The organism is Comamonadaceae bacterium OTU4NAUVB1 (assembly GCA_024372625.1).
GTDB lineage: Bacteria > Pseudomonadota > Gammaproteobacteria > Burkholderiales > Burkholderiaceae_C > Variovorax.
In genome coordinates this window covers 167,782-223,942 of the sequence record CP099607.1, presented here as the reverse complement: position 1 = coordinate 223,942, position 56,161 = coordinate 167,782, and the positions used below count along the sequence as shown (strand labels likewise).

Below are 56,161 nucleotides of genomic sequence, written 5' to 3'. Positions count from 1 at the left end.
CGTCGCCGTCCTGGTGGTGCTGGTGCAGATCATCCAGATCGTCGGCAACACGGCCGCGCGCCGCCTCGACAAGCGCTGAGCCGCCCGCCGTTCCTTCCTTCGCGTCGCCTGCGACGCCTTTTCACGGACCTCCTCGACCATGACCCACGCCGCCCTGCGCCGCTCCTTCCTCTCCCTGTCGATCGCCGCGCTCGCCTTCGGTGCCCTGCCATCCGGCGCCGCCGCCCAGTCGGCGAAGAAGGACCTCGTCATCGGCGCCACCGCCGGTTCCAACTTCGACCAGCTCAAGCAGGGCATCGTCCCGATCCTGGAGAAGCAGGGCTACAAGGTGAAGCTGGTCGAATTCAACGACTACGTGCAGCCCAATCAGGCGCTGGCGCAGGGCTCGCTGGACGCCAACTTCTTCCAGCACCGCGTCTACCTGACCAAGTTCGCGGCCGACCAGAAGCTCGACATCGTCGAGCTGGTGCAGGGCCCGATCGCGCCGCTGGGCGTCTACTCGACCAAGCGCAAGACCCTGGCCGAGGCGAAGGAGGGCGACCGCTTCACGGTGCCCAACGACCCGAGCAACCTCGCGCGCGCCCTGGTCCTGCTGCAGGATCGCCAGCTGGTGACGCTGAAGGCCGGCATCGATCCGATCCGCGCCTCGGAGAAGGACATCGACCAGAACCCGCGCAAGCTGAAGTTCATCCCGCTGGAGGCCGCGCAGCTGCCGCGCTCGCTGGGCGACACCGAGTACGCCATCATCAACGGCAACTTCGCGATCTCGTCGGGCCTGAAGCTGACCGAGGCCGTGGCGCTGGAGAAGACGCCCGACCACTACCTCAATGTCGTGGCCGTGAAACGCGCCGACAAGGACGCGCCCTGGGCCAGGGCCATCGCCGACGCCTACCGTTCGCCGGCGTTCAAGGCCGTCGTCGACACCCGCTTCCAGGGCTACGCCAAGCCGTCGTTCCTGCAGTAGTCCGCCGGCGGCCCGGCCGGACGCGATGGCCGGGGCCCTTCGGGCGGCACGCGCGCATCGCCGGAGGCGACAGGCGATCGACGCCGGGGCCGCTAGGATGCACTCCCCCCTCCCATCCCGCCGCGCCCCGCACCGGTCCGCACCGCGACCGATGCCGTGCCTCACCGTTTCATGAGATCTCTCCGCTCCGAGCGCGGCGCCGCCCCGCCGGCCGCCGCCATCGCCGACCTCGCCATCGCTTCGGACACCGACACCGACACCGACACCGACACCGCGATCGCCGCCGCGCGGCCTCCCTCGAGGGCCGACGGCCCGGCCGCGCGCCGCCTGCTGCTGGGCCTGTCGGTCGTCCTGATCGCCTTCAACCTGCGTCCGGTGTTCTCCAGCCTGTCGGTGGTGCTGCCCGACATCGTGGCGGCCACCGGCCTGTCGGCGGCGGGCGCCAGCGCGTTGACCACGCTGCCGGTCGTCTGCCTGGGCCTGTTCGCCATGCCGGCGCCGGCGCTGGGACGGCGGCTGGGCCTGGAGCGCGCGCTGCTGATCTGCATGGCGATGATCACGGCGGGCACGGCCCTGCGCGGCACCGGCAGCGTGGCGCTGCTGTTCCTCGCCTCGGCGCTCGCGGGCATGGGCATCGCGGTGAGCAACGTGCTGCTGTCGGGCCTGGTGAAGCGCGACTTCGCCCGGCGCAGCGCCCTGATGATGGGGCTCTACACCATGGCCGTGTGCGGCGGCGCGGCCAGCGGCGCGGGCCTGACGGTGCCGCTGCAGCATGCCGTCGGCGCGGGGTGGGCCGGGGCGCTGGCGCTGTGGGCCGTGCCGGCGCTGGTGGCCACCGTGCTGTGGGCGCCGCAAGCGCTGGCCGTGGGCCGGCCCTCGGCGGCGGCGTCGCACGACCGCCTGCCCGGCCTGTGGCGCGATCCGCTGGCCTGGCAGGTGACGCTGTTCATGGGGCTGCAGTCCGCGCTGGCCTATTCGGTCATGGGCTGGATGGCGCCGATCCTGCGCGAGCGCGGGCTGGCGGCGGCCACGGCCGGCTACGTGGTGTCGGTCTCGGTGCTCACGCAGCTGGCGGTCTGCCTGGTCCTGCCGGCACTGGCCGCGCGCTGGCGCGACCAGGTGGCGCTGGCGGTGGGCCTGTCGGTGCTGACGCTGGCGGCCATGCTGGCGTGCATGTTCGCGCCGCTCGGCGGGATCTGGTTCTGGGCGGTGGCGCTGGGCGTCGCGCAGGGCGGCACCTTCGCGCTGGCGCTGACGCTGATCGTCATGCGCTCGCCGGACGCGCGTGTCGCGGCCCAGCTCTCGGGCATGGCGCAAGGCGTCGGCTACCTGCTGGCGGCGGCCTGCGGGCCGCTGCTGGTCGGGCTGCTGCGCGCCTGGACCGGCGACTTCCGCGCCGCCGCGGTGCTGTTCGTCGCGATCGGCGTCGCGCTGGTGGCCGCCGCCTTCGGCGCCGGCCGCGCGCGGCTCGTGGGCACGGCGACGCGTGACGTGCCGGCGGAGTGAATCGGCGCCCATCGCATCGGGCGGCCGAGGCAGCGATTTCGTTTCTCCCATGAGAATCGATTTGCTATAACCGAACGTCGTTCCACCGACCGGTTCACTTCACCGGTTCCAAACCCACGGCCCTACCGACCCATGACCCACCGCCTTCTCCGCGCTTCCGCCACTTTCCTTGCTCCTCGAGGCCGGTCGATCCGGCCCGCGTCGGTCCTCGCGGCCTGCGCCGCCCTGACGGCCGCGTCCGCGCTGGCGCAGACCACCGACCCCGCCGCCACCGCCACCGCCCAGCGGATCCTGGCGAGCCCGGCGTTCCAGACCGCCGTCGCCACGCTCGACAAGGAGCACGGCCGCATCGTCGAGGACGGCATCCGCCTCACCGAGATCCCGTCGCCGCCCTTCGGCGAGAAGGTGCGCGCGCAGGAGTTCGAGAAGATGCTCAAGGCCGTGGGTCTCGCCGACGTGCAGATCGACGCCGAAGGCAACGTGACGGGCCTGCGCAAGGGCACGCGCGGCGACGGCAAGGTGGTGGTGGTCTCCGCCCACATGGACACCGTCTTCCCGGCCGGCACCGACGTCAAAGTCAAGCGCCAGGGCACGCGGCTGTCCGCGCCGGGCATCGGCGACGACACCATGAGCATGTCGGTGCTGCTGGGCTTCGTCCGCGCGATGAAGGCGGCGGGCATCGGCACGCGCGACGACATCCTGTTCGTCGGCACCGTCGGCGAGGAAGGCCCCGGCGATCTGCGGGGCGTGCGCCACCTGTTCACCAAGGGTCCGTACAAGGACCGCATCAAGGCGTTCTTCTCGGTCGAGTCGGGCGACATCAACCGCATCACGCACGGCGGCGTCGGCTCAAAGCGCTATCGCGTGACCTTCAGCGGCCCCGGGGGTCACAGCTTCAACGCCTTCGGCGTCGTCAACCCGATGTTCGCGCAGGCCGAGGCCGCCACGGCGTTCTCCCGCATCCAGGTGCCCGCCACGCCCAAGACCACCTACAGCATCGGCCTGATCGGCGGCGGCACGTCGGTCAACTCGATTCCCGTGGAGAGCTGGATGGAAGTCGACATGCGCTCGGAGTCGGTGACCGAGCTCAAGCGCGTCGAGGACCGGTTGCTCAAGATCGTCCAGGAAGCGGCCGATGGCGAGAACTTCGCCCGCTCGACCAAGGAGGGCAAGGTCACCGTCGAGGCCAAGCTGATCGGCGACCGCCCGGCCGGCAGCACCGACGTCAAGTCCGAACTGGTGCAGGCGGCGCGCGCGGCCATCGAGGCCGGTGGCTACAAGGTGGTCTACGGCTGGAGCTCGACCGACTCCAACATGCCGATGAGCCTGGGCATCCCGGCCATCACCATCGGACGCGGAGCGCCCGACAAGAGCGGGCGCAGCCATTCCCTGGACGAGTGGATGGACGTGGAGAAGGAACCCATGGTCAAGGCGATGGCGACCAGCCTGAGCATCGTGCTGGCCGCGACCGGCATGGAGTGAGCGACGGCGCGCCGGCGCCGGCCGCGCCGACGGCTCGCCCGCGAATGCGCGGACGCGCGGACGCTGGCGCACCCTTCGACGAAAGGACCCCCATGACACCGGATGCGCGATTTCCCATGGACGACCGGCCCCCGGCGGCCGCCGGGTCCATCGACCTCGATCGGTTCGTCCGCGCCCAGGACGGCATCCACACGCAGGCCTTGGCGGAACTGGTCGCCGGCCGCAAGCGCACCCACTGGATGTGGTTCGTCTTTCCCCAGCTGGCGGGCCTCGGACGCAGCGACACCGCGCGTTTCTACGGGCTGGCGGGCGTGAGGGAGGCGAGGGCCTACGCGGCGCATCCCGTGCTGGGAGCCCGGCTCAGGACCTGCAGCGAAGCCGTCCTCACGCATCGGCAACGCACCGCGAACCAGATCTTCGGCTCACCCGACGACCTTAAGCTGTGTTCGTGCATGACGTTGTTCGAAGTCGCCACGCAGCGGGAGACCGTGTTCGGCGACGTGCTCGCGCACTTCTATGGCGGCACACGCGATGCGGCGACGCTGGCATGGGTCGCCGCGGAGGTCCGAGGCGGTTAGCCGCCTCGGGTGCGAGTGCGCCGGTCGCTCCGAGGCGAAGCGACTTTCCTGAGGGTCGATGAGGCGGCATCGGCGCCGATCTCGTCGAGTCGATGACGGAACGTCGACCGTTCGACGGCCGATTCGAACTGGCGACGGCAACGTCCGCGGACGGGGCGGCGGTCCGTGCCGCGAGTGAGTTTCTGTCGACCCATGGACGAAAGGGGCGATGCGGTGGGCGATGGATGGTGGGCATGAGCAACGGACGTGACCACACTCCGGCCCTACTGATTAACATAAGTATTATTGTATTGCATTTGTATTTGTATCGTCTTTATTGACGTCGAGGCGCTTTCCCAAGGGTCCGCTCACCGATTGCCGATCGCAAATAGGCTAACGCCCAAAGAGATGGGCTTTCAACACGTTTGAAATATAAAGATGAATAAGAAAAGCAAAGTCGAAGCGGCCCTGTGAACCCAACCCGTTAGCCTAAATAGCAATTCCACGCGACGGTGCGTGCGCATCCACGACATCATTGGTCCCATGCCGGATCCAATTCTCCTGACACCCGATGGCCGCTATCTGATCGTCAGAGGAAGGCTGTGGCGCACCTCGAATCCGGAACTCCCGGCCGAGGCCCGAGCGGCCCACGTCGCCCGGCTGATGGCGGCACGCCGCGCGGTCGGCGTCGCGAAACGACGAAAGGACGACACGGCCCTGCGCGCCGCGCGCAATGAAGTCGACGCGGCCAAGCATCTGCTCGGGGAACGCGGACCGGTCTGGTGGACCGACGGTGCACCGGACCTCACACGGCACATGGCCCGCACCACCCTCTACGCGGACTGGTACGCCACGCTGGACACGCCTGAAGATTAAAAGGAATTGGCCGTCGGGCCCCGGTGCACGTCGGGGTCCGGAATTCCGTGATCCATTCACGATGTCGTCGATCGCAAGGTCTGGCATTTGTCTCGATTCCACGCGGAAATGGCTTTGATCCGGTTGATCCGTGCACTGATGCCTAGGCCGTTCAATGCATAAGAAGAAAAATCCAGGTTTTCAGGATCACGGCAGACCATGAGCACTCATCTTTCGTTGGCGTTGGCGGTCAAGGAACTCGAAGCAGGCGAATTCCACTGGATTCTTCTTGAAGAGGAAAGCTCGTCGAACGACTTGCTGAGTTACGTGCCGCAGCATTTCAGCGAGCCGCACCGCGACGCCGCGGCCGCCTGGTCGGCGGGCTATCTGGCGGTGCGCGCGCGCATGCGCAAGGCGCCCAAATAGATCGCATGCCGATGCGGGGGCACTGGAGCGCCCCCCCTGCTCCAAAAGCTCAAGGCGTCCTACAGTCGTCCGCCCGCCTTCCGTCGGAAATTCCATGACGCTGCCCGGCCGCCTGCCGGGCGATGCCGGCGGGTCCGGACGGGCCGAGCCTCACGGTCCCCGCCGGACGCCTTTTCCAAAGCCCAACGGAACCTTCATGGACCTCGACACCAGACCCCTTTCATCGGCAGCGCTCGCAAGACAATGGCTGGCTCCCAAGGTCGTGGTGATCACCGGTGCCTCCAGCGGCATCGGCAGAGCCACCGCCCTCGCCTTCGCCGAGCGCGGGCACCACGTCGTGCTGGCCGCCCGCGACGAAGGCACCCTGCAACCGATCGCTGACGAGTGCGAAGCGGCGGGTGGTCGGGCCCTGGTCGTGCCGACGGACGTCACCGACGCCGCGGCGGTCCGCGCGCTCGCCAATCACGCCATCGCCCATTTCGGTCATGTGGACGTGTGGTTCAACAACGTCGGCGTCGGCGCGGTGGGCCTGTTCGACGAAACCCCGATCGAGGCGCACCGCCGCGTCGTCGAGTCCAACCTCCTGGGACACATGCACGGCGCGCACGCGATCCTTCCGCACTTCCGCGCGGAGGGCCGGGGCACGCTCATCAACATGATCTCGCTGGGGGGCTGGGTGCCCTCCCCCTATGCCACCGCCTATTCGGCCACCAAGTTCGGCCTGCGGGGCTTCAGCGAAGCCCTCCGGGCAGAGCTGTCGGTCACGCCGGACATCCACGTGTGCGAGATCTATCCGACCTTCGTCGACACGCCCGGCATCAACCACGGGGCCAACTACACCGGCCGGCGGCTGAAGCCGCCGCCGCCGCTGCTCGACCCCCGACGCATCGCTTCGGTGGTGCTGTCGCTGACCACCCGACCGCGTCCCAAGGTCTACGTCGGCGCGCCGTCGTGGCCCGGCATCGTCGCGCAGGCACTGGCCCCGGGCTGGGTCGGCACGGCGATGATGTGGATCACCGGACGCGCGCTCGAGCAGGCGACGCCGGCCGACCAGAGCGAGGGCAACCTGTTCGAACCGTCGCAGGGGAACGACGTGGACGGCGGCTTCCGCGCGTCGATGCGCGAGAGCACGGCGCAGGCGTCCAAGGTGGCCCTGGCCGTCGGTGCGGTGGCGCTCGTCGTCTGGGCGCTGCAGCCGCCGAAACGCCAACGTCCTCGCCGCGACTGACGCCGCATCGAGCCGTCGCCGGTGCTCGAGACACCGCGCCACGTCGAGTCCCCGGTGCGGACGGCGTTGGCGTTCGCCGGTGGTCAGTTCGCGAACACGACGTTCTCCCGGACCAGCATGGAGCCATCGGGCTGCGTCTGGACGAAGCCGCGGTCCTCGAGGGATTTCATGACGCGGCTGACCATCTCGCGCGAGGCGCCGACCATCTTGCCGAGGTCCTGGCGCGAGATCCGGTCGCGGATGACCAGCGTGCCCTGGCCATCGTCCACCGCGAACTCGATCAACAACCGCGCGATGCGGCCGTGGACGTCCATCAGGGCGAGCGACTCGATCTTGCGGTCGGCCGCGCGCAGCCGTTGCACCAGCACCCGCATGATGTTGTGCGTCATCGACGAGGCGTCCGGCAGGCAGTGCCAGAACGCCGCGCGGTCGAGCACCAGCACGTCCGTGTCGACTTCGGTGCGCACCGTCGCCGAATGCGGCTCCTCGTCGATCAGGCTCATCTCCCCGACGTAGTCGCCCTGCTGGAGGATCGAGAAGATGACCTCCCGTCCCCGGCCGTCGGCGCTCAGGACCTGGGCGCGCCCGGTCAGGATGATGTAGAGCGCCTCGGAGGACTTGCCCTGCTCCACGATCAGTTCACGCTTTTTGTAGCGCTGCTTGACGATGGCCTGCGCGACGGTCCGGGCCTGCTCGGAAGTCAGCGAGGCGAACAGCGGCACGCGCAGGAGCAGGTCCAGGTTGGAGAGGATGGTCATTGCCGCGGTCGCCACCCGGGGTTCGGATTCCCGGGCGACGTGATCGTGAAGGTGGGTGTTTGTAGCAGGGCCGACGGGCCTTGTGAATGGCGCGCGCGCCATCGCCGGGTGAGCCGCTTCGCCATGGGCGCCGTGGCGAACGGCATCGCCTGGAAGCGTTAATCTGACCGCATGTTCACGCTTTCACTTTTCGACGAGACCCCGGTCGAGGAAACCTACCGGATCGCCTTCGAGCACTGGCTTTCCGACAAGCGCGCCACGGGCGCCCTGCAGCAACCCGCTTCGGTCCAGGTCTATCGCGACATGTGGGACGCCTTCATGGCCTGGTGCCTCGCGCAGGTGCCGCCGCTGCCGATGACCGCGTTGTCGCTGCGCGATCTGCAGGCCTTCCAGGCGGCGCGGTTCGGCCGCCGCAACACCGACCTGTCGCTGTCGCCGCGCCACGCGCTGCGGCTCGTCCGGCTGGTCGATCGCGTCCTGCGCCACCATGCGCGGCACACCGGAACACCGGTCAACAGCGCCGCGTCCGACTGGATCGCCTCGCGTCCGGAAGTCCGCTTCGCCGATGCGGCCCAGGGCGATCCGCTGCCGGAATTCCTCTCGGTCGCGGAGGCCCGCCTGCTGATCGCCTTCGTCTCCAGCGCGCGTCCGCGCCCGGGCCTCGCGCCCTCGCGCCGCGACAGCCACGTCGCCTTCACATGGCAGGAACTGCGCGACCGCACCGCCGTGGCCCTGCAGCTCGGCGGCGGCCTGACCCCGGGGGACGTGCGCGCGCTCACGCTCGCCTCGCCGGTCGTGTCGGTGACCGCCGGCCAGCGCCCGCTGCCGCGCCGGATCGCCGTGCCCGGCAACGGCAGCTCGACGCCGCGCGAGACGCCGCTGGCGCCCTGGGCGGCGGAGTTGCTCCAGTACTGGCTGCAGGTCCGCGTGGAGGCACGGATCCAGGGCGACGTGCTGTTTCCGGCCACCCGTTCGGGTCGGCCCTGGCAGAAGGAAGCGCAGTACCGGTGCGCGATGGGCGTGCTGGAGGACGCCGGGCTCGACCGCACCGAGGGCGGATCGTTCCAGTTGCGCCACACCTTCGCGTTGCGTCAGCTGCGCCGCGGCGTCGACCCGGCGACGGTCGCGCGCTGGCTGGGCGTGGAAGCCGAGTCGATGGAACGCTACCGCCGCGTGCTGACGTCCCCGGTCGACGTGATCTAGGCCGGGCCCGGAACGTCGAACGGCCCCGGTGGACCGGCGCGGAACGGGTCCGCCACCGGCCCGCCGGGGCCGTTGCAAGGCATCGCGGGCGTCAGTGACCCGAAGCGCCCGAGGCGCCGATGCCGGTTTCCGAGCGCACCTGCTGCGGCAGGAAGCCGGCGCGGTCACGCGCGGCGCGCGCGCTCTTGTCCAGGACCGAGAACAGCCAGATGCCCACGAAGCCGATGGTCATCGAGAACAGCGCGGGCGACGCGTACGGGAACAGCGCCGAGCCCTTCGGGTAACCCAGCGTGGCCTCCCAGACCGCCGGCGAGACGATCGTCAGCACCACCGAGGAGATCAGGCCCAGGAAGCCGCCGATCACCGCGCCGCGCGTGGTGCAGTCCTTCCACAGCACCGACATCAGCAGCACCGGGAAGTTGGCCGAGGCCGCGATGGCGAAGGCCAGACTGACCATGAAGGCGATGTTCTGCTTCTCGAAGACGATGCCCAGCACCACCGCGATGACGCCCAGGGCCACCGTCGTGATGCGCGAGACCTTCAGTTCCGCCTTGCTGTCGGCCTGGCCCTTCTTGATGACCGTCGCGTAGATGTCGTGCGACACCGCCGAGGCGCCCGAGAGCGTCAGTCCCGCGACCACCGCCAGGATGGTGGCGAAGGCGACGGCCGAGATGAAGCCCAGGAACACGTTGCCGCCCACGGCCTTGGCCAGATGCACCGCCGCCATGTTGCCGCCGCCGAGCAGGCCGCCCTTGGCATCGAGGAACTCCGGGTTCGTCAGCACGAAGGTGATGGCGCCGAAGCCGATGATGAAGGTCAGGATGTAGAAGTAGCCGATCCACGTCGTCGCCCACAGCACCGACTTTCGTGCCTCCTTGGCGTTGGGCACCGTGAAGAAGCGCATCAGGATGTGCGGCAGCCCGGCGGTGCCGAACATCAGCGCCATGCCGAAGCTGATCGCCGAGATCGGGTCCTTGATGAAGCCGCCCGGGCCCATGATGGAGAAGCCCTCGGCCGCCGCCGCCTCGGGCGTCTTTCCCGCCGCGGTCGCCAGGCCGGTCTTGACCTCCACCGCCTTGGCGAACATCGCCTCGGGACTGAAGCCGAAGTGCAGCAGCACCATGAACGCCATGAAGCTCGCCCCGGCCAGCAGCAGGCAGGCCTTGATGATCTGCACCCAGGTCGTGGCCGTCATGCCGCCGAACAGCACGTACACCATCATCAGCGCGCCGACGATGACCACCGCGATCCAGTACTCCAGACCGAACAGCAGCTTGATCAGCTGCCCCGCGCCCACCATCTGCGCGATCAGGTAGAAGGCCACCACCACCAGCGTGCCGGAAGCGGCGAAGACGCGCACGGGCTTCTGCTCGAAGCGGAACGCCGCCACGTCCGCGAAGGTGAACTTGCCCAGGTTGCGCAGGCGCTCGGCCAGCAGGAACGTGACCACCGGCCAGCCCACCAGGAAGCCGATCGAATAGATCAGCCCGTCGAAGCCGCCGACCATCACGGCCGCGGAGATGCCCAGGAACGAGGCGGCCGACATGAAGTCGCCGGCGATCGCCAGGCCGTTCTGGAAGCCGGTGATGCCGCCGCCGGCGGTGTAGAAGTCGGCCGCGCTCTTGGTCTTGGCCGCGGCCCACTTGGTGATGAACAGCGTCGCCACCACGAAGGCGGCGAACATGCCGATCGCCGTCCAGTTGGTGGCCTGCTTCTGGGCCTGGCCGAGGTCGGCGCCCGCCGCGTGGACGACCGTCGCCAGGGTCGAGGCCAGCGCCAGACAGGCGGCGCCGCCGAAGTATCGTTTCGATGCGTGGCTCAAATTCACTTGTTCACTCCCCGGGCGATCTGTTCGGTCAGCGCGTCGTATTCGTTGTTGGCCCGGCGCACGTAGATGCCGGTGATGACGATCGTGAAGATGATCACGGCCAGTCCGATGGGCATGCCGAGCGTCGTGACGCCGGCGCCCAGCCGCTGGAAGAGGAATGCCTTGTCGAAGGCCACCAGCAGGATGAAGCCGTAGTACACGACCATCATCGACAGGGTGAGCCACCAGCCGAAGCGGGTGCGCTTGTGCTTGAGTTCGATGTAGCGCGGATCGTTGGCGATGCGCGTGACGAGATCGTCTTCCATGGGGTCAGTTCCTTTCGGCCAGTTGTTCGAGGATGGCCGGGTTCTCCAGCGTGGAGGTGTCCTGCGTGATGGGCTCGTCCTTGGCGACCGACCGCAGCAGGCGCCGCATGATCTTGCCGCTGCGCGTCTTGGGCAGGTTGTCGCCGAAGCGGATGTCCTTGGGCTTGGCGATCGGTCCGATCTCCTTGCCCACCCAGGCGCGCAGCTGCGCGGCGATCTGCTTGGCCTCCTCGCCGGTCGGGCGCGCGCGCTTGAGCACCACGAAGGCGCAGATCGCCTCGCCCGTCGTGTCGTCGGGCCGTCCCACCACGGCGGCCTCGGCCACCAGGTCCGTCATCGCCACCAGCGCCGACTCGATCTCCATCGTGCCCATGCGGTGGCCCGAGACGTTGAGCACGTCGTCGATGCGCCCGGTGATGGTGAAGTAGCCGGTCTTCTCGTCGCGGATCGCGCCGTCGCCCGCGAGGTAGTAGCCCTTGAGCTCGGCGGGGAAGTAGCTGGTCCTGAAGCGTTCGGGTTCGCCCCAGATGGTGCGGATCATGCTCGGCCACGGCTTCTTCACCACCAGGATGCCGCCCTGCCCGTTGGGCACGTCGTTGCCGGCCTCGTCCACGATGGCCGCAGTGATGCCGGGGAACGGCAGCGTGCACGAGCCCGCCACCATCGGCGTGGCGCCCGGCAGCGGCGTGATCATGTGACCGCCGGTCTCGGTCTGCCAGAAGGTGTCGACGATCGGACACGTGCCGCCGCCCACGTGCTGGCGGTACCACTCCCAGGCGGCGGGGTTGATCGGCTCGCCCACCGAGCCGAGGATGCGCAGGCTGGTGAGGTCGTAGCGTGCCGGATGCACCGCCGCGTTGCCCTCGGCGGCCTTGATCAGCGAGCGGATCGCCGTCGGCGCCGTGTAGAACACCGTGACGCGGTGGTCCTGGATCGTCTTCCAGAAGCGGCCGGCGTCCGGATACGTCGGCACGCCCTCGAAGACCACCTGGGTCGCGCCCAGCGCGAGCGGGCCGTAGGCGATGTAGGTGTGGCCGGTGACCCAGCCGATGTCCGCAGTGCACCAGAAGACGTCATCGTCGTGCAGGTCGAAGGTCCACTTGGTGGTGAGCGCGGCGTGCAGCAGGTAGCCGCCGCTCGAATGCTGGACGCCCTTGGGCTTGCCGGTCGAGCCGGAGGTGTAGAGCAGGAACAGCGGATGCTCCGCGCCCACCCATTCGGGCTCGCAGGTCCCGGGCTGGGCCGCGGTCTCCTCGTGCATCCAGCGGTCGCGCCCGGGATGCCAGGCGATGTCGCCGCCGGTGCGGCGGTAGACGACCACGTCGCGCACGGAATCGCACCCGCCCAGCGCGATCGCCTCGTCGACGATGGCCTTGAGCGGCAGCTGCTTGCCGCCGCGCAGCTGCTCGTCGGCGGTGATGACCATGACGGCGCCGGCGCCCTCGATGCGGTCGCGCAGGCTCTGGGCGGAAAAGCCGCCGAAGACCACCGAGTGGGTCGCGCCGATGCGCGCGCAGGCCTGCATGGCGGTGATGCCCTCGACGCTCATCGACATGTAGATGACGACGCGGTCGCCCTTCTTCACGCCGCGCGCGCGCAGGGCGTTGGCCAGGCGGCACGTGCGCGCGAGGAGTTCGGCGTAGCCGACCCGGGTCACCTGGCCGTCGTCGGCCTCGAAGACGATCGCGGTCTTCTCGCCCAGCCCGCGCTCGACCTGGCGGTCCAGGCAGTTGTACGACACGTTCAGCGTGCCGTCCTCGAACCACTTGAAGAACGGCGCGGCGCTGTCGTCCAGCGTGCGGGTGAACGGGGTGCGCCAGGTGACGAATTCACGTGCGAGACGGCCCCAGTAGGCGCCGTGGTCGGCCTCGGCTTCGGCCACCAGGGCCTCGTAGGCGGCGAAGCCCGAGACGTGGGCGTGCTTCGCGACGGAGTCGACGACCGGGTGGATGGGCAAGGGGGTTTCTGACAAAAGCGTCTCCTGTTGTCTGTGGCTTTGAACGCGCCGCAGTCTAGGGTCGCCCTCCCTGTACTGACAAGGCGTGTAACTACCCATGCCGATGCTTTCCGGCGCATCGGCCCCATCGGGGAAATCTATCGCGCCGCGAAACGGAAAACTCCCGGACGCAGCACGTGGCTGGCCGGGAGTCGGCGCCGGGCGACGGCGTCGGGCCGTCGCGCGCAGGCGCAGCGCGGGAGGACGCGGCCTCAGGCCGTCCGGACCTCGGGCAGCTTGCCGTCGGCGATGGCCTTCTGGCGCAGGCGCTCGTACTCGGCCGGGGGCACGGGCACGGCGTCCTTGTTGCCCAGGTCGAGCATGTGGACGCGGTAGGTCTCGCGCGCCGTGAAGGCGGCGATGGCCGCCACGATCGTGATCGCCAGCGTGATCGAGCCGATCATGAACGGGATGTTCATGGCGCCGGGGGGCGCCACCGCCACGAACAGCGCCGGCAGCAGCGCGGTCACGGCGGTGCCCAGGTTCTGCGAGATCGCCATGCCCGAGACGCGGGTGCGGGTCGGGAACATCTCCGGGTAGAAGCTGGGGAACACGGCGTTGTAGCCCTGGTAGACCACGCCCCACATCAGCAGCGAGAAGACGATCGCCATCGGCACGTTGTGGATGCTGATCGCGTAGAGGTAGGCGAAGGACAGCAGGCCCGAGCCGACGGCGCCGACCATGATCGGGATGCGACGGCCGATCCTGTCGGACAGGGCGCCCACGTAGGGGATCACCAGCACGGCCACGATGTTGCCCATCACCGGGATCCACAGGTAGACGTCCTTCTCGAAACCGATGCCGTAGCCCGGCTGCACCGCGTAGGCGGCGCCGAAGATGGTGGTCACCACCGGGATCACGTTCATCAGCGAGCACGCCATCACGCGCAGCATGTCGCCCCAGCTCTCGGTCACGGCCTGCACGAGGGGCGCCTTGGGCACCTTGCCGGTGGTGCCGACGTCGGTGAAGGCCGGCGTCTCGCTGACCTCGCGGCGGATGATGTAGCCCGCGACGATCACGATGAAGCTCAGCAGGAACGGGATGCGCCAGCCCCAGCTGTTGAACTGCTCGGCCGGCATGTAGTGCGCGAGCGGCAGGAACACCGCCGCCGCCATGATCTGGCCGGCCTGCACGCCCTGCAGCGTGAAGCTGGAGAAGAAGCCGCGACGGCCGAACGGCGCGTGCTCCAGGATCATCGAGCTGGCGCCGGAGATCTCACCGGCCACCGCGAAGCCCTGCACCAGGCGCAGCAGCACCAGCAGGAACGGGGCGAGCAGGCCGACCTGGTCGTAGGTCGGCAGCAGGCCGACGGCCACGGTGGAGAAGCCCATCAGGAACATGCAGATCACCAGCACGTGCTTGCGCCCATGGGTGTCGCCCCAGTGGCCGAGCACCGCCGCGCCGATGGGACGCGCGATGTAGCCCACGCCGTAGGTCGCGAGCGAGGCGATGATGGCGGTCTTCGGGTCGCCCTTGGGAAAGAAGATCTGCGGAAAGATCAGCGCCGCCGCCGTGGCGTAGATGAAGAAGTCGTAGTACTCGAGCGCCGAGCCGATCCAGCCGCTGGCGGTGGCCTTCTTGGTCTGGTGTCGGCCCGAGGGCTCGTGGACTGTCGCGGGATTTGTCATGGTTGTCGTCTCCGATGGGTGATGGGGGCTGTGGCGGTGGCGGGAGGAAAAGGAAATGGCAATGGCGGCGGCGGGCGGGGCTCGGCGCGCGGCCCTCAGGGCTGCTGCTGGGCCTGCGAGGCCATCCGGGCCGGCGCGTTGGTGCTGCCGTAGCCGTCGTAGGCCCCGACGCGCTGCACGATCTCGAAGAAGGCGCCCTCGCCCTCCAGGCTTTCGGCGTAGATGTGCAGGTAGTCGCCCGCGGGCGAGCGGTCGAACACCACGCCGGCGGCGCGCATGCGCTCGACCAGGCCAGGGTCCAGGTCCAGCCGGGTGGGCAGGTCGTCGTGGTAGTTGTCGGAGATCGGCACGAAGCGCACGCCGCGCGCGCGCAGGCGCGCCACGGTCTCGAAGATGTCGGCGCAGGAGAACGCGACGTGGTGCACCGCCCCGCCGCCGGTCACGCCGATCATGCGGGCGGTCCGGGTGCGCTGGCTCAGCGACACGTTGAGCACCAGGCGCACGCTGCGCCCGGCGTTGGCCACGCCGCGGCTGCGGATCAGCCCGAAGGGGTCGGCCAGCTCCTGGCTGTCGGCCGGCTCCAGGCCCAGCACGGCGCGCGAGAACAGCACCCAGGTGTCGAGCTGGTCGACCGCCAGGCCGAGGGCGACGTGATCGATCGCGCGCAGCCCGGCGCCGGCGTCGTCGGCCTCCGCGTCGTCGTCGTCGAGGATGAAATCGGCCGCGTACAGGCCGTGGACGCCCAGGGCCGACGGCACGAAATGCAGCAGGTTGCCCCCGGGCGCGACGATCGCCGGCACCGGCGTCTCGTCCGGGCCGATCGGGCTGTCATGGCGCTGCGAGCGCATCGCCACGGCGCGCGCGACCGCGCCCTGCGCGTCGGGCGTGCGCAGCCCCAGCGCGCAGACCGAGGCGCCGTGGGCCTCGAAACGCGCCCGCGCGAACGAGTCCGGCTCGGCGTTGACCAGCAGGTGGATGTCGCCCTGGCGGTAGAGCGACACCGCCTTGGAGCGGTGGCGGCCGACGCGGCGGAAGCCGAACTGCTCGAAGCTCGCGCCCAGCGCCGCCCCCGAGGCCGCGTCGGCCGCGAATTCGACGAAGGTGATGCCGTCGAGCCGGGGCAGCGGCGGCGGCGCGACCAGCGCCACGGCCGGCATCGGAACCGGCAGCGCCGCCGGCCGCTCGCGCGCCTCGCTCTCCAGGTAGAGCAGCGAGCGCATAGCGTCCACCGCGATGCGGCGGTTGGGCGTCTCGCGGAACACGTCGTTGAAGATCTCCAGCGAGAGCGGCCCGGTGTAGCCGGCGCGCAGCGTCTGCACGAAGAAGTCGACCACCCCGAAGTCGCCCTGCCCCGGGAACGAGCGGTGGTGGCGCGCCCACTGCAGCACGCTCATCTCCAGCAGCGGCGCGTCGGCCATCTGCAGGAAGAAGATCCGGTCGCCGGGGATGTCGGCGATGCCCGCCGGGTCGTCCTTCAGCGAGATCGTGTGGAAGCTGTCGAGGATCAGGCCCAGGGCCGGATGGTCGGCGCGACGCACGATGTCCCAGGCCTGGCCGTACAGGGAGGTCCTGCGGCCCCAGGCCAGGGCCTCGAAGCCCACGCGCAGGCCGCGCCGCGCGGCGCGCTCGGCCAGCGCATGCAGCTGCGACGCGGCCAGCGCGGGATCGTCGATGGTCAGCGGCGACGTGTTGGAGCAGCACAGCACCAGGGGCGCCCCCATCGCCTGCATCAGGTCGAACTTGCGCTCGGCGCGCTCCAGGCTGCGGCGGAACTGCGCCTCGGGCATGCCTTCGAAGTCGCGGAACGGCTGGTAGAGGTCGATCGACAGGCCGAGGTCCGACGCGATGCGTCCCAGCTCGGCGGCCGTGCCCTTGAAGTTGATGAAGTCCGCCTCGAACAGTTCGATGCCGTCGAAGCCCGCGGCGGCGATGGCCTCGAGCTTCTGGCGCAGGGTGCCGCTGAGCGACACGGTGGCGATGGAGCGATGCATGGCAGCGACTGTAGGAAGCCTGGGGGTTCGTCACAATGCCGTCGAACCCTGTGGCGAGCGATGATCGATCGTCCGCGTGCGCTGCGCGATCGAAACGGGGGTTACCCCTGAGGACTCCGATGACTCATCTGCCCGCCCTGCCGCCCGTTCCCGCTCCGCCCACCGGCGACATCGATCGCAAGCTGCTGATCGAGGGGCTCGGCAAGGGGCTGCGCGTCATCGAGGCCTTTACGGACGACCGCCCGCGCATGACCGCGACCGAGGCCGGCGCGGTCACCGGCCTCACGCGCACCGCGGCGCGGCGCTACCTGCTGAGCCTGGTGCATTTCGGCTACGCCGCCACGGACGGCAAGTACTACTGGCTGCTGCCGCGCGTGCTGCGCCTGGGCCAGTCGTTCCTGGACAGCGCGCGCGTGCCGCGCCTGGTCCAGCCCTACCTGCAGCGCGCGTCGATGCAGTGCGGCGAGGCGATCAACGTCGGCGCGCTCGACGGCCACGAGGTCATCTACATCGCGCGCAGCAACGCGCCGCGCATGGTGTCGATCGGCTTTCATCCGGGCGCGCGCGTGCCGGCGCACGTGGTGTCCCAGGGCTTCGTGCTGCTCGCGGCCTTCGACGACGAGGCGCTCGCCGCCTGGATCGAACGGCACGACTTCGTCGAGTACACGGGCTCGGACGCGGTCGACGCCGCGCGCTTCCACGACAGCGTGCGCACGGCGCGCGCGCTGGGCTACTGGAAGGCCGACCAGCACCTGAACTACGGCCTGTGCGGGCTGGCCGTGCCGCTCCAGGACCGCAAGGGCCGGTGCCACTACGCGCTGAGCGTCACGGTGCAGCGCCAGGTCTATCCCGGCGAGCAGCTGGTCGACCGGCTGCTGCCGGTGCTGCGCGACGTGGCCGACGCCCTGCGCCCGCTGCTGTGAGGACCGCGCGGCCCGGGCTCAGAGGCTGCGCCAGAAATCGATCAGCAGCGCCACGAACTCCGCCGGCCGCTCGACCGCGCTGACGTGCGCGGCGTCCAGGGTCGCCAGCCGCGCGCCGGGGATCGCCGCGACGATGGCCTCGGACATCGCCGGCGGCGTCGCCAGGTCCTGCGCGCCGGCGATCACCAGCGTCGGCACCGCGATGCGGCGGTTGCCCTCGCGCAGGTCGATCGCGGCGACGGCGGCGCAGCTGTCGATGTAGGCCCGGGGGTCGTTGCGCACCAGCACGTCGCGCAGCGCGCGCGCGGCGGTCGCGCCCTCGGGCGTGGCCGCGAAGGCGGGCGTCAGCCAGCGCTCGACGGCGCCGTCGGCGATGGCCTCGACGCCCCGGGCGGCCACGGCCTCGGCGCGCGCGCGCCAGGGCGCCGGGTCCGGGTAATGGGCCGACGAGTTGGCGATCGTCACGCTGCGCAGCAGGTCGGGGCGCTCCGCCGCCAGCGCCTGCGCCGTCATGCCGCCCATCGACAGGCCGACGAAATGCACCGGCTCGCCGCCGGTCTCGCGCTCGATGAGCGCGGCGGCGTCGCGCCCCAGCGCCTGCATGCCGAACGGTTCCGCCACGCGTTCGGAGCCGCCGTGGTTGCGGTGGTCGTAGCGCAGCACGGTGTGGGCGCGCGCGAGCAGCGCGGCGACGCCGTCCCACATGCGCAGGTCGCTGCCCAGGGCGTGGCTGAGGACGACGAAAGGGCCTTCGCCCTCGCGGACGACATGGAGACGGGGAGCGGTCATGGTGGGGGAGGTTCCTTGAAGAGCGGAGGAAGGCGCGGCAGCCAGACGAAGGCGATGGCGACCAGCACGAGGCCCGCCAGCAGCAGGGGCACCACCATCGGCCAGGCGCCGTGGGTGTGGCCGGCATCGACGAACCGGGCCGCGATCTGGCCGGTGGCGAACGCCACCATCATCATGCCGAAGCCCGACCACGACACCGCGCGGCCGGCCAGGTGCGGGAGCTCGCCGACGGCGCCGGCCTGGCCGCACGGCTGGTGGATGCCGTGGCCGAACGCGTAGAGCACGTGCCCGGCCAGGAGCGGGACCACGCTGCCCGGCGCCAGCCAGCACCCCAGCACCTGCACGGTGGCGCCCGCAAGACTCAGCAGCGAGGCCGCCTGGACCGAGCGCAGCGCGCCGTGGCGGCGCAGCAGCCGGCGGCACGCGGTGGTGCCCAGGATGTAGACCAGCGAGCCCCCGGCGGGAATCCAGCCATACGACGCGGGCGACAGGCCCAGATGGCCGATGTAGACGATGGGCGAGAGCAGCAGGAAGACGAACAGGCCGCCGTAGGTCGTCGCGGAGAGGCTGGCCCAGGCGCGGAACGAGGCGCTGGCGAACACCGCGCGCGCGCTGCCGACGGGTGCCGCCACGCCGGCCGCGCGCGGCGCCCGGGTCTCGTCGAAGCGCCGCCAGCACAGCGCCAGCAGCGCCGCCGCGTAGAGCGACATGCCCAGCAGGACGGCGCGCCAGCCGAGGTGCTGCACCACCTGCGCGCCCAGCACCGGCGACACCAGCGCGACCGCGCCCAGCCCGGTCAGCCCGCGTGCCATGACGTGCGGCCCCTCGTGGGCGGGGTAGAGGTCGCGCACGGCCGCGCGGGCGCACACCAGGATCGCGGCCATCGCCATGCCCTGCGTCGCGCGCCAGGCGCCCAGCAGCGCGATGCCCGGCGCGAACGCGCCGCCGGCCGCCGCGACGACGTACAGCGCCAGCCCGCCCAGCAGCACCGGCCGGCGCCCGAAGCGGTCGGCCAGCGGCCCGCACACCAGCTGCGCGATGCCGAAGGCCAGCACGAACAGCGTCAGGCTGGCGCTGGCCGAACCCAGTTCGCGCGCGATGGCCGGCAATGCCGGCAGGTAGCTGTCGGTGGCCACGGGCTGCGCCGCGAGCAGCAGCGGCAGCAGCAGCGCGAAGCTCGCGCCCGGGCGCGGCGGCGCCCCGCTCACGTCCCGGCGGCGGGCGCGTCGGCCGGCGTCAGCAGGCCCTTCTCGCGCAGGATGGCCCCGGCGATGCCGAAGGCGTGGTTGGCCACCGGCACGCCGCAGTAGATGGCCGACATCATGATGACCTCCTTGATGTCGTCGGGCGTGAGGCGCGACTCGGGCGGCCCGTCGAGCGCGGCGCGCACGTGCATCGCGAACTCCTCGTAGGCGTGGATGCCCAGCATCATCGACAGCACCATGAAGCGACGGGTCCGGTCGCCCAGCGCGGGCCGGCCCCAGATGTCGTTCCACGCGTGGCGCGTGATCAGTTCCTGGAACTCGGCGTTGAAGCCGGTGCGGTTGGCGAGCGACTTGTCGACCCAGGCGTCGCCCAGCACGCGGCGGCGGTTCTGCAGGCCGGCCGCGTAGTCGTCGGCGGGCGTGGCGGGCGTGGCAGGCGTGGCGGGCGTGGCGGGAGCGTTCATGCGGATGGGTCCTGGTGCGTGAGTCGGTCGAGGTGGCCGCGCAGGCGGGCGACGTCGGCGCGGGCGATCCCGCCGGCGTGCGCCGCCAGCGCGGGATCGAACCATTCGTCGGCGGCCGAAGCCGGTAGTTCGGCGCGCAGGCGGTCGATGTTGGCGCGCATGCGCGGCGCGTCGATGCGCAGGCCGGGCAGCGCCGTGGCCAGCGCGCGGGCGCTGCCGTGGGCCGACAGGGCGAGCTGCGGCCACTCCGCCAGTTCGGCCTGCCAGGCGCCCAGGGCGCGTTCGTGCTGCTGCGGCATCGCCGCGAGCATCGCGGCCACGCGCTGCGGCGCCCGGTGCGCGGCGGCCACGGCGACCATCGAGGCGACGGGATTGCGCTTGTGCGGCATGGCCGAGGAGCCACCGCGGCCGGCCTCGCTCGGCTCGGCGACCTCGCCGACCTCGTACTGCCCGAGCAGCCCGATGTCGAGCCCGATCTTCCCCAGGCTGCCGGCGACCAGGCCCAGCTCGCAGCCCAGCGCGACCCATTCGTCGCGCTGCGTGTGCCAGGTCGCGCCGGGGTCGCCCAGGTCGAGTTCGCGCGCGAGCCGTGCGCGCACCGCCGCGCCGTGCGGGCCCATCTGCGCCAGCGTGCCGACGGCGCCGCCGAGCTGCACCTGCAGCGCGCGCCGCGCCGTCTCGCGCAGCCGGCCGGCGCCGCGCACCAGGGGCGCGGCCCAGCCGGCGCACTTGAGGCCGAAGCTGGTGACCGAGGCCGGCTGCATCAGCGTGCGGGCCAGCATCGGCGTCGCCGCATGGGCCTCGGCGTGCGCCAGCAGGGCCGACGCGGCGGCGACCAGGTCGGCCCCGATCGACGCGACCACCGGGCGCGAGACCAGCGACACGGCGCTGTCGATCACGTCCTGGCTGGTGGCGCCGAAATGCACGTGGGCACCGGCGGCGGCGTCGCGCGCCACCACCGCCTCGCGCAGCGCCTTCACCAGCGGAATGGCCACGGTGCCGGCGCGGCCGCTGTCGCGCACCATCGCCGCGACGTCGAAGTGCCCGACGTCGCAGGCCGCGGCGATGGCCTCGGCCGACGACGCGGGGAGCAGGCCCTCGGCCGCCTGGGCGCGCGCGAGCGCGGCCTCGAAGCGCAGCATGGCCGCGACCACCGCGCGGTCACCGAAGGCGTCCAGGGTCTCGGGCGCCGAGAGGAAGGCGTCGAAGATGCTCATGGCGCCAGCGCCTAGTAGCGCAACTGGGCGACGGCGCGCAGCGCGTCGGCCGTCGTGGTGCCGAAACCGAAGAATTCCAGGTAGGCCGGGATCATCTCGAACAGCATGTCGGTGCCGACCTGGACGGCGCAGCCCTTGGCCTTGGCCGCCTGCAGCAGCGGGGTGTATTCGGACTTCATCACCACCTCGCCGACGAAGGTCTCCGGCGCGATCCGGTCGATGTCGAAGGGCAGCGGGTCGCTGTCCTTCATCCCCAGCGGCGTGGCGTTGACCACGACGTCGAAGCCGGCCGGGTCCCGCGACCCGGTCGTGACGACCAGGCGCGGGTAGTGCGCGCGCAGGCGCCCGGCCAGGGCCTCGGCGGAGGCGTCGCTCATGTCGAAGAGGGCCAGTTCGGCCGCGCCGGCCGCCGCGATCGACGCCGCGATCGCCGAGCCCACGCCGCCGGTGCCCGAGACCAGCACGCGCGTGCCCGCGAACGGCCGGCCCTTGCGCTCGACGCCGCGCACGAAGCCCGCGCCGTCGAACTGGTCGCCCAGCAGCGTGCCGTCGGCGCGCTTGAGGATCGCGTTGCAGGCGCCGGCGATGCGCGCCGTGGGCGTCACCTCGTCGACCAGGCCCATCGTGACGACCTTGTGCGGCATCGTGACCAGCGCGCCGCGCAGGTTGCTGAACCTGAAGATCTGCGGCAGCGCGGCGGCGTAGTCCTCCGGCCTGACGCCCATCGGCACCACGACGGCGTCGATGCCCTGCTGGTCGAACCAGGGGTTGTAGATCATCGGCGCCTTGAACGCCTCGGTCGGGTAGCCCAGGTGGGCGATGAGGGTGGTCTTGCCGGAGATCATGGCGATCGGGTCCAGGAAAAAAAGGGAGTTCGGGGAAGCGGATCGGAAAGGCGCGCCGGCGGCGCTCAGGCCGGGCCCGGTGCGCGGTCCGGCGCCTGCCAGCGCAGCGGCCGGGCGATCTCGCCCTGCATCGCCGGCGGGTAGATCAGTTCGCGCAGGAAGTCGGCGTCCTCGCACACCGCCTCGGCCGCGGCCTCGTGGCCGAAATAGCGCAGGTAGTGCGGCATCTGCTGGATCAGCATCTCGAAGCCGGCCTGCGCGTTGAGCCCGCGCGCGCGCGCCGCCCGCACCAGCGCGGTCGGCTGGTTGCGCAGCAGGATGTCGAACAGGGCCGCGTGCGGCGCCATGCGATCGACGTCCAGCGGCAGCGCGTCGCCGTCGTCCAGGCCCTGCGCGGTGGCGTTGATGACCAGGTCGAAGCCGGCCGGGTCGCTGCCGGGCGCGGCGACCACCTCGGCGTCGAAGAAGGCGTCGAGCTTGGCCGCCAGTCCGGCCGCCTTGCCCGCCACGCTGTCGTGGAAGGCGATGTGCGCCGCGCCGCCGACCGTGCCGCCCTCGGCCAATGCCGTGCCGATGGCCGCGCCGGTGACGCCCGCGCCCAGCACCAGCACGCGCCTGCCGCGATAGGGAATGGCGTAGTGGTCGAGCGCGTCGAGCAGGCCGTCGCCGTCGAACAGGTCGCCCTCGAGCGCCCCGCCCTCGGTGCGCCGCACGACGTTGACCGACCCGGCCACGCGCCCGGCCAGGCCGCAGCCGTCGAGCAGGTCGACCACCAGCGGCTTGTGCGGCGGCGCGATGACCATGCCACCGACGTTGCGCGCCAGGAACGCGGCCTTGAAGAAGACCGCGAAGTCGCGCCGCGACACGTTCATCGGCAGCAGCACGGCGTCGATGCCGAAGCGCTCGAACACCGCGTCGAACATGCGCGGCAGGCGCACGTTGCGCACCGGGTCGCCGGGGATCAGGTAGACGGTGGCATCGCCCTGGAAGCGCGAACGCGCGGCGGCGGTCGGTGCGCGGTCGACCATGCTCAGACGCGCTCGAGGATGACCGCGATGCCCTGGCCGACGCCGATGCACATCGTGCACAGCGCGTAGCGCCCGCCCTGCTTGTGCAGCTGGTTGACGGCCGTGGTCGCCAGCCGCGCGCCGCTCGCGCCCAGCGGGTGGCCCAGCGCGATGGCGCCACCGTTGATGTTCACGCGCGCATCGTCGTCGGCCAGCCCCAGCAGGCGCAGCACCGCCAGGCCCTGGGCGGCGAAGGCCTCGTTGAGCTCGATGACGTCGAGCTGGTCGAGCGTGAGTCCCGTGAGCGCCAGCACCTTCTGCGTCGCCGGCGCCGGGCCGATCCCCATCACGCGCGGCGCCACGCCGGCCGTGGCCATGCCCACCACGCGGGCGCGCGGCGTCAGGCCGTGCCTGGCGGCGCTCGCCTCGTCGGCCAGCAGCAGCGCACAGGCGCCGTCGTTCACGCCGCTGGCGTTGCCGGCGGTCACCGTGCCGTCGGGGCGCACCACGCCCTTGAGCTTGGCCAGCGTCTCCAGCGAGGTCTCGCGCGGATGCTCGTCCTTGGAGACGACGACCGCCTCGCCCTTCTTCTGCGGCACCGTCACGGGCACGATCTCGCCGTCGAAGAAGCCGGACTTCTGCGCCGCCACCGCGCGCTGCTGCGAGGCGAGCGCCATGCGGTCCTGCGCCTCGCGCTCGATCTTGTGGTCGGTGGCCACGTTCTCGGCCGTCTCGGGCATCGAGTCGACGCCGTAGAGCTCCTTCATCTTCTTGTTGATGAAGCGCCAGCCGATGGTGGTGTCGTAGACCGCGTTGGCGCGGCTGAAGGCGCTCTCGGCCTTGGGCATCACGAAGGGCGCGCGGCTCATGCTCTCGACGCCGCCGGCGATCATCAGGCCCGCCTCGCCCGCCTTGATGGCGCGCGCGGCCGTGCCGACCGCGTCCAGGCCCGAGCCGCACAGCCGGTTGAGCGTCGCGCCGCCCAGCTCCAGCGGCAGGCCCGCGAGCAGCGCCGACATGCGCGCGACGTTGCGGTTGTCCTCGCCGGCCTGGTTGGCGCAGCCGTAGATCACGTCGGTGACGGCCTGCCAGTCGACGTTCCGGTTGCGTTCCATGAGCGCGCGCAGGGGCACCGCGCCCAGGTCGTCGGCGCGCACGGAGGACAGGGCGCCGCCGTAGCGGCCGAAGGGCGTGCGAACGGCGTCGCAGATGAAGGCTTGGTTCGTCATGGTCGGGTGTCTCTTTCGTTGGATCGGTTTCAGGCGGCGGCGGCGGGAGCGATGGGCAGGCCGACCAGCCGTTCGAGTTCGGCATGGTCCAGCCCGTCGACCTTGTCGATCAGCCGCAGGCCGCCGGGCGTGCATTCGAGCGTAGCGAGGTCGGCGTAGACGCGCTTGACGCAGCCGATGCCCGTCAGCGGGTAGGAGCACTGCGCGACCAGCTTGCTCGCGCCCTGCTTGGTCAGCAGGTCCATCATGACCCAGGTCTGCTTGGCGCCGATGGCCAGGTCCATCGCCCCGCCGACGGCGGGGATGGCGTCCTTCTCCCCGGTGTGCCAGTTGGCCAGGTCGCCCGTGGCCGAGACCTGGAACGCGCCGAGCACGCAGATGTCGAGGTGGCCGCCGCGCATCATCGCGAAGCTGTCGGCGTGGTGGAAGTAGGAGCCGCCCGGCAGCAGGGTCACGGGCTGCTTGCCGGCGTTGATGAGGTCGTAGTCCTCCGCGCCGGCCGCCGGCGCCGGGCCCATGCCCAGGATGCCGTTCTCGCTCTGCAGGATGACCTCGCGGCCGGCCGGCAGGTGGTTGGCCACCAGCGTCGGCTGGCCGATGCCGAGGTTGACCACGGCGCCGTCGAAGATGTCCTGCGCCACCCGGGCGGCGAGTTCGTCCTTGCTGCGGCGACGGTAGGCGGGCGCCGCCGGGGCGGGGGCGGTGGTGGTGGTGGTGTCGGTCGTGCTCATGGTCAGGCTGCCTTCTTGAATCCGCCGGCCTCGGTGGCGACGCGGTCGATCCGGACGACCTGGTGCACGAAGATGCCCGGCGTCACGATGGTCTCGGGGTCCAGGGTGCCGAGCTCGGCGACCTCGTGGACGGTGGCGATGGTCTTGCGCGCGGCCATGGCCATCACGGGCCCGAAGTTGCGCGCGGCCTTGCGGTAGACCAGGTTGCCCCAGCGGTCGCCGCGCTCGGCCTTGATGAGCGCCACGTCGCCGCGGATCGGGTATTCGAGCACGTGGTTCACGCCGTCGATGACGCGCGTCTCGCGGTCGCCCGCGAGCTGGGTGCCGTAGCCCGTCGGGCAGAAGAAGGCCCCGATGCCGGCGCCGGCCGCGCGGATGCGCTCGGCCAGGTTGCCCTGCGGCACGAGTTCGAGTTCCAGCTTGCCGGCGCGGTACAGGCCGTCGAACACCTGGCTGTCGGCCTGGCGCGGGAAGCTGCAGATGATCTTGCGCACGCGCCCGGCCTTGAGCAGCGCGGCCAGGCCGACCTCGGCGTTGCCGGCGTTGTTGTTGACCACCGTGAGGTCGCTCGCGCCCTGCGCGATCAGGCCGTCGATGAGTTCGTTGGGGATGCCGGCCGTGCCGAAGCCGCCGATGAGGACGGTCGAGCCGTCCCGGATGTCGGCCATCGCGTCGGCGACGGAGCGGGCGATCTTGTCGATCATGTGATGTTGTCTCCTGCGGGATTGAGGGGGGTCGCCGGATTCTTCCTCCCCGGCCGTGCGCTCCCGGGGCCACCGGGGGATCGCGCGTCGCTTCGATTCATCCGACATTTGTTCGTATGTCGAACATTTGTTCTTATAATGAATTCTAGGAGCTTTGAACGCCCATGGCAACCACCCTTTCCGAATCCGACGCGCCCCGCCCGGGCGACAGCTACGTGCAGTCCTTCGCGCGCGGGCTGGAGGTCATCCGCTCGTTCAGCGCCCGCGCGCCGCGCCAGACGTTGAGCGAGGTCGCCGCCGCCAGCGGCCTCACGCGCGCCGGCGCCCGGCGCATCCTGCTCACGCTGCACACCCTGGGCTATGTCGAGACCGACGGCAAGTTCTTCGCGCTGACCCCGCGCATCCTCGACCTGGGGTTCGCCTACCTGTCGTCGATGCCGATCTGGAACCGCGCCGAGCCCCTGATGGACGCGCTGGCGCACGAGGTGCGGGAATCCTGCTCGGCGGCCGTGCTCGACGGCACCGACATCGTCTACGTGATCCGCGTGGCGACCCAGAAGATCATGAGCATCAGCCTGGGCGTGGGCTCGCGCCTGCCGGCGTCCTGCACGTCGATGGGCCGCCTGCTGCTGTCGGACCTGGGCGAGGCCGAAGCCCGCGCGCGCCTGGAGGCCTCCGCGCGCGAGCCGCTCACGCGCCACACCGTGACCGACGTCGACGCCCTGCTGGCTCGCGTCGCGCAGGCCAGGCGCCAGGGCTGGTGCCTGGTCAACCAGGAGCTGGAGGAAGGCCTGGTGTCCATCGCCGCGCCGATCGTCGACCGCGCCGGGCGCATGGTGGCCGCGCTCAACATCAGCGGGCAGGCCAACCGCACGAGCGCGAAGGTGATGCAGGAGACCATGCTGCCGCCGCTGCTGGCGACGGCGCGGCGCATCTCGGGACTGCTCTAGCCCAGCGCGCGGCGCGGGCGGTCAGGGCCCGGCGCCGTCCGGCGCGCGCCGGGCGCCGCGACGGACCCGGCCGGCCGACGGGGCGGCGGCCCCCGCCAGCCGCCGCGCCGCCTCCCTCAGCAATCCCGCCATCGCTCCCCGCAACGCCGACGGCTCGGCGTCGCTGCGCACCAGCAGGCCCACCGGCTCCTCGGTGCCGGGGGTGTCGATGGGCAGCCGCACCAGGCGCCCCGCGTCGAGGTCGTCGCGCACGGCGCCCAGCGGGGTGATCCAGACCGCGTCGGAGGCCGCCACCACGGCCCGCGCCACCGACACGTCGAGCGTCTGCAGCGTGGCCGGCGGCAACGCCAGGCCGAGCGCCGACAGGAAGCCCTCGGTGGTGTGGCGCGGGATCGTGCCGTCGCCGTAGACGACCAGCGGACAGGCCAGCACCGCCACCACGCGGGCGGCGACGTCGCCGCCGGCGCCCATCCCGGCGCCGCCCCCGCCACCGCCAGCACCTCCTGCGGCCAGCGGATGGCCGGCCCGGGCGGCGAACACCAGCGGCTCGGTCTGCAGCAGCTCGAAGCTCAGGCCCGTCATCAGGCGCGGATCGCTCATGCGGCCGGCGACCAGATCGAGCTCGCCGGCGCGCAGGGCGTCCAGCAGCACGCCGTTGGCGGCGCTCTGCACGCTCAGCTGGACGTGCGGCCACCGGGCGCGGAACGCGACCAGCGCGCCGGGCAGCAGGGCCGGCGCCACGCTGGGCAGCGCGCCGATGCGCAGGCGCCGCACCTGGGCGCCCGTGGCCGGCGCGATGGCCAGCGCGCTGGCGTCCACCGCCTCGAGCACCCGCAGGGCGTGCACCAGCAACTGCTCGCCGGCCGGCGCCAGCCCCTGCACGCCGCGCCGGCCGGGGCCGCCACGCTCGACCAGCCGCGTGCCGGCCAGCGCCTCCAGCTCGGCCAGGGTCTTGGAGACGGCGGGCTGGCTCAGGGACAGCCGCTCGGCGGCGCGGGCCAGGTGGCGCTCGCGCGCCACCGCGACCAGGCAGCGCAGGTGGCGCAGCTGCACGCCACGGGCGAAGGCGTCGGCGGAAGGGAGCGACATGAGGATTACCAGCGGTTATGAGAAATCGACGATTCTTCAATTTACAGCATGATTCTCCGACCCTAGAGTGCGTGCTTCCCACCGGAGACACACGCATGCCGAACGACCCCACGCAGACCGCCCTGCCCCGCCTCGACCCGCGCGACTGGGACAGCCATCCGTCCTACCTCTACCCCGGCTACCGCTCGACCGCCAAGCGCGGTCCGACCCAGCCGCTGATTCCGCTGAAGGCCTCGCTCGGCGAACTGCGACAGCCGGTCTACGGCCACGACTGCATCGGCGACTTCGACCACGACCTCACGCGCAACGCGCGCCGGAACGGCGAGCCCCTGGGCGAGCGCATGATCCTCACCGGCCAGGTGATGGACGAGCGCCGCCGGCCGGTCGCCGGCACGCTGGTGGAGATCTGGCAGGCCAACGCGTCCGGGCGCTACGTGCACAAGGTCGATCAGCACGATGCGCCGCTGGACCCCAACTTCCTGGGCGCGGGACGCTGCATGACCGACCGCGAGGGCCGCTACCGCTTCCTCACCATCAAGCCCGGCGCGTACCCCTGGGGCAACCATCCCAACGCCTGGCGGCCGCAGCACATCCACGTCTCGCTGTTCGGCCAGCACTTCGCGAGCCGGCTCGTCACGCAGATGTACTTCCCCGGCGATCCGCTGATGCAGTACGACCCGATGGTGACCGGCACGCCGGAGAAGTACCGCAACCGGCTGGTGGCCGACTTCACGCTGGACGTGACCGAGCCCGACTACGCCCTGGGCTACCAGTTCGACATCGTGCTGCGCGGCGCCGATGAAACCCCGTTCGAGAACCGTTGAGGCGACCCCGCCGACCGAGGAGCACCCCGCCATGATGAGCGCCCTGGAAACCAATTTCGGCCAGACCCCGTCGCAGACCGTCGGCCCCTACTTCGCCTACGGGCTCACGGCCACCCAGTACGGCTACGACTTCGACCAGCCGTTCGACGCCGTGCTGACTCTCGACGGCGCGTCGGGCGAGCGCATCCGGCTGGAAGGCCGGGTGATCGACGGCGACGGCAACACGGTCTCCGACGCCCTGGTCGAGATCACCCAGCCCGACGGCCTGGGCCGCTATCCGGCTTCGGTGGACGAGGCCCGGGCGATCGGCTTCCGCGCCTTCGGCCGCTGCGGCACCGGCACCGACGCGCAGCACCGCTTCGTCTTCCACACCGTCAAGCCCGGGGCCGAATCGCCCGACGAGGCGCCGCACGTGAACGTCATCGTGACGATGCGCGGGCTGCTGCTGCACGTCTTCACGCGGGTCTACTTCGACGACGAGGCGGACGCCAACGCACGCGACCCGGTGCTCGCCAGCGTGCCGGCCGCGCGCCGCCCGACGCTGATCGCCAGGCGGGTCGAGGAAGGCGGCGCCGTGCGCTACCGCTTCGACATCCGCATGCAGGGTGCCGACGAGACGGTGTTCTTCGACGTCTGAGCGCCATCCGCCCGGCCCGCGGGCCGGGCGCTCCGACTCAGCGCTTCTTGGCTCGCTTCTTGGTGCCGGCCGTGAGCGGCGCGGTCCACAGGTCCATCATGTCCTTGGCCAGGTTCGTCGAGGCGGTGCGCCCGGCGCGCTTGACCTGCGCCGTGGCCCGGCCGCGCGCGGCGCCGGCCGCCGAGTTGGCGGCGCTGAGCCACATGCTCATGAACGGGTTCTTCTTCAACCAGGGATTGGCCATGTCGGACTCCTTGACGATGTTGCGATGCACCAATCGTCGCGCCGCCGCGCGGCGTGGCGGTGGAAGAATGCCGCCCCCGCCTGTCGGCCGGCGACGCACGTCGCGTTCGCCGCTGCGCGCATAGCAGCCTTGCGCACCGCCCCGGTGCCACGCGCTCCGGTGCCCCCTAGAGTGCGTCGAAGGAGACACCGATGCACCCACCGCCCCCCGCCCTTTCGCGCCGCCGCGTCCTGGCGTCGATCGCGCTCGCCAGCGGTTTCGGCGCGCGGCCGGCCTTCGCGGCCGATCCGGCCGCGCCGGTGCGCCTGATCGTGCCGTTCCCGGCCGGCGGCGCGGCCGACGTGATGGCGCGCGGCATGGCGCAGCGCCTGGGCGAGGAACTGGGCACCACCGTGATCGTCGACAACCGGGGCGGCGCCGGCGGCGCCGCCGCCGCCGAGGCCGTCGCCCGGGCCGCGCCCGACGGCCGCACGCTGTTCTTCGCCACCATGGGCACGCAGGCCATCAATCCCGCGCTCTACCCGAACCTGCGCTACGACCCGCTGCGGGACTTCGCGCCGATCAGCCTCACCCACCTGACCCCGCGCGTGCTGATCGTCGGCCCGCAGGTCGAGGCCCGCGACGTGGCGGGGCTGATCGCCCTGGCCCGCGCCCGGCCGGGCGCGCTGACCTACGGCTCGGCCGGCAGCGGCAGTTCGAGCCACCTGGCCGGGGCGCTGTTCGAGCACCTGAGCGCCACCCGCATGCTGCACGTGCCCTACAAGGGCAGCGCGCCGCTGCTGACCGACCTGCTCGCCGGCCGCGTCGACCTGACCTTCGACTCCTACACCGTTTACGCCGAACACCTCCGCGCGGGCCGCGTGCGCGCGCTGGGCGTGACCTCGACCCGGCGACTGGCGGCGTTGCCCGCCGTGCCCACCATCGCCGAGGCGGGCATGCCGGGCTACGACGTCTCGAACTGGCTGGGCGTGCTCGCGCCCGCGGGCACCCGCCCCGACGTGCTGACGCGCCTGCACGCCGCGCTCGGCCGCGCGATGGCGACGCCGGCGCTGCGGGCCCAGCTGACCGAACTCGGCATCGAACCCGTCTTCGGCACGCCCGAGGCCTTCGGCGCGCTGATCCGCAGCGAGATCCCGAAGTGGGCCGCCATCGTGCGCAGCGCCGGCGCCAAGGCGGACTGAGGCCCGCTCCTCGGCCTCCTTGGCCCCTCGGCCCCTCGGCCGCTCAGCCCTTCTGCGCCGCCAGCTCGCCCACCAGGCGCGCCACCTCGGCCGGCGGCGGCAGATCGACGGTGCGCAGCGCGAGCCGGCCCCGGCGGTCGAACAGGAACACCTGCGTCGTGTGGCGATCGGCCCCGCCGCGCCGGCCCTGCAGGAAATCCAGCCAGCGGTCCAGGTCGGCCACCGCCGGCGTGGCCGCGCTCCACAGCCCGCCGGCGCCGAAGCGCGCCAGCCAGCCCGACAGCGCGGCCGGGTCGTCGCCCAGCGCGTCGATACTGGCCGAGATCAGCTGCACGTCGGGCAGCGCGGCGCGCCGGGCCAGCAGCTGGCGCTCGACCTCGGCGAACAGCGCGCCCTGCAGGGGACAGGTGGCGCTGCAGCCGGTGAACATGAGCTGCAGCGCGGTCACCCGGCCCTCGAGCAGCGCGGGGCCCGACAGGGTGCGGCCGTCCTGCAGGCGCAGCCGCACCGCCGGCACGGGCTGCGGCGGCAGCACGAGGCCGCCGTGGGCCCGGGCGGTGCCCAGGCGGGCCGTCGTCGCGAGGGCGGCGGCGGTGCGGAGGAAGTGACGGCGTTGCATGGGGAGACCGATCTCAGGACAGCGCGGCGCGGTCGAGGCGCGCCCACAGCGCGCGGCACTGCGCGTCGCTGACTTCGTAGCGCGGCATGGCCGCGTCCACCACGACCCAGGCCGGATCGATGCCCTCGCGCAGCAGCCGGCACAGGCTGGCGGCGTCGTAGCGCGAGGGCGGCCCGCCGCGCCGCGAGGCCGGCCGCGCCAGCGTGACCGGGTCGAGCGACGGCCCGAACGCGGCCGTTCCCGCCGGGCCGGCGCCGGCGCCGGTCGTGTGGCAGTTGACGCAGCGCGTGGCTTCCGGCGGCAGCGCCTCCGGATGGCCGGCCAGCCGGCCGCGCAGCACCGGCGCGCCGGCCACGACGGCCGCGCCGTCCCCGCCCCGCAGCAGCCGTTCGCCCAGCTCGGCCTGGCGGTGCGCCTGCCACAGGCGGTGGCCGGCGGGCGCCAGCAGCAGCAGCGCCGCGACCGCCACCGCGAGGGCGAGCGCGCCGCGCGCCGCGCGGCGTCCTGGCGGCGGCCGCTCAGCCACCGAACAGCACCGACTTGGTGGCCGCCGGAGCGCCCAGCGCCGACAGGTTGCCCTGCTTGACCGGCTGCCCCCAGGCGACGCCGTCGGTGGACACCGACAGGCGATAGCCGTCCACCGTGCCGTTGGGCACGCCGGTGCGCGGCTGGTAGCGGAAGCCGCCGAAGTCGCGCACGGCCCCGGTGTCGACGACGATCCAGTGCGGGTACGGCGCGTTGCCGCTCGACCAGGTGGTGTGCCAGATCGTGCTGGCGTTGCCGTCGAGCACGTTGGCGGCCTGGCCGTCCTCGCCGGCGGTCTCCTGGGTGTCGAAGCCGGTGATCCGCCAGCCCGTGCGGGACAGCGGCTGGCCGGCCTTGTCGAGCATGTAGAACTCCGCCATCGACGTCCACGGATTGCCCGCCACCTCGGAGAGCGCCTCGAAGCGGACGTAGCGCCCGCGCACCCCCGTGGCCGTGGCCGGGGGACCGACCGCCGCTTCGGTGCCGCCGATCTGGCGCGCGAAGGCGCTCACGCTGGCGAGGTCGGCCGCCGACAGCACCGGCAGCCGGGTGTGGGCGCGCACGGCGTCCTCCACGGTCGCGGCCGAGCCGTCGTGCAGGTACGGCGCGGTGGCCCAGACGTCGCGCAGGGTCGGGATGTCGAGGCCCGTGAGCGGCGCGCCCAGGCGGGTGCCGCTGGTGGCCTTGAGCGTGCCGACGTCCTGCAGCACGCCCGCGGCGCTGGCGGTGAACGCGGTGCCGCCATGGCAGCTCACGCACTGGTTCTGGAACACGGTGCGTCCGGTCACGGCCAGCGCCGTGAGGCTGCCGTCGGCCTGGCGCGCCGGGCTGGCCGCGAAGGTGTCGAGCGAGCCCACGTAGGCGGCCAGGGCGTCGAGGTCGGTGCTCACGCCGGCCTTGGCGTCGCCCAGCGGCTGCGCGCGGGTGCCGGTCGCGAGCTGGGCGTCGGTCAGGAGGCCGGTGCCGCCGGCCAGCGCGCGGATCTGGCCCTCGAAGTCCTGCACCTCGTCGGCGTTGCCGCTCCAGTGCAGCCGGCCCTGCTGGGCATGGCCGCGCAGCGCGGTCGTGTTGCGCAGGCCCTCGCCCAGGCTCGTGAAGTCCCAGGTGCGCCCGTCGTGGCCGCCGTCGCTGTGGCAGGAGGCGCAGCTCATGTAGCCGTCGCGGGCCAGCCGCGTGTCGCGCGCGTCGTAGAAGAGCTGCTTGCCCCGCAGCACCGGCGCGGTCAGCTTCTCGGTCGCCACCGTCGCCAGCGTGGCCCGCGCCGGCAGTTCCAGCTGGCCGTAGCCGGTCAGCGGGCGCAGGTCGTAGACGCCCACGGAGCGGTCCATGAAGTTGGCCACGAACAGCGTGCGGCCGTCCGACGACACCGCCAGGCCCTGCGGCGCGCGCCCGGCGTCGACGCGGAACAGCTCGCGCCGACCCACCGGATCGACGACCGCGATCTGCCGGCTGGTCTCCAGCGCGGTGAACAGGTAGGCGCCGCTCGGGTGGAACACGCTGGCGCTGGCGAGGCTCGCGTTGTCGTGGTCGATGCGCGCGGCGGCGTCCTCGGCGAGCGTGCCGAGCGCGATGCGCGAGTCGATGGCGCGCACGGTGTTCTCGAAGTTCAGGTCCAGCCCGTCGCGCATCCGGCCGCGCTGGATGTTGTCCTGCTTGGACGGCACCCAGGCCGACAGCCCGTCCGGCGCGATGGCCGCGGCGCCCAGGTAGTTGGGCACGCCGCGTCCCTGCGTCGTGCTGTCGGCGCGCGCGCCGTGGGCCAGCACGACGGTCTTCTGCAGCGCCAGCGTCGCCGTCGCCACCGCCCAGACCTCGCCGCCGGTGGCCACGCCGTCGCGCGTGGTGCGCACGGTGGCGGTCTCCTCGCCCGGCTGCGGCGCGCTGACGAAGCGCGAGACCAGCAGCTGGCCGCCGTTGGCCGACACGGCGATGTGGCGCGGCGTGCCCGGCAGCGCGAGCGCGCCGAGGGTGGCGCCGGACGCATCGAGCTGCAGCACGCGCGCGGTGGCCTCCAGGCTCACGTAGACGCGGTCGCCCGCCGGCGCGGCCACGATGCCCCACGGCTGGGAGGCCGCCGGCAGCGCGATCGTGCGCAGCACGGCGCGCGTGGCGGTGTCGATCACCGTGATGCTGGCGCCGTCGCGGTTGGCCACCCAGACCTGGCGCAGGGCCGGCAGCAGCGTCAGCGTGCGCGGCGCGCGCCCCACCGCCACCTCGGCCAGGCGGGTGGAGGTGGTGCCGTCGAAGACGCTGACGGAGTCGTTGTCGGGGTTGACCACCCACAGGCGCGCGCCCTGGGTGGCGGTGCCCGGCTCCCAGGCGATGGCCGTGGTGGCGCCCGGCGCCGCCGAACCGGTGGCGATCGCGCCGGCCACGGCCTGCGTGAAGCGGGTGACGCTCTCCTGGCCGTCGCCGCCGCGCACGCGCACCGTCACGGTGTAGAGGCCCGGCGCGTCGTAGCGGTGGGTGGTGCCGGGCGCGGCGTCGTAGCCCGTGGCCGGGCTGCCGTCGCCGAAGTCCCAGGCGAAGCGCAGGTTCGACGCGTCGCCCGCGACCTGCGCGGTGAAGACGGCGGTGGCGCCGCCCGTGATGACCGGCGCGGCGACGCTCGGCGTCGGCGGCACCAGGGACTGCACCCGCCAGGTGAAGGCGGTCTGCGTCGTGACGCCGGCGCGGTCCGTGGCCGAGAACGTCACCGCGAAGGTGCCGCTGGTGGTGGTGCGGCCGGCCACGGCGCCGGTGTCGGCGTTCAGCGTCAGGCCCGGCGGCAGGCCGGTCGCGGCGAAGCGCAGCGGTTCGGCCTGGTCGTCGGAGGCGACGATGTCCAGCGCCACGGTGTCGCCGACCTGGTTGCCCAGGTCGCCCGGCGAGTTCACCACCGGGGCGTAGTTGACCGTGACGCCGACGTCGAAGCGCACCGTCTTCTCCGCCGCGTTGTTGGCGTCGATCAGCCGGAAGTCGCTCTCTACCAGCGGGTTGCCCCAGGCCACGCCGTCGGCGCTGACGTAGATCCGGAAGCGCGCCATGGTGCCGTTGAAGCCGCCCGGGCGTGGCAGGTAGCGCAGGCCGCCCAGGCGCTGGGTCGCGCCCATGTCCACCACGACGCTGTGCGGGATGTCCGTGGAGGTGGGCGTGTACTGGGTGTGCCAGAAGGTGTTGGGGTCGCCGTCGACGGCGTTGGCGATGGCCGCGTTCTCGCCGATGCGTTCCTCGCTGTCGGCGGTGAGCTTCCAGCCGGCGCGCGGCAGCACCTGGCCGCCGGCGTCGAGCAGGTTGAGTTCGGCCATCGCGCCCCAGGGATTGCCGTTGACCTCGCTGAGCTGTTCCAGCTTGACGAAGCGCACCGCCCCGGCGGCGTCCACGCGCCACAGGAAGTCGGTGCTGGTCGCACCCGCCGCGTTGCCGGCCAGCACGGTGACGGTGTAGCGCCCCGGCACGCTCGGCGTGCCGCGCAGGGCCTGCGCGCCGGCGTCGTAGGCGACGCCCGGGGGCAGGTTGGTCACCTCGAAGCGCGTCGCGCCCGACGCCGCCAGCCCCAGCGAGACGGCGCGACCGGTGAAGCTCGACTGCTCGGCGACGGGCGCGAGGCGGGGCGCGCCGTTGGCGCCCACCGTCACGATGCGCGCCACCGACGGCACGCCGTCGGCGTTGAGCGCGAACAGCATGTACTTGCCCGGCAGCGCCCAGCCCGGGTTGGTCGGCATGGCCACGGCGTAGCGGTTGTCGCCGGTGCGCTCGTGGCGCAGCGCCAGGCGGCGCTGGTCGTTGTTGACGGTGTGCGTCACCGACGACATGCGAACCAGCGAGAACGCGGCGATCGGCCCGTCGGTGGCGACCTGCAGCGCGTTGCCGTAGGTGGCCGACGCGGGCGCCTCGGTGATGACCGGGCGCGTGGCCGCGCTGCCGTCCTCGTTGAAGAGGTAGTGCGGCGTGAAGATCTGCGCGTCGGCGTGGTTGGTCGCGCAGCCGGCGCCGCACAGCCCGCCTCCGGCGGAGATCACGCGCGCGTCGGGCAGGAGCAGCGCGATGCTGTGGTAGTTGCGCGGCACGCTCATCGGCGCGAGCGTGGTGAAGGTCTCGCTCGCCGGGTCCCACAGTTCCGCGGGCAGCACGGAAGTGTTGTCGGAGAACGGCACGGCATGGCTCTGCCCGCCCACCACCATCACCTGGCCGTTGGGCAGCACGACGCTGTTGTGGAAGGCGCGCGCGTAGGCCATGGGGCGGAGCTTGCGCACCCTGGCCTCGGCGCGGATGTCGATCACGTAGCTCGCCGGGGTCGCGTTGCTGTCCTGGTAGGCGGGCGAGCCGCCGACCTTGAGCACCTTGCCCGCGTCGTACATGACGGCGTTGCCGCTCATGCTGTCGGCGTCGTCGCCACGCGGGCCGGCCGCCTGCACCCGGCCGACGCCGGTGGTGTCGATCCAGTGCATGCGCGTGCTGGGACCGGCGTGGAAGACCTGGCCGTTGCCCGCGGGCAGCAGCCACATGTGGTTGTCCGCGCGGTAGGCGCCGGCCGGATCGGCCGTCAGAAAGTCGTCCACCCGCACGCCGGTCAGCAGGTTCCAGCCGGCCGCCTCGGTCCACATCTCGCCGTGCTTGTCGCCCACGCCGCCGGCCCACGAGCCGCCCAGCGTGAAGACCGCGCCGTCGCGCAGCAGGGTGTTGGCCTGGTAGGCGCGCGGGATGCGCATCGGCGCGGCCACCGACCAGGCGCCGGTCAGGGGGTCGTAGACGCTGGTCTTCTCGGCGTTGGAGCCGCCGCTGACCAGGATGCGGCCGTCGGGCAGGTTGGTGGTGCCGGGACAGAACATGTTCTGGCCGGTGAGGTTCACGAAACGCTCCGTGGACTGGCCCGTGACCGGATCGAGGACCGCCGTGTAGGCCTGGCCGTTGCCGCTGAAGTTGAAGCGGTCGTCGGCCGACCACAGCAGCACCTTGCCATCGGGGAGGTTGGCGGCCGAGGCGGGCACGAGCGGCAGGACGATCCGCGGACCCCAGGTGCCGGCCGCCGGCAGCGCCGTCTTCAGCGCCGGCGCCGCGCCGGCGCGTGCGTCGGGCGCGCCGGCGGTCGTGGCGCCGTCACGCGCGGCGCCGCTGGCCGTGGCCGCGTCGTCCCCACCGCCGCCGCACGAGGCGAGCACCAGCGCGCAGGCCAGGGCGCCACCGAAGCGGCGCAGCCGGTGTCCCGCAGGTTGGCTTTCGCCCATGTGTCTTCTCCTCGACTTATGTCAGAACGTGTACTAAAGTGTGACATTGTAAGAAGAATCACAAGCAAAATAACACAAAGGTATTCAATCCTAGCAAAGTGGTGCGTTGCCGTGACTTTTGTCACGGGTAAACGGCATTGACAGCGGCCTCGCGACCGCATTCGCATCGCACGTCGGCGCCGGCGCGGTGTCAGGCCGGCTCGGCCGGGTGGGCGCGACCGGCGCGTTCGAGGTGCGCCAGCAGCAGCCGTGCCGAGGGCGAGAGGCCGGCTTCGTCCTTGAAGCACACCGTGAAGCGCCGCCGTGCCCAGGCGTCGGTGAGCGGCACGACGCGGAAGGCGCCGTCGCCGGCCATCGGCGCGGCGACCTCCCGGGGCACCACCGCGATCCCCAGGCCGGCGCGCACGCAGCGCAGGCTCGCGTCGAAGGTGGAGACCACCGCGCGGTAGTTCAACGGCCGGCCGGCGACGGCGGCGGCGCGGGCCAGCAGGGTGTAGACGGCGGTGGAAGCCGGCAGGCCCACGTGCTCGTGCCCCAGCGTCTCGACGAAGGCGCAGTGCGAACGCGCGGCGATCGGGTGCGCGGGGTGCGCCACGATGGCCAGGTGGTCGCTGCGGTAGGGCCGGGTCTGCAACCCCGCCAGGTCGGCGGCGTCCCAGCCGATGCCCAGCGGGGCGAGCCCCTCGCGCACGGCACGCGCCAGTTCGGAGGTCGGGCCCTCGGCGAGGTCGATGCGGATGCCGGCGTGCGCCGGGTCCTGCAGGAAGGCGGCGATGTCGTCGGGCAGGAACTCGGCGATGGCCGACAGCGTGGCCAGCACCCGGACCTGCCCCTTGATGCCCCGCCCGTGGTCGGCCATGTCGCGCCCCAGCCGGTCCGACGCCGCGAGCAGCGCGCGCGCGTGTTCGAGCAGCATCTCGCCGGCCGCCGTGGGCACCACGCCGCGCCGCTGGCGCACCAGCAGCGGCGCGCCGACCGCCGCCTCGAGCTGCGCCAGCCGCTTGCTGACGGCCGAGGCGCCGAGGTGCGCCTGGGCCCCGGCACGGGCGATGTTGCGGTGGTCGCAGGCGGCGACGAACAGGCGCAGGCTGGTCAGGTCGAGATCGCGCATCGTGGCTTTCCGAAATGGAATGTCTGGAGGGAAATATTAGCGCTTTAGCCCTTGCCACGGAATGTCTACATTGGCGGGATCGGCCGGGCGGACGCACCGGCCGCCACCCTGGAGACATCCCCCATGACGAGATTCCCCGCCCGCGCCGTGGTGCGCGAGGTCGGCCTGCGCGACGGGCTGCAGAGCATCCAGCAAGTGCTGCCCACGGCACGCAAGCTGGAATGGATCGCCGAGGCCCACGCCGCCGGCCAGCGCGAGATCGAGGTCGGCTCCTTCGTGCCGGCGCGCCTGCTGCCGCAGCTGGCCGACACCGCCGAGCTGGTCGCCTTCGCCAGGACGTTGCCGGGCCTGCAGGTGTCGGTGCTGGTGCCCAACCTGAGAGGTGCCGAGCAAGCCATCGCGCACGGCGCCGACCTGATGCTCGTTCCGCTGTCGGCCAGCCACGCCCACAGCCTGGCCAACCTGCGCAAGACGCCGGACGACGTCGTCGCCGAAGTCGCCAGGATGCGCGCGGCGCGCGACGCGGCCGGCTCGAGGATCGTCATCGAGGGCGGCATCGGCACCGCCTTCGGCTGCACGCTCCAGGGCGAGGTCGAGCAGGCCGAAGTGCTGCGCTGCATGCAGGCGCTGCTCGACGCCGGGGCCGACCGCGTGAGCATCGCCGACACGGTGGGCCAGGCCAATCCGGCCGCCGTCCACGACCTGTTCTCCCAGGCCCGCGCCATCGCCGGCGACCGCTTCTGCTGCGGCCACTTCCACGACACGCGCGGCATGGCGCTGGCCAACGTCTGCGCGGCGCTGGAGACCGGCGTGACGCGCTTCGACGCCACGCTCGCGGGCATCGGCGGCTGCCCGCACGCCCCGGGCGCCAGCGGCAACGCGTCGAGCGAGGACCTGGCCTACATGCTGGCCGACATGGGGATCGACACCGGCATCGACATCGAGGCCCTGCTCGCGCTGCGCGCCAAGGTCGCCGGCTGGCTCCAGGGCGAGACCCTGCGCGGCGCGCTGTGGCAGGCCGGCGTGCCCGCGACGTTCGCGCGCCGTGGCACCCGTGCGGCCAGCGCCGACGCCGCCGCTGCCTGAACGCCCGCCCGCCCGCCCACCCGCCCACCCGCCCACCCGCCCACCGCCCGGACCCCGACGACGAGACCGCCCGCATGACCACCACCGACGCCACCCCACCCGCCACCGCCCACGCCGCAGCGGCTTCCACCGCCGCCCCGCCCCTGCCGCTGGCCGGCCTGCGGGTGCTCGAGTTCACCCACATGGTCATGGGCCCGACCTGCGGGATGATCCTGGCCGACCTCGGCGCCGAGGTCATCAAGGTCGAGCCGCCCGGCGGCGACAGGACCCGCAACCTGCCCGGGCTGGGCATCGGCTTCTTCCGCTCCTTCAACCGCAACAAGAAGAGCGTCGTCATCGACATCGCCACCGAGGCGGGCCGCGCCACCGCCGCCGAACTGGCCGGCGCATGCGACGTGGTGCTGGAGAACTTCCGCCCCGGGCTGATGGCCGGCTTCGGCCTGGATTACGCGACGCTGTCGAAGAAGTACCCGAAGCTCATCTATGCGACGCACAAGGGCTTCCTGCCCGGCCCCTACGAGCACCGGCTGGCGCTCGACGAGGTGGTGCAGATGATGGGCGGGCTGTCCTACATGACCGGGCCGATCGGGCGGCCGCTGCGCGCGGGCACCTCGGTCAACGACATCATGGGCGGCATGTTCGGCGCCATCGGCGTGCTCGCCGCCCTGCGCGAACGCGAGCGCACCGGCCGGGGCCAGGAGGTGCAGAGCGCGCTGTTCGAGAACTGCGTCTTCCTGTCGTCGCAGCACATGCAGCAGTACCTCATGACCGGCGAGCCGCCGCCGCCGATGCCCTCGCGCGTGTCGGCCTGGAGCGTCTACGACGTCTTCACGCTCGACGAGGGCGCGCAGCAGCTGTTCATCGGCGCGGTCAGCGACAAGCAGTTCGCCACCCTGTGCCGCGTGCTGGAGCGCCCCGACCTGCTCGAGCAGCCCGGCTTCGGCGACAACGCCTCGCGCGTGGCGGTGCGCCCGCAGCTGCTGGCCCAGCTCGGCGAGATCCTGCTGCACCACCGCGTGGCCGAGCTGGCGCCGAAGCTGGAGGCCGCCGGCATCCCCTACGCGCCGATCGTGCGGCCCGACCAGCTGGTGGAGGACCCGCACCTGATCGCCAGCGGCGGCCTGGTGCCGATGCGGACCGAGGACGGCGGCATGACCGAGGTGGTGCTGCTGCCGCTGACCATGGGCGGCCAGCGCCCCGGCGTGCGCCGCCCCCTTGCCGGCATCGGCGAGCACACGGAGGAAGTGCTCGCCGGTCTGGAGCGCCACCCTTCCGCCTGAGAGACGGCTTTCCAGAACTCCCGGAGACGAACGACATGACTTTTTCCCTGAACCGTCGCCAAGGCGTCGCGGCCGCGCTCGCTTCCCTCGCGCTGTGCTGCGTCACCCCCGTGAACGCCCAGTACCCGGACAAGCCCTTGCGCGTCATCCTGCCCGTCGGTGCGGGTTCGGGCGTCGACACCATCATCCGGGCCGCCGCGCCCTCGCTGACCAAGGCGCTCGGTGGTCAGGCGGTGGTGATCGAGAACCTGCCCGGCGCGGGCGGCATCACCGGCAGCTCGGTGCTGGCGCGGGCGCCGGCCGACGGCCTGACCATCGGCGTGGTCTCCAACAACCACGTCGTCAACCCGAGCGTCTTCAAAAAGATGCCCTTCGACGCGATCAACGACTTCACGCCGATCTCGGTGGTCGGCGCCACGCCCTTCGTGCTCGTCGTCAATCCGAAAGTGCCCGCGAGGAACGCGAAGGAACTGCAGGCGCTGCTCAGGGCCAGGCCCGACGGCTACAACTACGCCTCCTCGGGCAACGGCACGATCATCCACCTGGCCGGTGCGATGTTCCTCGACGCCGCCGGCGTGCAGGCGCGGCACATCCCGTACAAGGGCGTCGGCCCGATGGTGGCGGACCTCCTGGGCGGTCAGGTCGAGATGGGCGTGGTGTCGGTGCCCGCCGCGCAGGGCGCACTCAAGGCCGGCCAGCTGCGCGCCATCGGCGTGATGGGCAAGTCCCGCGTCGCGTCGCTGCCGGACGTCCCGACGATCGCCGAGCAGGGCTTCCCCGAGGTCGACATCGCCGGCTGGTTCGCCGTCGTCGGCCCGCCCAGGCTGCCGGCCGCGACCGTCAGGCGCATGCACGACGCCGTGGTCGCCGCCTTCGACATGCCCGAGACCAGGGAGGCGATGGCCAGGCAGGACAACGTCGTCCAGCCGATGTCGCCCGAGGCCTCGCTGCAGTTCTTCAAGACCGAGCAGGCGCGCTACGTCAGGCTGGTGAAACAGGCCGGCGTGGAAGCGGAATAGGCGCCGGCGGGCGTCGCCCGCGCGCTAGGCGGCGCAAAACGGGGGCCGCGCCGCCACCGCCCGGACCTCCGCCATCAGGGCCCGCGCCCCGGGCGACGCACAGGCGCCCAGGCGCTGGGTCAGCCCGATCTGGCGCCGCGTGCCGTCCAGCGGGAAATCCAGCACCGCCAGGCTGCCATCGGCGATCTCGTGGTCCAGCTGGTGGGCCGACAGCGCGGTGAGCATGTCGCTCTCCATCAGCAGCCCGCGCAGGATGGCGAGGTCGCCGGTCTCCACGGCCGGCACCGGCGGCGCCTCGCGCGCCGCGCGGAAGCAGCGTTCGAGCAGTTCGCGCGAGGGCGAGCCCTGGCGCGACAGCACCCAGCGCGCCCGGTGCAGGGCGTCGAAGTCGATGCGGCCGGCCCGCGCGAGCGGATGGCCGGCGCGCGCGATGACGGCGATGCGGTCCTCGAACAGCGGCTCCTGGCGCAGGTCGGCCGCCTCCTCGGCGCCGCGCAGCGCCCCCAGGATGAAATCGACGTCGCCGCCGCGCAGCGACGCCGCCAGCGCGTCGTACGGGCTCTCGACCGTGACCACGTGCAGGCCGGGATGCCGAGCGATCAGCGCCGCGATGGCCAGCGGCAGGATCCGCGTGCGGCCCAGCGGCAGCGCGCCGACCGTCACGCTGCCCTGCAGCATCCCCTCGCTGGCGGCGATGTCCGCCGCGATGCTGCGCAGTTCGGCCAGCACGCGCCGGAAGGACAGGGCGACGGCCTCGCCCGCTGGCGTGGGCGCGAGCCGGCCGGCGCGGCGGTCGAACAGCGCCAGGCCCAGGCCGGCCTCGAGGCTCTTGAGGGCGCCGCTCACGGCCGGCTGGGTGATGCCGAACGCGTGCGCCACCGCCGGCATGTTGCGCAGGTCGACCAGGCTGGCGATCACCGCCAGGCGGCGCCCGTTGGGAAGCGCGTCGAAGGGGGAGCGCGCGCCGGCCGCCGAGCGGACGCCGCGCGCGGCCAGCTGGGCCCGGCCGCGTTCGAATTCGGCCTCGACGCGCAGCGCCCTCAGCCGCACCAGTTCGCCGTACGGGTTGAGCGTCACGCCCCGCGCCTGGCGGTCGAACAGCGGCCGGCCGAGGCCGGCCTCGAGCGCCGCGATCGCGCGGGTCACGCCCGAAGGCACGCGGAACAGCGCATCGGCCGCACCGGTGATGCTGCCCGCGGCGGCCACCGCCGTCAGCGCGCGCAGGTGGCGCAGGTTGATGCCGAGGCCGGCCTCCGGCCGGGCGGTGTTCACGTGGCGTGCTCCGACGCGAGGGCCGTGCTCAGGCCGGCGCCAGGCCGTGGCGGCGCTTGGCGTCGGCGGCGGCGGGCGAGGCCAGGAAGCCGAGCAGGTCGCGCACGGCCGCAGGCGATGCCGCGCCGCCGGTCGCGGGCGCGGCCGCGAACACGGTCTGGATCTGCACGTCCGGCGGCAACGGCCCGACGAGACGGACGCCGTCGACGCCGGTCAGCTCGCCGAGCTGCTGGAAGCCCAGATCGACCTCGCCGCGCGCCACCAGCGCGGCCACCGGCACGCCCGGCGGCGCCTGCACGAGGCGCTCGCGCAGGGCTTCGGCCAGGCCCCAGCGCTCGAACAGCGCCATCAGCGCGACGCCGCTGGGACCGGTCGAATACCCGATGCGCGCCGCGGCGCGCACCGCCTCGCGCAGCGCCGCGCCGCTGGCGATGTCGGGCAGCGGGGACGCGGCGCCCACCGCGACCCCGACGCCCGAGCGCGCCAGGTCGATGCGGCCCGGCGCGTCGGCGCGGCCGGCGGCCACCAGCCGGTCGATGGCCTCGGCCGCCAGCGCCACGACGTCGAACGGCTCGCCCGCCAGCACGCGGCGCGCGGCCGCCACGCCGCCGACGGCCAGGAACGAGACCGGCACGCCCGAGCGTGCCGCGTGCGCGGCCGACAGTTCGTCGAGCAGCCCGCGCGTCGCCATCGAGCAGAGGCCCCGAATCGGCGCGGGGTCGCCGGGCGGCGTCATGGCCCGAACACCGCCCGGCCGCCCGGCTGCAGCGCCAGAACCCGCGTGCCCGTGGCCGGACCGAGCGCGCGGACGAACTGGTCGGGCGTGCCTTTGGCCAGCGGGTTGGCGCCGTAGTGCATCGGGATCACGAACGCCGGCTTGAGCCATTCGCGCGTGGCGAAGGCCGCATCGGCCGGGTCCATCGTGAAATGCCCGCCGATGGGCATCAGCACCAGGTCGGGCCGGTAGTGCTCGGCGATGAACTTCATGTCCGTGAACAGGCCCGTGTCGCCCATGTGGTAGATGCGGAAGCCGTTCTCCAGCTCGATGACGTAGCCCACCGGTTCGCCGCCCGGATGGACGGCCTCCCGGCCGGTGGCCGGGTCCTTCCACACCACCACCGAGGAGTGCTCGGCGCGCACCGCCGTCACCCGGATGCCCGGCGCCGGGCTGATGGTGCCGCCCTTGCCGAAGCGCGGCGCCAGCGCGACCGGCAGGATGCCCAGCACGCCGACGGTCTGGTTCATGTCCGCCGGCGCGTGCATCGGCACCTGGTGCAGCTGCGCGAGCGCGGGTGCGTCGGCGAAGTGGTCCAGGTGGCCGTGGGTGACCAGCAGCACGTCGACCTTGCCCAGGGCCTCCAGGCTCTTGTAGGCCGGCGGCGTCGTCGGGTTCTGCCGCAGCCACGGATCGATCACGATGACCTTGCCGCCCGGCGTCGCGATGCGGAAGGCGGCCTGGCCGAGCCACAGCACGTCCGTGCGGCCGGCGACGGGCGCCGGCTGCGCGGCACCGGGCGCGGCCACGACGACGGGGGTGGCGGCCCGGGGCGGCGCGGTGGCGCAGCCGGCGACGAGGCCGCCCGCGAGCAGGCACGCCGCGAGCGAGCGCGCCAGGCGTGGGGTGGGAGTGTTCCTGGGGAGCGTCATGATCGGTCTTTCGTCGGCCCGTCGGACGGGCCGCGTGAGGGGAAGGAAGGAAAGGCGGCGCCGGGCGTCAGCGCGGGATCGCCGCCGGGGTCTCCGGCGTCGCGGGCGCGGCCGGCGCGTCCGCCGCCGTGTCCCAGGCCGGCGGGGCGGCGTCCCGGCCGGCGACCGAGTACAGCGCGCCGGGCGCGTTGCGGGTCTGCTGGAACTGTTCCAGCGTCTCGCCGCGCATGGCCGCGTAGATGTGCAGGTTGGACACGCCGAGCACCGCGCCCAGCTTCTCCAGCATGAAGAAGATGACGCCGTGGTGGATCAGCCCACGCCAGTCGCGCCGGCGCACCAGGTCGCGCTCCGCCTGGGTCAGGCCAGCCGCTTCGAACGCAGCCTCTTGGTCACTCGCGAAGGCGGCGCGGTGGGCCGGCTCGGTCATGCCATGCAAGAACTTGTTGAGCCGGTAAGCCCGCACGCTGGTCTCCAGCGAGAACGGGTGGGTGCCCGCCAGCGCCTCGATGCCGGCGAGCTGTTCGTCGACGTGGCGCCGGTGGCGCGTCGCCTCGCCGGCGACCGGCGCGCTGGCCAGGTTCTCGTAGACGACGGTGGCGATGCCGGTCATCGAGGGCAGGTAGTAGCTCTGGTGCAGCTTCTTCACGTTCGACGACAGCGCGCCGCGCATGACCAGCCACATGACGACCTCGGCGCCCTCCATGCCGCCGAGCGTGGCCAGCTCGGCCTGCGTCATCTCGGTGAGGCGCACCGGGTCGTTCTCGATCAGGTCGAGGAACCGCGCGTCCCAGGCCGGGTTGTTGAAGCCCGCGCGCTCGCCGTGGACCTGGTGCGACAGGCCGCCGGTGGCGACGATGGCCACCGCCAGGTCCTCCGGGTAGCTGTCGATGGCGCGCCGCAGCGCCCGGCCGAGGCGCCAGCAGCGCCGCGCCGAGGGCACCGGCGACTGCAGCACGCCGATCTGCAGCGGCACCACCGGCATCGGCCAGCCCGGCTCGTGCGGGCACAGCAACGACATCGGCGAGAACACGCCGTGGTCGAGCGCGCGGTCCTGGAAGAACGACAGGTCGAACTCGTCGGCCACCAGCGAGCGCCCGATATGCCGCGCCAGCGCCGGGTGGCCGGCGAGCGCGGGCAGGTCGCGCGCGCCGCCGCCCTCGTCGGCCACGCGGTGCTCCTCGCCCACGCCCAGCGAGAACGCCGCGTAGTGGTCGAAGAAGAACGAACTGACGTGGTCGTTGTAGATGAAGAAGAGCACGTCGGGCTTCTTCTCGGCCAGCCAGCGCTGGACCGGCGCGAACGCCTCGAAGATGGGCGCCCACACCGGGTCCTGCTGCTTGTGGCGGTCGAACGCGAAGCCGATGGTGGGCGTGTGGGAGCAGGCGACGGCGCCGATGATGCGAGCCATTGGGGTCTTCTTCCTTCTGCTGGCGGCGGGTCCCGGGCGTCCGCTCAGTCGAGCGACACCTTGGCCTTCTTGATGACGTCGCCCTGGCGGGCCGACTCCGAGCGGATGAACTGGTCGAACTGCACGCGCGTGACCGGGAAGGGTTCGTAGCCGAAGGCGGCGAACTTGGCCTTGAAGTCGTCGTCGGCCAGCGCCTTCTCGACGTCGCGGCGGATCTTGTCGGTCACCGCCGCCGGCAGGCCCGGGGGCGCGGCCAGCGTGGTCCAGCCGATGACCTCGAAGCCGGCCGGCCCGCCCGACTCGGCCACCGTGGGCACGTCCGGGAACGCCGGGTGGCGCACCGGGGCGGCCACGGCCAGGTAGCGCAGCCGGCCCGCGCGCTGCATGGCGCCCGCGCTGCCCAGCGTGCCGAGCGCGAAGGACAGCTCGTTGGTCGCCACGGCCGTGTAGAGCTGCGAGGTCTCCTTGTAGACCACGTGCGACATGGTCGTGCCGGTCATCGACTCGAACAGCGCCGAGCCCAGGTGCACCGGGTTGCCGATCGACCAGGAACCGTAGTTCAGCTTGCCAGGGTTGGCCTTGGCGTCGGCCACGATCTCGCCGACGGACCGGTACTTGCTGTCGGTGCCCACGGTGAAGAAGAAGTTGGTGCGGAACAGCGGGTCGATCTGCTCGAAGTCCTTGACCGGGTCGTAGGGCAGCTTCATGAACAGCGACGGGTAGGCCGTCAGGTGGACGTTGTCGAGCTGGATCAGGTCGTACCCGTCCTTGTTGCCGCGCTTGAAGGCGTCGATGGCGATGAAGCCGTTGCCGCCGGGGCGGTTCTCCACCGTCACGGGCTGGCCCCAGGCGCGGCTCAGCTTGTCGGCCAGCAGGCGCACCACGCCCTCGGGCCCGCCCCCGACCGGGAACGGCGTGATGATGCGCACCGGGCGGCTGGGGAAGTCCTGGGCGGCGGCCGTGGTCGGCAGCAGCGCGAAAGCGGCGCAGACGCCCGCGGCGGCGGCCAGGGCCGCGAGGCGGCGGCGCGTGGCGCGGGAGGCGGTGCGGGGGGTCGGGATGTCTCTCATCTTGTCGGTCTCCGGGGGTGCGGGTTGCGTGCGTTGGAATGGCCGCGCGTCAGTCGAAGCGGCGCGGGCCGGCTCGGGCCAGTGGCTCCCGCATAGCGTACAGGTCCGGCCCCCGTCCGCCAGCGGCGAAACGCGCACGCCTGCCGGTCCCGTCGGCCTCGCGGCGGGGTGAAGGCGCGGTCATGCTCAGCGCCCCCGGGCCTTCAGGGCACGGTCCAGGCGCGGATAGACGCGCCTCGCATTGCCCTCGAAGACCTGGTGACGGGTGCGCGCGTCGAGCCGCGGCGTGGCGTCGACGTAGCGGCGCGTGTCGTCGAAATGGTGGCCGGTCTGCGGGTCGATGCCGCGCACGGCGCCGATCATCTCGCTGGCGAACAGGATGTTCTCCACCGGGATGACCTGGGTCAGCAGGTCGATGCCGGGCTGGTGGTAGACGCAGGTGTCGAAGAAGATGTTCTTCAGCAGGTGGTCCTCCAGCAGCGGCTTCTTCAGCGCCTGGGCCAGGCCCCGGAAGCGCCCCCAGTGGTAGGGCACCGCGCCGCCGCCGTGCGGGATCACGAAGCGCAACGTCGGGAAGTCGGTGAACAGGTCGGCGCTCAGGCACTGCATGAAGGCGGTGGTGTCGGCGTTCAGGTAGTGCGCGCCGGTGGTGTGGAAGCAGGCGTTGCAGCTCGTGCTCACGTGCACCATGGCCGGGATGTCGTGCTCGACCATCTTCTCGTAGAGCGGGTACCAGTGGCGGTCCGACAGCGGCGGGCCGGTCCAGTGGCCGCCGGAGGGATCGGGGTTGAGGTTGATGCCGACGAAGCCGTACTCGGTCACGCAACGCTCCAGCTCCGGGATGCAGGTGGCCGGGTCGACGCCCGGGGACTGCGGCAGCATCGCCGCGCCGATGAAGTGGTCGGGGAAGAGGCCGGCGACGCGCGCGCACAGCTCGTTGCAGATCGCCGCCCAGGTCGAGGAGACCTCGAAGTCCCCCACGTGATGGGCCATGAAGCTCGCGCGCGGGCTGAAGATGGTGAGGTCGCTGCCGCGTTCCCGCATGAGGCGCAACTGGTTGTGCTCGATGGACTCGCGCAGTTCGTCGTCGGAGATCTTCAGCTCGGCGACCCGGGGCCTGGAGGCGGGGTCGGCGATGCCGGCGATCTGACGGTCGCGCCAGGTCTCCAGGGCCTCGGGGGCGGTCGTGTAATGGCCGTGGCAGTCGATGATCATGGAGGGGCTCGCGGTCGGGACGGGGATGGCGACGGTGGTCCCGAGTGTGGTTGCGATCCCGCGCGCGCGGCCTGACTTCGGCTTCGAGCGCGTTCACGTTTCCTTATCGGGACTTCCCCCGTCCCCGCGCTCCCGCCGCCGGTGGCGGGACGCGCGACGCGCGCCTTCAGTGCGTGCTCGACACGCCCGGATCGGCGCCGCTGCGCTGCAGCAGCCGGCGTCCCTCGGGCGTGATGGCCAGCACCCGGATGACGCGCGCCGCGCGGTCGGGACCGCCGTCCACGCCCGCCGGCACCCGAAGCGTCAGCCCGGCGATCAGGCCGGCGGCCATCAGCACGCGCAACTCGTCGATCTCGTCGTCGTCGTTCGCGTTGAAGGGGAGATCGAGCCCCGCGAGCTGCCTGAGTTTTTCGATGGACATGGCGTTTCCTCTCGATGTCCGGTTTGTCTCCGAGGGCAGGCAATCGGCATTCCGGCGGCGCCCGCGCGCGCTCAACCGCCGTATTCCTTGAGCCGGTTGTACAGGGTCTTCATGCTGATGCCCAGGGTGGCGGCGGTGCGCTCCTTGTGGCGCTCGCAGTGGGCGAAGGTGGCCAGGATGAGCTGGCGCTCGGCATCGGCCAGGCGCGTGCCCAGGGCGATGCTCAGGGTGGGGGCGCCGGGCTCGGGGGCGCGGCGCGTGGTGGGCGCCTCGGCGTGCGCGGCCGGCGCGGGGACGAAGGCGGTCCCGGCGGTGGCGGTGGCGGCGGCGGCGTTGGCGGTGGGGACGGCGGCGGGCTGGGGCAGCCACTCCTCGTCGACCCGGTCCCCCGCGCTCATCACCCAGGCGCGCTGCACGACGTTGCGCAGCTCGCGCACGTTGCCCGGCCAGGCGTGGGCGCTCAGGCGCGCGAGCGCCGCGGGCGTGAAGGCCTTGTCCTGGCCCTCGCGCGCGCTGATGTCCGCCAGCAGGCTGCGCGCGATCAGCGCGACGTCCTCGCCGCGCTCGCGCAGCGCCGGCAGCGCGATGGGGAACACGTTGAGCCGGTAGAGCAGGTCCTCGCGCAGGCGCCCGCGCGCCACCGCCTCCAGCGCGTCCCGGTTGGTCGCCGCGATGATGCGCACGTCGGTCTGGCGCAGCTCGGTGGAGCCCACGCGCATGAACGTGCCCGTCTCCAGCACCCGCAGCAGCTTCACCTGCAGCTCCAGGGGCATCTCCGTGACCTCGTCGAGGAACAGCGTGCCGCCGTGGGCGCGCTCGAAGAAGCCCTGGTGCTGGCGCTCCGCGCCGGTGAAGCTGCCCTTCTCGTGGCCGAAGATCTCGCTCTCCACCAGGTGCGGCGACAGCGCCCCGCAGTTGACCGCCAGGAACGCCATGTCGCGCCGCCGGCTGAGCTCGTGGACCGCGCGCGCGACCAGCTCCTTGCCCGTGCCGCTCTCCCCGTGGATGAACACCGTCACGGCCGTGCCCGCCACGCGCGAGATCTGGCGGTAGACGCGCTGCATCGCCTCGGACGCCCCGATGAGCTCGCCGAAGCGCCCCGTCTCGCGCCACTGCTCGGTGATCTGCGCGAGCTCCTCGCGCAGGCGCGAGGGCCGGCTCAGCCGCGAGAGCAGCCCGCGCAGGTGCACCGGGTTGACCGGCTTGACCAGGTAGTCGGCCGCCCCCATGCGCAGCGCCTGCACCGAGGTCTCCACGCTCGCCTGGCCCGTGATGAGGATCACCTCCGTGTCCGCGAGCAGGCCCTGCTCGCTCGCGAGCAGGTCGAAGCCGCTGCCGTCGGGCAGGTGCAGGTCCAGCAGCAGCAGGTCGGGCGACTGCAGCGCGAGCAGGCGCCGCGCCGCGTGCAGCGAGTGCGCGCTCGTCACGCTGTGGTGCTCCCGCCCGATGAGCGTGGTGAGCGTGCGCGCGGCGTCCTCGTCGTCCTCCACCACCATCACGTGCCCCACCTCAGCGACCCTCCCGCTGCGCCACGCCCGCCGGCGACAGGCCCTGCGCGTACTCCCGCAGCGACTGCGTCAGCGCGTGCAGCCGCGCGATCTGGCGTTCCAGCACGGCGATCGACTCCGCGTGGCTGACCGAGGCGGGCGCCTCGTCGCGCAGCAGATCGACCGCCGCGGCCATGGTGCCCAGGGGCGTGCGCAGGTCGTGGTCGAACTGCCTCAGAAAGGCGATGAGCGAAGCGTCGCACGCGGTCGCAACCGGGGGCGCGCCAAGGGGGCCGGCCGGCCGTGGCGTGGTGAAAGTCGACATGACGGGAAGTTTGCAGCCGCCCGAAAGTTCTGTCCCGGCGTAGTCGGCGGCAATATTTGCCGCAAATGTTGCGGATCGACGCGCGGCCACTTCAAGGCACCCTGTTCCTGAATACTTTGGTATCGGTTTCGTCGAGGCACGGTCGTTGCGGTGCACGAGGGGCCGCCCTCGCGGCGGAGCCCGTCCATGAACGCCGTCAGTCTGCAGTCCCGCCTCGCCCCCACCGTCGGCTTCTCGCCGCGCCTGCAGCAGGCCGTGCGCCTGCTGCAGCTGTCCACCCTCGACTACGCCCGGGCGCTGCGGGAAGCCGCGCTGGACAACCCGTTCCTCGATGTCGAGGCGCCCGAACTGGCGCCGCCGCCGGCACCGGGCGCCGAGCGGGACGCCGCGGCACGGGAGGACGGCGGGGCCGAGATCGACGGGGTCCGCGGGCTCGACCGGCAGGCCGGCGAGGGGCGCGCGGACGCGCTCCAGCAGGCGCCGGTGCGCACGAGCCTGGCGACCCACCTGCGCTCGCAGCTGTGCGGCCTGCGGCGCGAACGCTGCGCGCGCCTGCTGGCCGAGCTGGTGATCGAGGCGCTGGACGACGACGGCTACCTGCGCGTGTCGCTGGAGGACCTCGCCGCCGCCCTGGACGCGGACGGCATGGGGACGGACATCGGCCTCGGCGCGGGCGCGGACGTGATGGCCGCGCTGCGAGCGGCGCTGCGGGACGTCCAGGGCCTGGACCCGCTGGGCGTGGCCGCGCGCGACGTGGCCGAGTGCCTGTCGCTGCAGCTGCGCGAGGTGCGCGAGGCGCGCGTGCGCGAGCTCGCCCTGCGCATCGCCGCCCACCACCTCGAGCTCCTCGCCACGCGCCGCCTGCCACGCCTGGCCGCCCAGCTCGGCGCGAGCGAGGCCGACACCCGCGCGGCCGTCGACGCCATCCTCGCCCTCGACCCCCGCCCCGGCGCGCGCTTCAACGACACCCTCACCCAGGCCATCGTGCCCGACGTCATCGTGCGCAAGGTCGCCGGCGCCTGGAAGACCGCCCTCAACGACCGCGCCCTGCCCCGCGTGCGACTGCACCAGTCCTACGCCGCGCTCTTCGAGCGCCACCGCGCCCAGGGCGACCTCGCCATGAAGGACTGCCTCGAGCGCGCCCGCTGGACCGTGAACAACGCCGCCCAGCGCGTCTCCACCATCCACGCCATCGCCTCGGCCATCGTCGCGCGCCAGCGCCTGTTCCTGGAGTACGGCCACCTCGCCATGAAGCCCCTGGGCCTGCGCGAGGTCGCCGACGCCGTGGGCGTGCACCCCTCCACCGTCTCGCGCGCGGTCCACCACAAATACCTCGCCACCCCCCACGGCGTCTTCGAGCTCCACCACTTCTTCTCCCGCGGCATGGCCCACCGCAGCGGCGGCGCCAGCGCCCCTGCCGCACTCCAGGCCCTCATCCGCGAGCTCATCGAGGCCGAGCGGCCCCACACCCCCCTGAGCGACGCCGCCCTCGCGCGCGAACTCGCCCAGCAGGGCTTCCTCATCGCCCGGCGAACCGTCACCAAGTACCGCCAGGGCCTCAACATCGAGCCGGTCGAGCGCCGCCGGTGCGCCTGAGCGGCGCGCGGGTTGGCGCTTCGCCGCAAAGGCCGCCAGATTGCCACCATGGTCTACCGTCTCATCTATGCCAGTCGTGCGTGCGTGTCGACCGAGGAGGACCTTCCGGGCATCCTCGAATGGTCCCGGGCCCACAACCCGGGGCTGGGCATCACCGGCGTGCTGTGCCTGCTCGACGGCACCTACATCGAGCACCTCGAAGGCGAGGAAGCCACCATCCGGGCCCTCTTCGAGCACATCCGCCGCGACGTCCGCCACCGCGACGTGACGGTGCTCGACCAGCGCACGGTCGCGCGCCGCGCCTATCCCGACTGGTCCCTGGCGCTGCGGGTCTGGGACGACCGGACGAAGGCGATCTTCCGCAGCTTCTCGCCGGGGCAGAACCTGAACCTCTACGCCAGCGACCCGAGCACCTCGGCGCCGCTGGTGAAGGCCCTGACGCGTTCGGAGGACTGGCTGTTCCAGCCCTGACGGCCCGACCCTCGCGGCCCCGGCTCAGGGATGGCAGACGCACGCCTCGCCGTGCGCGGCGACGAGGAGTTCGCCCAGGATGCCGCACTCGCTCGTCGGGTGGTGGTCGGAACACTTCCCGCGCAGCAGGGTCAGCTGCTTCTCCAGGGCCTTCAGGCTCGCGATGCGGGCGCGCACGCGCTCGATCTGCCGGTCGACCAGCTCGTTGACGTCGCCGCAGTCCTCGCCCGGCAGCGTCGCGAGGTCCAGCAGGCGCCGGATGTCGGCCATGGACATGTCCAGCGCGCGGCAGTGGCGCACGAACGCCAAGCTCTCCAGGTGCCGGGGGCCGTAGCTGCGATAGCCGTTGGGCAGGCGGTCGGGCAGGTCCATCAGGCCCGAACGCTCGTAGAACCGGATCGTGCCCACCTCCACGCCCGTGGCCTTGCTCAGATCGCCGATCTTCATTCCATCTCCCTGTCAGCTGCGCGGACACCCATCCTAGCGACTTGACCCTGCAGCGGGTGCAGGGTGTCGAATCCTCCCCAGAAAGCGAACGACACCCATGGCCAAACTCACGCACGACCCCGCCACCGCATGCTGCACGGGGGCGTCGCCGGCGCCCGCCGCGCCGGCGGACCGACCGGCGCGGCCCGGCCCCATCAGCGGCCCGGACGCCTACGCGGCGGCCCCGGCGATCGCCGCGACGCCATCGACCCGCCACGGCGCCGGCACCGGCGACGCCGCCGCGTGCTGCGCGCCGCCCTCCCTCGCGGACGGCCGGGCCGCCGCGCGGGACGCCGTCGCGCCCAACACCTTCCGCATCGCCAGCATGGACTGCGCGGTGGAGGAGTCGGAGATCCGCCGCGTGGCCGAACCCATCGACGGCGTGCGCGGCCTGCACTTCCGCCTGGCCCAGCGGCACCTGCGCATCGATGGCACCGACGCGGCGGTGGAAGCCGCGCTGGCGGCCATCCGCAAGGCCGGCTTCACGCCGGTGCCGGTGCCCGTGGCCGACGCGACGGGGGTCGCCGAGGCGCACGGGCACGACCCCGCCGACGGTCCCGGCCCCGTGCGGCTGGCCGCCGCGCTGGGCCTGGCGATCGTGGCCGAGGGCCTGTCCTACCTCGCACCCGACACGCTCGCGTGGCAGGGCGTGGGCATGGCGGTCGCCGCCGTGGCGATCGCGCTGGCCGGCATGGCGACCTACGCCAAGGGCATGGTCGCGCTGCGCCACGGCAAGCTCAACATCAACGCGCTGATGTCGGTCGCCGTCACCGGCGCCTTCGTCATCGGCCAGTGGCCCGAGGCGGCGATGGTCATGGCGCTGTACGCGATCGCCGAACTGATCGAGGCGCGGGCGGTCGAGCGGGCCCGCAACGCCATCAAGGGCCTGGTCGACCTCGCGCCCGACCAGGCCGACGTGCGGCAGCCCGACGGCGGCTGGCGGCGGACGCGGGCGGCGGACATCCCGCTGGACGCCATCGCCCGGGTCCGGCCGGGCGAACGCGTCGCGCTCGACGGCCGGGTGACCCGGGGCCACGGCAGCATCGACCAGTCGCCGGTCACCGGCGAGAGCATCCCGGTCGACAAGGCGCCGGGCGACCCGGTGTTCGCCGGCACCATCAACCAGGACGGCGAACTGGAATTCCGCGTGACCGCCGGCGCGAGCGATTCGACCCTGGCGCGGATCATCCACGCGGTGGAGGAAGCGCAGGGCACCCGGGCGCCCACGCAGCGTTTCGTCGACCGCTTCGCCGCGATCTACACGCCGGCCGTGTTCGTGCTGGCGCTGGCGGTGGCGGTGCTGCCGCCGCTGCTGCTGGACTGGGCCTGGATGGCCTCGGTCTACAAGGCGCTCGTGCTGCTGGTGATCGCGTGCCCGTGCGCGCTGGTGATCTCGACCCCGGTCACGGTGGTCAGCGGCCTGGCCGCCGCCGCGCGGCGCGGCATCCTGATCAAGGGCGGCACTTACCTGGAAGCCGCGCGGAACCTGAAGGCGATCGCGCTGGACAAGACCGGCACCCTGACCGAGGGCAAGCCCCGGCTGGTGGCGTTCGCGCCGTCGGACGAAGCGACCCGCGCCGGGACGGACCGCCGGGCCCGCAGCCTGGCCGCGCGCTCGGACCACCCGGTCTCCCGGGCCATCGCGGCCGGCCTCGCGGGCGAGGTGCTCGACGTCGACGGATTCCGGGCCCTCCCGGGACGCGGCGTGGAAGGGGTCGTCGAGGGCCGGCGCCTGGTGCTGGGCAACCACCGCCTGATCGCCGAACGCGGCCAGTCCGGCCCCGCGCTGGAGGCCGCGCTCGCCGCCCACGAGGCGCGCGGCCACACGGTCACCCTGCTGGCCGACGACGACGGCGTCCTGGGCACCTTCGCCGTGGCCGACACCCTCAAGGCCAGCTCGGTCGAGGCGGTGGCCCGGCTGCGGCGCCTGGGCCTCGTCCCGGTGATGCTCACCGGCGACAACCTCGCCACGGCACGCGCCATCGGCCGCGAGGCCGGCATCGACGAGGTGCGCGGCGGGCTGCTGCCCGAGGACAAGCTGGCGGCGATCCTGGCGCTGCGCGAGCGCCACGGCGCCACCGCCATGACGGGCGACGGCATCAACGACGCCCCGGCGCTGGCCCGCGCCGACATCGGCTTCGCCATGGGCGGCGCCGGCACCGACACGGCCATGGAAGCCGCCGACGTGGTGATCATGAACGACGACCTCGGCCGCATCGCCGAGACCGTCCACCTGAGCCGCCGCACGCACGCGGTGCTGATGCAGAACATCACGCTGGCCCTGGGCATCAAGGCGGTGTTCTTCGTGCTGGCGGTGTTCGGGAGCGCCACCATGTGGATGGCCGTCTTCGCCGACATGGGCGCCAGCCTGCTGGTGGTGGGCAACGGGCTGCGGCTGCTGCGCCGGACCGGGGCCTGATCGCCGGCGCCCGGACGCCCGGCCCCGGTCAGCGCACCGAGAACGACACCTCGGTGCGGCCGTCGGCCGAGCGCGCCGAGGTCTCCCCGCCGTGCATGCGCGCGATGGCCGCGACGATGGCGAGCCCCAGGCCGTGGTGGGCCGACGACCGCGCGCGGGACCGTTCGGCGCGGAAAAAGCGCTTGAAGAGGTGGGGCAACGCGTCCGGGGGCAGCGCGACGCCGCGATTGGCCACCCGCAGCCAGGTCGCTTCCGGCCCGGCCTGGATGCCGATCTCTACGGTCGTCCCGGGCGTCGCGTAGCGGATCGCGTTGCCCAGCAGGTTGGACAGGGCCCGGCGCACCAGCGACACGTCGATGCGTGCCATCGCGTCGCCACGCACCCGCACCCGCAGGTCCGCCTGCTCCAGTTCGGCTTCGTGGAACTCCGCCACCGCCGACGCCTGCGCGGCCAGGCTGACCGGGGCGGATCGCCGGGCCGTCGCGCCGCGGTCGGCCTTCGACAGGAAGAGCATGTCGGCGACGATGGCCGACAGGCGCCGCGTCTCCTCCAGGTTAGAGATCAGCGCGTCGCGCAGCGCCTCGGGGGACCTCGGCCGGGCGAGTTCGACCTCGACCTCCGCGATCATGTTGGCCAGCGGCGTGCGCAGTTCGTGCGCCACGTCGGCGTTGAAGGCCTCGAGTTGCCGGTAGGCCTGCTCGGCGCGTTCCAGCAGGGCGTTGAACTGGTCG

52 protein-coding genes (2 of these 52 running past the window's edge) are annotated in these 56,161 nt (G+C 72.4%); 20 read left to right on the top strand and 32 right to left on the bottom strand.

Annotated elements, in window-relative coordinates; translation table 11 throughout:
* The 8 genes from NF681_20700 to NF681_20665 form a co-directional block, all read left to right on the top strand.
* Positions 1 to 79, top strand: the end of a protein-coding gene (locus tag NF681_20700) for an ABC transporter permease (protein ID UST56028.1). It extends 584 nt beyond the left edge of the window; 79 of the gene's 663 nt are visible here — the last part of the coding sequence; its start codon lies beyond the left edge, outside the window; its stop codon occupies positions 77 to 79.
* Between the two features lie 60 nt (positions 80 to 139).
* Entirely contained in the window at positions 140 to 964 is an 825-nt protein-coding gene (locus tag NF681_20695; GenBank protein UST56027.1) for a MetQ/NlpA family ABC transporter substrate-binding protein, read from the top strand.
* Positions 965 to 1,135: 171 nt separating this feature from the next.
* Complete coding sequence (locus NF681_20690; GenBank protein ID UST56026.1) at positions 1,136 to 2,470, top strand: MFS transporter; 1,335 nt, start codon at positions 1,136 to 1,138, stop codon at positions 2,468 to 2,470.
* Between the two features lie 132 nt (positions 2,471 to 2,602).
* Entirely contained in the window at positions 2,603 to 3,952 is a 1,350-nt protein-coding gene (locus tag NF681_20685; protein UST56025.1) for a M20/M25/M40 family metallo-hydrolase, read from the top strand.
* A gap of 116 nt (positions 3,953 to 4,068) precedes the next feature.
* The gene (locus tag NF681_20680) at positions 4,069 to 4,530 is read left to right on the top strand and encodes a DUF1810 domain-containing protein (protein ID UST56024.1); all 462 of its coding nucleotides are present in this window, start codon (positions 4,069 to 4,071) and stop codon (positions 4,528 to 4,530) included.
* A 522-nt stretch (positions 4,531 to 5,052) separates the two neighbouring features.
* Positions 5,053 to 5,385: a hypothetical protein gene (locus NF681_20675; protein UST56406.1), complete on the top strand. Its 333-nt coding sequence runs from the start codon at positions 5,053 to 5,055 to the stop codon at positions 5,383 to 5,385.
* 198 nt (positions 5,386 to 5,583) lie between these two features.
* Positions 5,584 to 5,790 (top strand): hypothetical protein, encoded by a 207-nt coding sequence (locus NF681_20670; protein UST56023.1) that lies wholly within the window; start codon positions 5,584 to 5,586, stop codon positions 5,788 to 5,790.
* Positions 5,791 to 5,986: 196 nt separating this feature from the next.
* Positions 5,987 to 7,018: an SDR family oxidoreductase gene (locus NF681_20665; GenBank protein ID UST56022.1), complete on the top strand. Its 1,032-nt coding sequence runs from the start codon at positions 5,987 to 5,989 to the stop codon at positions 7,016 to 7,018.
* 83 nt (positions 7,019 to 7,101) lie between these two features.
* Here NF681_20665 and NF681_20660 read toward each other — a convergent pair whose 3' ends face one another.
* Positions 7,102 to 7,776: a Crp/Fnr family transcriptional regulator gene (locus tag NF681_20660; GenBank protein ID UST56021.1), complete on the bottom strand. Its 675-nt coding sequence runs from the start codon at positions 7,774 to 7,776 to the stop codon at positions 7,102 to 7,104.
* A gap of 171 nt (positions 7,777 to 7,947) precedes the next feature.
* Here NF681_20660 and NF681_20655 point away from each other — a divergent pair, with 171 nt between their 5' ends.
* Positions 7,948 to 8,979: a site-specific integrase gene (locus NF681_20655; GenBank protein UST56020.1), complete on the top strand. Its 1,032-nt coding sequence runs from the start codon at positions 7,948 to 7,950 to the stop codon at positions 8,977 to 8,979.
* A 91-nt stretch (positions 8,980 to 9,070) separates the two neighbouring features.
* Here the strand turns inward: NF681_20655 and NF681_20650 are convergent, their stop codons facing one another.
* The 5 genes from NF681_20650 to NF681_20630 form a co-directional block, all read right to left on the bottom strand.
* Entirely contained in the window at positions 9,071 to 10,801 is a 1,731-nt protein-coding gene (locus NF681_20650) for a cation acetate symporter (protein ID UST56405.1), read from the bottom strand.
* 2 nt (positions 10,802 to 10,803) lie between these two features.
* Complete coding sequence (locus NF681_20645) at positions 10,804 to 11,112, bottom strand: DUF485 domain-containing protein (protein ID UST56019.1); 309 nt, start codon at positions 11,110 to 11,112, stop codon at positions 10,804 to 10,806.
* Between the two features lie 4 nt (positions 11,113 to 11,116).
* Positions 11,117 to 13,168: an acetate--CoA ligase gene (gene acs / locus NF681_20640; GenBank protein UST56389.1), complete on the bottom strand. Its 2,052-nt coding sequence runs from the start codon at positions 13,166 to 13,168 to the stop codon at positions 11,117 to 11,119.
* A 152-nt stretch (positions 13,169 to 13,320) separates the two neighbouring features.
* Positions 13,321 to 14,736 carry an MHS family MFS transporter gene (locus NF681_20635; GenBank protein ID UST56388.1) on the bottom strand — a complete coding sequence of 472 codons (1,416 nt, stop codon included), beginning with the start codon at positions 14,734 to 14,736 and terminating at the stop codon, positions 13,321 to 13,323.
* A gap of 95 nt (positions 14,737 to 14,831) precedes the next feature.
* Entirely contained in the window at positions 14,832 to 16,727 is a 1,896-nt protein-coding gene (locus NF681_20630; protein ID UST56387.1) for a sugar phosphate isomerase/epimerase and 4-hydroxyphenylpyruvate domain-containing protein, read from the bottom strand.
* Positions 16,728 to 16,846: 119 nt separating this feature from the next.
* Between NF681_20630 and NF681_20625 the strand changes: the two genes are divergently transcribed.
* Positions 16,847 to 17,650, top strand: coding sequence for a helix-turn-helix domain-containing protein (locus tag NF681_20625; protein ID UST56386.1), 804 nt, complete (start codon positions 16,847 to 16,849; stop codon positions 17,648 to 17,650).
* Positions 17,651 to 17,668: 18 nt separating this feature from the next.
* Here NF681_20625 and NF681_20620 read toward each other — a convergent pair whose 3' ends face one another.
* From NF681_20620 to NF681_20580, 9 genes are all read right to left on the bottom strand, one after another.
* Positions 17,669 to 18,439 (bottom strand): alpha/beta fold hydrolase, encoded by a 771-nt coding sequence (locus NF681_20620; GenBank protein UST56385.1) that lies wholly within the window; start codon positions 18,437 to 18,439, stop codon positions 17,669 to 17,671.
* Positions 18,436 to 19,647 (bottom strand): MFS transporter, encoded by a 1,212-nt coding sequence (locus tag NF681_20615; protein ID UST56384.1) that lies wholly within the window; start codon positions 19,645 to 19,647, stop codon positions 18,436 to 18,438. The genes NF681_20620 and NF681_20615 overlap by 4 nt, the downstream gene beginning before the upstream one ends.
* The gene (locus NF681_20610; protein ID UST56383.1) at positions 19,644 to 20,108 is read right to left on the bottom strand and encodes a carboxymuconolactone decarboxylase family protein; all 465 of its coding nucleotides are present in this window, start codon (positions 20,106 to 20,108) and stop codon (positions 19,644 to 19,646) included. Before NF681_20610 ends, NF681_20615 begins: the two co-directional genes overlap by 4 nt.
* Positions 20,105 to 21,325 carry a lyase family protein gene (locus NF681_20605; GenBank protein UST56382.1) on the bottom strand — a complete coding sequence of 407 codons (1,221 nt, stop codon included), beginning with the start codon at positions 21,323 to 21,325 and terminating at the stop codon, positions 20,105 to 20,107. The genes NF681_20610 and NF681_20605 overlap by 4 nt, the downstream gene beginning before the upstream one ends.
* An 11-nt stretch (positions 21,326 to 21,336) precedes the next feature.
* The gene (locus NF681_20600; GenBank protein UST56381.1) at positions 21,337 to 22,170 is read right to left on the bottom strand and encodes a shikimate dehydrogenase; all 834 of its coding nucleotides are present in this window, start codon (positions 22,168 to 22,170) and stop codon (positions 21,337 to 21,339) included.
* 65 nt (positions 22,171 to 22,235) lie between these two features.
* Entirely contained in the window at positions 22,236 to 23,198 is a 963-nt protein-coding gene (locus tag NF681_20595) for a shikimate dehydrogenase (GenBank protein ID UST56380.1), read from the bottom strand.
* Between the two features lie 2 nt (positions 23,199 to 23,200).
* Entirely contained in the window at positions 23,201 to 24,406 is a 1,206-nt protein-coding gene (pcaF, locus tag NF681_20590) for a 3-oxoadipyl-CoA thiolase (GenBank protein ID UST56379.1), read from the bottom strand.
* 29 nt (positions 24,407 to 24,435) lie between these two features.
* Positions 24,436 to 25,137: a 3-oxoacid CoA-transferase subunit B gene (locus tag NF681_20585; GenBank protein UST56378.1), complete on the bottom strand. Its 702-nt coding sequence runs from the start codon at positions 25,135 to 25,137 to the stop codon at positions 24,436 to 24,438.
* Positions 25,138 to 25,139: 2 nt separating this feature from the next.
* A complete protein-coding gene (locus tag NF681_20580; protein UST56377.1) occupies positions 25,140 to 25,841 on the bottom strand; it encodes a 3-oxoacid CoA-transferase subunit A in 702 nt (233 codons plus the stop codon).
* A gap of 164 nt (positions 25,842 to 26,005) precedes the next feature.
* On the opposite strand from NF681_20580, the gene NF681_20575 reads away from it, so the two are divergent.
* Complete coding sequence (locus NF681_20575) at positions 26,006 to 26,791, top strand: helix-turn-helix domain-containing protein (GenBank protein UST56376.1); 786 nt, start codon at positions 26,006 to 26,008, stop codon at positions 26,789 to 26,791.
* 21 nt (positions 26,792 to 26,812) lie between these two features.
* Here the strand turns inward: NF681_20575 and NF681_20570 are convergent, their stop codons facing one another.
* The gene (locus NF681_20570) at positions 26,813 to 27,880 is read right to left on the bottom strand and encodes a LysR substrate-binding domain-containing protein (protein ID UST56375.1); all 1,068 of its coding nucleotides are present in this window, start codon (positions 27,878 to 27,880) and stop codon (positions 26,813 to 26,815) included.
* 95 nt (positions 27,881 to 27,975) lie between these two features.
* Between NF681_20570 and pcaH the strand changes: the two genes are divergently transcribed.
* Together pcaH and pcaG are read left to right on the top strand one after the other, a co-directional pair.
* On the top strand, positions 27,976 to 28,704 hold the full coding sequence (pcaH, locus tag NF681_20565; GenBank protein ID UST56374.1) for a protocatechuate 3,4-dioxygenase subunit beta: 729 nt from the start codon (positions 27,976 to 27,978) through the stop codon (positions 28,702 to 28,704).
* Between the two features lie 34 nt (positions 28,705 to 28,738).
* Positions 28,739 to 29,341 (top strand): protocatechuate 3,4-dioxygenase subunit alpha, encoded by a 603-nt coding sequence (gene pcaG / locus NF681_20560; GenBank protein ID UST56404.1) that lies wholly within the window; start codon positions 28,739 to 28,741, stop codon positions 29,339 to 29,341.
* Positions 29,342 to 29,378: 37 nt separating this feature from the next.
* On the opposite strand, the gene NF681_20555 is transcribed toward pcaG, so the two are convergent.
* Positions 29,379 to 29,585: a hypothetical protein gene (locus NF681_20555; GenBank protein ID UST56373.1), complete on the bottom strand. Its 207-nt coding sequence runs from the start codon at positions 29,583 to 29,585 to the stop codon at positions 29,379 to 29,381.
* Positions 29,586 to 29,776: 191 nt separating this feature from the next.
* Here NF681_20555 and NF681_20550 point away from each other — a divergent pair, with 191 nt between their 5' ends.
* Entirely contained in the window at positions 29,777 to 30,766 is a 990-nt protein-coding gene (locus tag NF681_20550) for a tripartite tricarboxylate transporter substrate binding protein (protein UST56372.1), read from the top strand.
* A 43-nt stretch (positions 30,767 to 30,809) separates the two neighbouring features.
* On the opposite strand, the gene NF681_20545 is transcribed toward NF681_20550, so the two are convergent.
* The 4 genes from NF681_20545 to NF681_20530 all read right to left on the bottom strand — a co-directional run bounded on the left by NF681_20545 (position 30,810) and on the right by NF681_20530 (position 38,228).
* Positions 30,810 to 31,385 (bottom strand): SCO family protein, encoded by a 576-nt coding sequence (locus NF681_20545; GenBank protein UST56371.1) that lies wholly within the window; start codon positions 31,383 to 31,385, stop codon positions 30,810 to 30,812.
* A 13-nt stretch (positions 31,386 to 31,398) separates the two neighbouring features.
* Positions 31,399 to 31,911, bottom strand: coding sequence for a hypothetical protein (locus NF681_20540; GenBank protein ID UST56370.1), 513 nt, complete (start codon positions 31,909 to 31,911; stop codon positions 31,399 to 31,401).
* The gene (locus NF681_20535; protein UST56369.1) at positions 31,904 to 37,117 is read right to left on the bottom strand and encodes a discoidin domain-containing protein; all 5,214 of its coding nucleotides are present in this window, start codon (positions 37,115 to 37,117) and stop codon (positions 31,904 to 31,906) included. Before NF681_20535 ends, NF681_20540 begins: the two co-directional genes overlap by 8 nt.
* Positions 37,118 to 37,307: 190 nt before the next feature.
* Entirely contained in the window at positions 37,308 to 38,228 is a 921-nt protein-coding gene (locus tag NF681_20530) for a LysR family transcriptional regulator (protein ID UST56368.1), read from the bottom strand.
* A gap of 123 nt (positions 38,229 to 38,351) precedes the next feature.
* Between NF681_20530 and NF681_20525 the strand changes: the two genes are divergently transcribed.
* From NF681_20525 to NF681_20515, 3 genes are all read left to right on the top strand, one after another.
* Positions 38,352 to 39,314, top strand: coding sequence for a hydroxymethylglutaryl-CoA lyase (locus tag NF681_20525; protein UST56367.1), 963 nt, complete (start codon positions 38,352 to 38,354; stop codon positions 39,312 to 39,314).
* A gap of 182 nt (positions 39,315 to 39,496) precedes the next feature.
* A complete protein-coding gene (locus tag NF681_20520) occupies positions 39,497 to 40,594 on the top strand; it encodes a CoA transferase (GenBank protein ID UST56403.1) in 1,098 nt (365 codons plus the stop codon).
* 35 nt (positions 40,595 to 40,629) lie between these two features.
* A complete protein-coding gene (locus tag NF681_20515; protein UST56366.1) occupies positions 40,630 to 41,613 on the top strand; it encodes a tripartite tricarboxylate transporter substrate binding protein in 984 nt (327 codons plus the stop codon).
* Positions 41,614 to 41,637: 24 nt separating this feature from the next.
* On the opposite strand, the gene NF681_20510 is transcribed toward NF681_20515, so the two are convergent.
* The 9 genes from NF681_20510 to NF681_20470 all read right to left on the bottom strand — a co-directional run bounded on the left by NF681_20510 (position 41,638) and on the right by NF681_20470 (position 50,458).
* Positions 41,638 to 42,885 carry a LysR family transcriptional regulator gene (locus tag NF681_20510; GenBank protein UST56365.1) on the bottom strand — a complete coding sequence of 416 codons (1,248 nt, stop codon included), beginning with the start codon at positions 42,883 to 42,885 and terminating at the stop codon, positions 41,638 to 41,640.
* A 28-nt stretch (positions 42,886 to 42,913) separates the two neighbouring features.
* Positions 42,914 to 43,621, bottom strand: coding sequence for a substrate-binding domain-containing protein (locus tag NF681_20505; GenBank protein ID UST56364.1), 708 nt, complete (start codon positions 43,619 to 43,621; stop codon positions 42,914 to 42,916).
* Positions 43,618 to 44,532: a metal-dependent hydrolase gene (locus tag NF681_20500; protein UST56363.1), complete on the bottom strand. Its 915-nt coding sequence runs from the start codon at positions 44,530 to 44,532 to the stop codon at positions 43,618 to 43,620. Before NF681_20500 ends, NF681_20505 begins: the two co-directional genes overlap by 4 nt.
* 67 nt (positions 44,533 to 44,599) lie before the next feature.
* On the bottom strand, positions 44,600 to 45,940 hold the full coding sequence (locus NF681_20495) for a gallate dioxygenase (protein ID UST56362.1): 1,341 nt from the start codon (positions 45,938 to 45,940) through the stop codon (positions 44,600 to 44,602).
* A 44-nt stretch (positions 45,941 to 45,984) separates the two neighbouring features.
* Positions 45,985 to 47,010 (bottom strand): tripartite tricarboxylate transporter substrate binding protein, encoded by a 1,026-nt coding sequence (locus NF681_20490; protein UST56361.1) that lies wholly within the window; start codon positions 47,008 to 47,010, stop codon positions 45,985 to 45,987.
* Between the two features lie 186 nt (positions 47,011 to 47,196).
* On the bottom strand, positions 47,197 to 48,225 hold the full coding sequence (locus tag NF681_20485; GenBank protein ID UST56360.1) for an amidohydrolase: 1,029 nt from the start codon (positions 48,223 to 48,225) through the stop codon (positions 47,197 to 47,199).
* Positions 48,226 to 48,391: 166 nt separating this feature from the next.
* Positions 48,392 to 48,646: a hypothetical protein gene (locus NF681_20480; GenBank protein ID UST56359.1), complete on the bottom strand. Its 255-nt coding sequence runs from the start codon at positions 48,644 to 48,646 to the stop codon at positions 48,392 to 48,394.
* A 71-nt stretch (positions 48,647 to 48,717) separates the two neighbouring features.
* Positions 48,718 to 50,154, bottom strand: a complete 1,437-nt coding sequence (locus NF681_20475) for a sigma-54 dependent transcriptional regulator (protein UST56358.1) — start codon at positions 50,152 to 50,154, stop codon at positions 48,718 to 48,720.
* Between the two features lies 1 nt (position 50,155).
* A complete protein-coding gene (locus NF681_20470) occupies positions 50,156 to 50,458 on the bottom strand; it encodes a hypothetical protein (GenBank protein ID UST56357.1) in 303 nt (100 codons plus the stop codon).
* Positions 50,459 to 50,644: 186 nt separating this feature from the next.
* On the opposite strand from NF681_20470, the gene rpoN reads away from it, so the two are divergent.
* Entirely contained in the window at positions 50,645 to 52,054 is a 1,410-nt protein-coding gene (rpoN, locus tag NF681_20465) for an RNA polymerase factor sigma-54 (GenBank protein ID UST56356.1), read from the top strand.
* A 48-nt stretch (positions 52,055 to 52,102) separates the two neighbouring features.
* On the top strand, positions 52,103 to 52,525 hold the full coding sequence (locus NF681_20460) for a BLUF domain-containing protein (protein UST56355.1): 423 nt from the start codon (positions 52,103 to 52,105) through the stop codon (positions 52,523 to 52,525).
* 24 nt (positions 52,526 to 52,549) lie between these two features.
* Here NF681_20460 and NF681_20455 read toward each other — a convergent pair whose 3' ends face one another.
* Positions 52,550 to 52,972, bottom strand: coding sequence for a Cd(II)/Pb(II)-responsive transcriptional regulator (locus NF681_20455; protein UST56354.1), 423 nt, complete (start codon positions 52,970 to 52,972; stop codon positions 52,550 to 52,552).
* A gap of 364 nt (positions 52,973 to 53,336) precedes the next feature.
* Between NF681_20455 and NF681_20450 the strand changes: the two genes are divergently transcribed.
* Entirely contained in the window at positions 53,337 to 55,430 is a 2,094-nt protein-coding gene (locus NF681_20450) for a heavy metal translocating P-type ATPase (GenBank protein ID UST56402.1), read from the top strand.
* A 28-nt stretch (positions 55,431 to 55,458) separates the two neighbouring features.
* On the opposite strand, the gene NF681_20445 is transcribed toward NF681_20450, so the two are convergent.
* A protein-coding gene (locus tag NF681_20445; GenBank protein ID UST56353.1) for a heavy metal sensor histidine kinase crosses the window boundary here: on the bottom strand, positions 55,459 to 56,161 show its 3' portion. Its footprint extends 617 nt past the window's final position; only the last 703 of its 1,320 coding nucleotides appear in the window; the start codon falls outside the window, past its right edge; it ends in the stop codon at positions 55,459 to 55,461.

Coding starts and splice junctions, on each gene's coding strand:
- NF681_20695 (UST56027.1), top strand. CDS start 140: ATGACCCACGCCGCCCTGCGCCGCTCCTTCCTCTCCCTGTCGATCGCC.
- NF681_20690 (UST56026.1), top strand. CDS start 1,136: ATGAGATCTCTCCGCTCCGAGCGCGGCGCCGCCCCGCCGGCCGCCGCC.
- NF681_20685 (UST56025.1), top strand. CDS start 2,603: ATGACCCACCGCCTTCTCCGCGCTTCCGCCACTTTCCTTGCTCCTCGA.
- NF681_20680 (UST56024.1), top strand. CDS start 4,069: ATGGACGACCGGCCCCCGGCGGCCGCCGGGTCCATCGACCTCGATCGG.
- NF681_20675 (UST56406.1), top strand. CDS start 5,053: ATGCCGGATCCAATTCTCCTGACACCCGATGGCCGCTATCTGATCGTC.
- NF681_20670 (UST56023.1), top strand. CDS start 5,584: ATGAGCACTCATCTTTCGTTGGCGTTGGCGGTCAAGGAACTCGAAGCA.
- NF681_20665 (UST56022.1), top strand. CDS start 5,987: ATGGACCTCGACACCAGACCCCTTTCATCGGCAGCGCTCGCAAGACAA.
- NF681_20660 (UST56021.1), bottom strand. CDS start 7,776: ATGACCATCCTCTCCAACCTGGACCTGCTCCTGCGCGTGCCGCTGTTC.
- NF681_20655 (UST56020.1), top strand. CDS start 7,948: ATGTTCACGCTTTCACTTTTCGACGAGACCCCGGTCGAGGAAACCTAC.
- NF681_20645 (UST56019.1), bottom strand. CDS start 11,112: ATGGAAGACGATCTCGTCACGCGCATCGCCAACGATCCGCGCTACATC.
- acs (UST56389.1), bottom strand. CDS start 13,168: ATGGGTAGTTACACGCCTTGTCAGTACAGGGAGGGCGACCCTAGACTG.
- NF681_20635 (UST56388.1), bottom strand. CDS start 14,736: ATGACAAATCCCGCGACAGTCCACGAGCCCTCGGGCCGACACCAGACC.
- NF681_20630 (UST56387.1), bottom strand. CDS start 16,727: ATGCATCGCTCCATCGCCACCGTGTCGCTCAGCGGCACCCTGCGCCAG.
- NF681_20625 (UST56386.1), top strand. CDS start 16,847: ATGACTCATCTGCCCGCCCTGCCGCCCGTTCCCGCTCCGCCCACCGGC.
- NF681_20620 (UST56385.1), bottom strand. CDS start 18,439: ATGACCGCTCCCCGTCTCCATGTCGTCCGCGAGGGCGAAGGCCCTTTC.
- NF681_20610 (UST56383.1), bottom strand. CDS start 20,108: ATGAACGCTCCCGCCACGCCCGCCACGCCTGCCACGCCCGCCACGCCC.
- NF681_20605 (UST56382.1), bottom strand. CDS start 21,325: ATGAGCATCTTCGACGCCTTCCTCTCGGCGCCCGAGACCCTGGACGCC.
- NF681_20600 (UST56381.1), bottom strand. CDS start 22,170: ATGATCTCCGGCAAGACCACCCTCATCGCCCACCTGGGCTACCCGACC.
- NF681_20595 (UST56380.1), bottom strand. CDS start 23,198: ATGGTCGACCGCGCACCGACCGCCGCCGCGCGTTCGCGCTTCCAGGGC.
- pcaF (UST56379.1), bottom strand. CDS start 24,406: ATGACGAACCAAGCCTTCATCTGCGACGCCGTTCGCACGCCCTTCGGC.
- NF681_20585 (UST56378.1), bottom strand. CDS start 25,137: ATGAGCACGACCGACACCACCACCACCACCGCCCCCGCCCCGGCGGCG.
- NF681_20580 (UST56377.1), bottom strand. CDS start 25,841: ATGATCGACAAGATCGCCCGCTCCGTCGCCGACGCGATGGCCGACATC.
- NF681_20575 (UST56376.1), top strand. CDS start 26,006: ATGGCAACCACCCTTTCCGAATCCGACGCGCCCCGCCCGGGCGACAGC.
- NF681_20570 (UST56375.1), bottom strand. CDS start 27,880: ATGTCGCTCCCTTCCGCCGACGCCTTCGCCCGTGGCGTGCAGCTGCGC.
- pcaH (UST56374.1), top strand. CDS start 27,976: ATGCCGAACGACCCCACGCAGACCGCCCTGCCCCGCCTCGACCCGCGC.
- pcaG (UST56404.1), top strand. CDS start 28,739: ATGAGCGCCCTGGAAACCAATTTCGGCCAGACCCCGTCGCAGACCGTC.
- NF681_20555 (UST56373.1), bottom strand. CDS start 29,585: ATGGCCAATCCCTGGTTGAAGAAGAACCCGTTCATGAGCATGTGGCTC.
- NF681_20550 (UST56372.1), top strand. CDS start 29,777: ATGCACCCACCGCCCCCCGCCCTTTCGCGCCGCCGCGTCCTGGCGTCG.
- NF681_20545 (UST56371.1), bottom strand. CDS start 31,385: ATGCAACGCCGTCACTTCCTCCGCACCGCCGCCGCCCTCGCGACGACG.
- NF681_20535 (UST56369.1), bottom strand. CDS start 37,117: ATGGGCGAAAGCCAACCTGCGGGACACCGGCTGCGCCGCTTCGGTGGC.
- NF681_20530 (UST56368.1), bottom strand. CDS start 38,228: ATGCGCGATCTCGACCTGACCAGCCTGCGCCTGTTCGTCGCCGCCTGC.
- NF681_20525 (UST56367.1), top strand. CDS start 38,352: ATGACGAGATTCCCCGCCCGCGCCGTGGTGCGCGAGGTCGGCCTGCGC.
- NF681_20520 (UST56403.1), top strand. CDS start 39,497: ATGGTCATGGGCCCGACCTGCGGGATGATCCTGGCCGACCTCGGCGCC.
- NF681_20515 (UST56366.1), top strand. CDS start 40,630: ATGACTTTTTCCCTGAACCGTCGCCAAGGCGTCGCGGCCGCGCTCGCT.
- NF681_20505 (UST56364.1), bottom strand. CDS start 43,621: ATGACGCCGCCCGGCGACCCCGCGCCGATTCGGGGCCTCTGCTCGATG.
- NF681_20500 (UST56363.1), bottom strand. CDS start 44,532: ATGACGCTCCCCAGGAACACTCCCACCCCACGCCTGGCGCGCTCGCTC.
- NF681_20495 (UST56362.1), bottom strand. CDS start 45,940: ATGGCTCGCATCATCGGCGCCGTCGCCTGCTCCCACACGCCCACCATC.
- NF681_20490 (UST56361.1), bottom strand. CDS start 47,010: ATGAGAGACATCCCGACCCCCCGCACCGCCTCCCGCGCCACGCGCCGC.
- NF681_20485 (UST56360.1), bottom strand. CDS start 48,225: ATGATCATCGACTGCCACGGCCATTACACGACCGCCCCCGAGGCCCTG.
- NF681_20480 (UST56359.1), bottom strand. CDS start 48,646: ATGTCCATCGAAAAACTCAGGCAGCTCGCGGGGCTCGATCTCCCCTTC.
- NF681_20470 (UST56357.1), bottom strand. CDS start 50,458: ATGTCGACTTTCACCACGCCACGGCCGGCCGGCCCCCTTGGCGCGCCC.
- rpoN (UST56356.1), top strand. CDS start 50,645: ATGAACGCCGTCAGTCTGCAGTCCCGCCTCGCCCCCACCGTCGGCTTC.
- NF681_20460 (UST56355.1), top strand. CDS start 52,103: ATGGTCTACCGTCTCATCTATGCCAGTCGTGCGTGCGTGTCGACCGAG.
- NF681_20455 (UST56354.1), bottom strand. CDS start 52,972: ATGAAGATCGGCGATCTGAGCAAGGCCACGGGCGTGGAGGTGGGCACG.
- NF681_20450 (UST56402.1), top strand. CDS start 53,337: ATGGACTGCGCGGTGGAGGAGTCGGAGATCCGCCGCGTGGCCGAACCC.